The sequence below is a fragment of the Paenibacillus sp. FSL P4-0113 genome (genome assembly GCF_038009305.1).
Taxonomy (GTDB): Bacteria; Bacillota; Bacilli; order Paenibacillales; family Paenibacillaceae; genus Paenibacillus; species Paenibacillus polymyxa_D.
In genome coordinates this window covers 4,025,001-4,082,671 of record NZ_JBBPAZ010000001.1, presented here as the reverse complement: position 1 = coordinate 4,082,671, position 57,671 = coordinate 4,025,001, and the positions used below count along the sequence as shown (strand labels likewise).

Sequence of the window (57,671 nt, the reverse complement as noted above, 5' to 3'; positions counted from 1 at the left end):
AGCATGTTGTATCTGTCCAGACCAGCCCGTGTGGCTTGTCTTTTATTGCTGTGTCTCCCCCTTCTGGTCCTGTTTCCTCACTCTTCGTGGGCTCATGCATTTGTCATTGAATCCAGTCCGACCGAAAATCAGGTTTTGGACAAGCCGCCTTCTAAGGTGACCATTACCTTCAATGAAGATTTGCAATCTGCCTTCATGTCGATCAAAGTGACCGACGAAACAGGCAAGCGGGTCGACACAGGAAAAGCACAGCTTGACCCGAATCACAAAGCCACCATGGAAATCCAATTGATCCCAGGGATGAAAAATGGAATTTACTCTGTTAGTTGGAGAGCTTTATCCGCAGACGGACATCCGGTTAATGGAGTTATTCCATTTCAAGTAGGCAGCGGTTCCAATGCGCCTACCCATCAAGCTGCCGCATCTGAAGGCTCAGGGACATCACGAATCGACTTAATCGCTGTCCGTTGGTTTCTTTACATAGGACTATCGCTGCTTTTTGGAGCGATTTGTTTCCGGCTGTTCATCTTACCGAGCATAAGCCAAAACAAGAATCAAAGTGAACAGCATAAGCAAAATCAGCGGCCCTTTAAAACATCGCCCCGCTGGAATAAACTGCTATGGAGCGGCTACGGCATAACTTCTGCCGCCATTCTGATCAGCCTGCCACTTCAGGCTTCATGGGATGCCGGGGTTTCCATCAGGGAGGGCTTCTCACTCCCGATTCTGGGAGAAGCTCTCCAGTTTACTGGAGCCGGACAAATTTGGTTTATCCAGATGATTCTCGTGCTGCTCTTGAGCGTAACGCTAATTTACGCGCTGGATTACAGCATTTCGAGTCGCCAGCGCCGTCTTTGGGGCTACAGCTCGGCCCTCCTAACGCTATGCCTCATGCTGTCCAAGGCCTTTGTCGGTCATCCGGCAGCGGCTACCCATCCAGCTCCGGCTATTGCAGCGGACTTTGTCCATCTCGCGGCAGCTGCCTTTTGGATCGGCTCACTTGCCGTCATGGTCGTGTGCCTGCCTGTAGCCGGAGCAGAGTTGCCCGTATCCGAGCGGGCAACTCTGCGACAAGCCGCCCTGCGTCGCTTCGCCGGCTGGGGCATTGCCATGGTGGCGGCGCTACTCGCCACCGGTATATATGGAGCCGTTCTGTACATTCCGGCTCCCTCCATGCTGCTGAACACGTCCTATGGACTCGTTCTGCTTGGCAAGGCAGCGCTGCTGCTAGTCATGCTGGCCTTCGCGGCCAGCCAGTTCCGCAGCGCACGGCAAGCGGCGCCCAGCAAGCAAGCCGCTGGGGGATTGCGTGCCGAGTTGTCCGTCGGCCTGCTCGTGATGCTGTTGACTGCGGTGCTCACTCACCTGTCACCCGGCCAGGCCCCTGTTGTACCGTTTGAGGAGACGCACACTACGGGCGAATATAACGTTACCCTGGCAGTCAGTCCCAATGCTGTGGGCAGCAATGAATTTAAGGTATCCGTTCAGGATAGCAAAGGTGCTGCCGTTTCAGGAATCCAGCAGGTTACATTAACGCTCACTCCAGCAGACCCTGACCAAGATCAACAGGAATTTGTTCTGCCTGTGAAACAGCAACAGCCATTCCGCAGTCAGGAATTGATGACCTCCGAAGGAACATGGGCGGTAAAAGTACATGCTCTGACGGCATCACTCGATGCGGTTGATGCTGAATTCACCCTGCATGTAGGCGGTAAGAAATAATTATTTTATACTTAAAAGGAGCGAAATGAATATGAATACAACGATTCAAACAGCAAAATCCAGATTTTCTAGGTTTGCGACCTCTGTGAGTCTAATTGCAGCGGGTGCCTTACTTTTTGCAGGTATGGCCAGTGCACATGTGACAGTCAAGCCTTCTGTTTCACAACCTAATGCGTGGGAAACGTACACATTGAAAGTACCCGTGGAAAAAAACATTCCAACCACCAAAGTCGCCTTGAAAATTCCGAAAGAGGTCGTCTTCAAACAATACGAGCCTGTACCGGACTGGAAGGTTGCCACCGAAAAAGACAGCTCTGGCAAAGTAACCACCGTGACCTGGACGACTGAAAAAGACGGCATTCAAGCAGGTCAGTATCAGCGTTTCGGCTTTGTAGCGCAAAATGCAGACCAGAATACCGCAGCAGCCTGGGACGCCTTCCAGTATTACAGCGACGGAAGTATCGTGGAATGGACAGGCGACGAAGGAAGTAGCAATCCTCATTCCATTACCGAAATCACGGCGGATGCCACGTCCGCAACTCCTGCCCCTGCCGCAGACAGCGGACACGATTCGGCGGGTACGGCAGCAGGCCACGCCAGCACAGATACGGCTAATGATAGCAACCCCGCACCTGCTTCGAACAATGCTGTAGAAGCTGCACCTGCCGCTTCTGCTCCAGCCAGCTCTGCTGCACAAACGACAGCACTCGTTCTCTCGATCATTGCAGTCGTTCTTGGTGCCACAGCTGTCGGCATTGCACTCAAGCGCCGCAAGTAATCTGGGTTACGTATAAAGTTAAGAGCGTTTTAAAAAGAAAAAGCTGATACCTATTTAAAAGGTGTCAGCTTTTTTTGTATGAAAGAAAACGATTAATAGTCAGCTTTAATACATACTCAGATTCATCTCATCCTATTATTTCACATTCACCTTTCTATCATTTTTTTGGTAAAATAGGTAGAACCCTCACGATTCTAACATGATAGCATTGCAATCTATTGAGCATAGGAGATCATAGGATGAAAATCGTAAATAAAGCTCTGTTATCTAGTGCTATTTTTCTGAGTACCACAGTGGGCATCTATAGCCCCTTGGCACAAGCTGAAGCCGGCAAGATCAGCATTATGCTGGACGGATATGCATTACCGTTCCCTGTACAACCTGCCATGATGAACGGCACGACCATGGTTCCCTTTCGTGCGATTTCTGAAGCTCTTGGCATTACAGTGAAATGGGACCAAGCCAGCCAAAGCATCACCGCTACCAAAGCGCAAGGTTCTGCTACCAAGCAGGTGATTCTAAAGATGGGTAGCCGCAATGCCACAGTGGACGGACAAGCGGTTCAACTAACAGCCGCTCCGCAAACCGTGCACGGCAGCACCATGATTCCGCTGGGCTTTTTCGGGCAGCAGTTTGGAGCCACGGTGAACTGGAACCAGGGAACACGGACGGTCTCCATTACATCGCCTCGTGAATCGATGTATACAGTAGGCTTCTATGCGCTGTCTTCCTTTGACCAAAAATCCAAAATACCGGATTTTAACGTCGTTGCCTTCGGCTGGAGTCGAATTGATACGAACGGACAATTTACCACAAACGGCAAAGAATACAAATGGCCTCAAGCCGCTGGAACTGTAACGCCAGAGTCCATTGTGCAGGAGGCAGACAGCCAGGGGACTTCCCCTTACCTGATGGTCTATTCCGGAGATGGCAATCACGAGCTGACCAAAGTTTTGGAAAATGCGCAGCTTCAAGAACAAACCATTTCCCAAATTGTCAGCACCGCCACCGACAAACAATTTAAAGGCATTACGCTAGACCTGGAAGGATTGGGCTGGAGCGGCGACAAAGCCAAAGCTCGTTCAGACTACAACACCTTTATTAAAAAGCTATCGACCAAAGCGCATCAGGCCGGGCTCAAGCTCACCGTCGTTCTGCATCCGCTGAACAGCTCTTACTCTGGCTATGACTACAAAACGCTGGGCAATCTGGCGGACGATCTGATCATCATGGCTTATGATTACGGACAAAAGGCTACACCTGAGCCTTTGGAAAAAGTGGATGAAGCCATCCAACTGGCCTTGAAGGAAACCTCGCGGGACAAGCTCATTTTGGGGATTTCGATGGGTAGCGAAAAAGACAGCACCGTTAACGCCAAGATCGGTTTAGCCAAACGTTATGACCTCAAAGGAATCGCTATCTGGCGCTTGGGCATCATTGGAGAAACGGCCTGGTCACAGATGAACGAAGCCATCGAGTTTAAATAAGTGTACATTTTATCCAAGTAAAACCGACCTTATTTCGCCCGCCAGATGATTTCTTATGAGTCTTCTATGAAATCATCTGGCGGGCTTTCTTCATTCCCTTTAACAAAAGTGCTTGCCTGATTTGGAAGTTGTCGTCACAGGCTCGCAACCCTGTTCTCCATAGAAGATCCCCCAGTCTCTCATAAAATCCAGCAATGGCCTTAACGTATCTCCTAACGGGGTAAGCGAGTATTCCACACGCGGTGGGTTCTCGTTATAAATTTCACGGTGCACAATGCCATCTCTCTCTAATTCACGCAACTGCAAGGTTAGCATCCGCTGTGTAATATTAGGCAAGGTCCGTCGAATTTCGTTATAGCGCCGCGGTCCTGTGGTCAAATGATACAAGATGACTCCCTTCCATTTGCCGCCTATAACCCCGACGGTTTTCGCTACCGGACATCCAAAATTAACGCTAACTGCATGTTCCATCTCCTGTGCCATGTATACCCTTCTTTCTGTAGAATGTGTAAACCAATAGCCTCAGACGTATGACAAGAAACAAATATGTGCGTACTTGTTCCCTGCAAAAACTTTCTATATGATAACTATATATTCGATATCAGCTCTCATTATAGTAGCAGAAAACCCATAGAGCACCAACTAAACCCATACCCAAAGGAGTACATTTTATGTCTAATACATCAGCTAAAAAACAGGAAATTCTGGACGCCTTTCTGTTCAGGCACGCCACGAAAGAATTTGATCCCAATCGCATCATACCGGAAGAGGATTTTCAGTTCATTCTCGAAACCGGGCGACTTTCTCCAAGCTCCGTCGGTTTTGAACCATGGCAGTTTGTAGTTGTACAAAATCAGGCATTAAGAGAGAAGCTGGCTGCGGTTTCCAGCGGTGGCCAAAAGCAGATTCCTGCGGCTAGCCACGTCATCCTGATTTTGGCGCGCAAGGATGTTCGTTATGATTCTCCTTACGTGGAGTATATGTATAAAGAGGTTAAAGGTATGTCTGAGGAGGAATTTGCCTCACTGCCAGGCCGCTATAAGATTTTCCAGGGTGAAAGTCAACACCTGCTGGAAAACGAACGTACGCTATTTGACTGGGCTTCCAAGCAAACCTATATTGCCTTAGGCAATATGATGACCGCGGCGGCTCAGATCGGTATTGACTCCTGTCCGATTGAGGGTTTTAACTACGATCAGGTGCATGCCATTTTGGAGGAAGAAGGACTGCTGGAGAACGGGCTGCTCGATATTTCAGTCATTGCTGCCTTCGGTTATCGCGCTCATGAACCCAAACGTGAAAAATCCAGACAACCCCTGGAAAAGGTCACACGCTGGATTCTGTAATCTAATATCCCGATTCTCTCCCAAACGATGAACATTGAAGCATCAAAAAAGCGGGCTTGCGGCACTTCATCTGAATGATGAACCTACCACAGCCCGTCTTTTTTAGGTCACTTCAATTTCTATTAAAATCCCCTTGGAAGCCAGGTTATCCAGGCACTCCTTCATATACTCATCGTCATGCTCCACATATGCACCCGCGCCTGCCAGTTCCTCACCCAGCTCTGCCTCCCAAGGCTCACACTGCTTACCGCGATACAAAGGCTGTTCCCATAGTGGGTCAACATTGTACCCTCTGCTTTTCATTTCGTCCATAATGAGCCTATGATAGCGCACCAGCAGCATGGGGTGATAATCGAACACATAATTCACCGTGGCGTGTGGCTTGCCCCACCCATTCCCGCGCAGGGCACAGCACTCACGATGTTGCCCCAGCAGTTGCGGACGGGGTAACTTGTCGATTAAATGTTCATGCCAAAGCCTCATGCTTCCACAACCCTATCTGTAGCTTTTTCTGATCTATTGGATTAGCATACGGATACCTGTCAGCACAATGCCGATCAGGAAGCCTGTAACTGCGCCATTAATACGTATCCACTGCAAATCCTGTCCCAGTTTGTCCTCCATCAGTGCAATCAGGGATTTGTTATCCATTTTGTCTACATTTTCGCGCACCAAGTTACCAATCCGACTATGGTTGGCTTCCACCAGTCCAGTAATACCTTCCACAATTCGCACATTAATCTTGTCCAGCAGCTCGGTATTCCCTCTTAAATCAGTCAACATTCGATCCAATAGCGGTAAAATATAGGTCTGCACATAGCTTCCGTCTTCCATGTAGTCCAATAAGCGTATACGCAGTTCCTCCATTTTTCCCAGCACCGACGCATCACCTTCCCAGGCTTCAACAAGGCTATCCTTCCAGCCGTTCAACCCTTCCTGAACCGTATCTTTCGTCGCCAATCGGGTCACCTGTGTTCTTAGACCATCCAGCACGGCCTGACGGCGCGGGTGCTCTTCCCGTTGCAGTTCTGCTACCTGATCCAGCAAAAAATGACGAATCATTTCACCCATACGCTCTTCGTTCAGATAGCCGAGGAATGCGTTCAAGGCAAACTGCATCAGTCCGCTCACCTGCAAACCGCTGACAGCCTGCATACCTAAGGTACCCAGCGTATAGCCCGTTTCGGGTCGCAAAAGCCAGGACTCGGCTTGTTCCAGCGTGTAATCCAGCGCGCGGCGATCATAACCCTTCTCGCTGGTCTGACGAGCAAGCGCCTCCAGCAGCGGTCCGGCGTCAAAGTCAGTCATCTGCCGCTTGAGCTCTGCCACGATGACCGGAGCCAATTCCGCGAGCGGGAGCGACTGGACGAGCCGCTTGGCAAGAACATCTATGGATGCCGCCGCCTCCGGCGTGCGCAAACCTTTTTCCACACCACCCAGCACCAAATCGGCCAAACGAATATCTGCAATTTTAGACGCGATGCTGTCTTTGTTTAGCAAGTTATTTTCCACCGTACTCACCAAGGCATTTGTGAGCTTGTCCCTATTTTTAGGAAGCAGCGCGGTATGTGGTATCGGAATGCCTAGCGGATGACGGAACAAAGCAGTGACAGCGAACCAGTCCGCCAGTCCCCCTACAAGTCCTGCCTCAAAAGCTCCGGCTAACAAACGAGCCCAGCCATATTGCTGGAAGGGCAATGTGGCTGCAAAGCCTGCCCCTAGAATAACAAGCGACCAAGCCGCTGCGGTTTTCGTATTTTTGGGTTTTCCCATCCTGTAATCCTCCAAACTGACTGTCGAGTAAGTAAAGCACTATACCTGTATTACCCATCATATCATTGCCCGTGTCATTTCCAAAGTTGAAAGCACTCTTGATGAAACGCGTAAGGCCACTTTTTGCGTAATTTTTTATGCATATATCTCTCTTTTTTACATTCATGTTCGTGAACTAAATCACAACACTAGGCCCAAAATCTCATTTTTAATAATAAGCCTTACGAACCATTTTATCAGAACCAAGTCCTAAATTTCTTAAACCGAAAGGAGAAGTGAAGGGAAAAGTTGAATGGGCATGTAAGATATCTTTTTCAGCACTAATTCTATCTTTGACCCCAGAAAGGATTTGAATCCATGATGACCTCAGAATTCTTTCAACAATATTCGACCTTTTATACGGACGATCAGGTTAGATGTCCATAAGAGCGAGGCTTCTATAAAACTTACAAACATATTTTGATATATAGACATATTTCATGTGATAAAATAAACTTTTATATATAGTAAATCATGTTTAATCAGCCATTATATATTGGTTAAATCAAACCAAGATAAGCTAGATAAAATTGCTTCTTTGTAAAGGAATTGAATATGACAACAGACCAAAAAAACAACGAGGGCCTCTGGAACGGCGAACCTGTCGTAATTGTGCGCACTCCCTCCGCTTTTGCCAAGCAATCCCTTTTATATATTCAGGAATTAGGCTACTTCCAAAAAACTTCTGCTTTTACGGTGGAAAGAAAAGAACTCGCCTCTTTTTTGCTTGTTTTTACGTTGTCTGGTAAGGGAGAATTACTATACCGGGACAAGAAATATATTTTAAAGCCTCATGATTTGTTTTTTATTAATTGTGAGGAGTATGTGCAATATAGCACCTCCGGTCATGAAGCCTGGGAGTTTATCAGCTTATACCTGTACGGCAACCTGATCGGAAACTTTTACGAACAATTTGCCAAGCATAATAAACCGGTAATATCCATGCATAATCCGTATATTATATTGGACAAACTGCATGCTCTGATTTGTGGGCAGTCTGACAGAAGTCTTTCCGCTGAACTGCTAACGTCCAGGCTCATTGGTGAAATACTGATGTGCATCTTGCAGCATCCCTATGATCACCAGCATGTGAATGCTGAAACCCTCAGCGAAGTACGTCGGGTACAGCAATATTTGGATCAGTCCTACTGTGAGCGAATAACACTGGACTCGCTGGCAGATATGTTTGAATTAAACAAGTTTAATCTGGCTAAAAATTTCAAAAAGCAGATCGGTTTCTCTCCGATTGATTATCTCATTAATGTCCGTATCACGGCCGCTCAAAGCTGGCTTAAAACCAGTGACATGTCCATTGTGGATATCGCAAGGTACGTAGGTATTCCCAATACGAGCCATTTTATTAACCTGTTCAAGGAGCATGTAGGAGAAACACCTCATTCCTTCCGCAAAAAGTGGGGGAACCGTTCCAAGCTGTAAATGAGAGGTTACATGAAACCAGTTTGATAGATGATAGACGCACAAGCTATTCAAGTTAATGGCAAAGCTGTCGAAAGGCAGTGACGCAAAACTATAGGGCCTTCCTATCCGGATGGCAGCCAGCTACCAGATGAACGAGCTTTTTATTATGCCCTTTTTTACATAGATCCACCACAATTTGCTATGCCTATCTCGAAAAAAGCCCTGATCGCTATGATCAGGGCTTTTTTTTCTATTGGGATAGTCATGTCAGCCTAGCATGCTGAATATACTAATTTCGAACGAAGCATTGCCATATTACGATGAATAGGAGAATCACTTGGAGCATGAGAACAAAAATAAATGTAATGATCATTGCCTTATTGCTCATTGTCCAAAGCTTTTTCAACGCAACACTGGCTTACGCAGATGCTCCAGCCCCAGAACTGCCGCAGAGTGCTGTATCCGATCCTACACATACCGTTACGGATGCTGTATACGGTGTCCCAAACCTTGAACCCCCCAGGGAGATTCCTTCAAACACGCCCCCCTTCGTTCAAGGAGCAGTCAGTTCAAAATCTCAACATGATGCAACTCCGCAGAGCATACTAACGAAGTTGAGCCTGACCGACGAATCAGGGCATGTCATTGATGCAGTATATAGTCCCGACAGCCAATTCGACATCGGATCAGCCATCCAACTAGGCTATGAATGGGAGCTTCCTGACAATACCTATAAGTCAGGAGACACTTTCACCTTTCACTTACCAGAACAGTTTGTCATCTACACTGATATCTCATCTCCGTTAGTCACTACCGACGGAACCGTGGGATACTTCACAGTAGATCGTCAGGGCAAGGTGATCATGACCTTTAACCCATATATAGAGACTCATTCCAATGTCAGCGGCAAACTGCAAATCAAAACCGAGTTTACAAAAGAAATAGTGAAAGGTAGTACAGAGGTCATCATTGCGATTCCGATCAAAGGCGGGGTGCAAACGGTCGTCGTGAATGTAAAGCCCCAGTCAGGGCCGACCCTAAGCAAACAAGGGAAACTAGCTGGCACAAATCAGATCGACTGGACCATTGATGTGAACAAACAGCTAAACACCGTAAAGCATGCCTTCATCACCGATCCAATTCCTTTAGGACTGGAACTCAGAAGAGACTCTATCCGGCTCTATCATCTCCAAGTCAATATCGACGGATCGACCGTTGTTCGAGACCTAGTAAATGCGAGTGAATATGCCATTGAAGCAGATCAAGCCGGGACAGGGTTTGTGATTCGTTTTCAAGACGATAGCATGAACACAGCCTACCAGATTCAATATTCCACGCGCATTACTGGCGACGAAACTCGTTTTTCCAACACAGCAACGCTTTCAGGAGATGCGATAGAGAACGTTGCTGCTACCGGTACTGTTCAGGTAGAACGTGGTGAGTTTTTGTCCAAAAAGGTTGAAAAATATGATCATGCCACACAAACACTCTCGTGGGCCATACGATACAACTTCGGCGAGACAAAAATCCCCGAAGCCAAAGCTCTTTTAATTGATCATTTCAACAAAACTCAAGAATTGCTACCCGGTTCCTTGAAAGTATTTAAAGGAAACACGCTGGAGGAACTCCCATCGTGGGCGTATACTGTCATCCCAGTTGATTATCCGGACCGCAACGGCTTCAAACTTCAATTTAACTTTGACGTAGATTCAGCCTATACCATCCGATACCAGACTCAAGCCAGAGGCCGTGTCTATGAAAATGGAAAAGTTATAAACATCATAACCTCAGATGGAATCCAGAAGATCGTATCGACAGAAATCACAAGCGGAGTTATGACTAAAATGTATGACACACCCAATTACAACACCAAAATCATACCTTGGGTGATTACCATTAATACAGACTTGTACACCATGAAAAATATTGTCATTCACGATGTGTTTCCAAACGGGGGCTTGGCCTTGTTGCCGGACACCCTGAAAATTCAAACTGTTGACGGAACAACGGAGCTACGTGCCCCCACGGATTATGAGCTGATTCCGCTATCACAGGACTATAAACAAGGATTTACGCTCAAATTTCATAAAACCATTCATAAAGCTTATACGATCAAGTATTCAACCACCTATAACAATGACTGGAAAACGGATACGACGAAGCCTGAGTTTCGTAATAAATCCATTATAGAATACCAGTTTGAAGACGGAGAAACATCATCGCATGCCGTGGAGTGCCCGATCTGGCCGGACTTTATGACACAACGAAACGGTGCCAAGCAAGGAAGCTATAATGCGACCTCCAAGCTCATTACCTGGGACATTAAAGCCAACTACAATCGCAAGATCCTAAACCACGCGGAAGTGAGAGACCCCTTGCTGCAAGGTCAGAAGTTACTGCCCGGCTCCGTGAAAGTACACGATATGACCTTGCTGGGATGGTGGGATGGCGTACAAAAAGGGGCTGAAATCCCGGCAGATCAATACACCATTATACCTCCCTCCGAGCAAAATGGGAATGAATTGCGTATCCAGTTCAAGGAGCAGATACAGACTCCCTACTGGATTACCTTTCAAACTTCATTGGAAGGAGAACTGATTGACAAGGAAATTCATAATCAAGCCCTTCTACTGGATGGACAAAAAACAGTCTCCAAATGGGCAGCGCAAGTCACGGTACCTCATGGTGGAGAATATGTATCTAAAGTCGGTACACAAAATGGAAATAAGATCGACTGGAGCATCCGCATCAATGAAGGACAGTCACATGTATCCAACGCTAAAATTATAGATCAGCCTAGCAGCAATCAAATCTTAATCGAGGATTCCTTTCATTTGTACTCTACAATCATCGCTGCCAACGGAAATACCACCAAGGGCACCGAGTTGATTAGAAACCAAGATTACAAGCTGTATATCAAAACAGATGCTCAAGGCCAGCAAACTTTTGAACTTGCTTTTGCCAAGGATATTTCCTCTGCTTTTATTCTTGAATACCAATCATTCATTCATGCTGAGGACAAAGCCAAAGTGAGTAATAAGGTTGCCTTTGAGGGGGATCGCTTGACGACAGAGATACGGGAAACCAGCCAGGAAATCATTGTACGAACGTCTTCCGGCTCCGGTTCCGGCGGGGGTGTGACCGAAAGTCTTGAGTTGACCAAGGTAGACCAGGATATGCCTGAGAAGGTACTGCCTGGCGCACAGTTTGCACTCTATGATAAAGGTCAAAAAAGAGCCCCTCTCATTCAGACCACCAATCAGGAAGGCAAAATCATCTTTTCCTCCTTGCTTCATGACGATTACATCTTGGAGGAATTGGCAGCACCGGAGGGCTATAAAATCACCGAGAGCAAGCTTGAGATCAAAATAGACGCAACACTGCGACAAAGCTCTGGTGTAAAAAAGATTGTGATCACCAACCGTAAAGAAAAGAAAAACGAACCAGGAACGCCTACTCATCCAGACCCGTCACCCCCGTCTGGAGGCTCAGGTAAGAAACATGACAGAGATCCGGAAATACCCGATACTCCGTCTGTAACCGTTCCTCCGTCATTGCCAATGTCTCCGGAGGACATAGCCCTTCTACAGGAGGAACCTGCACCTATACCGCCGGAGCCGCCAGCCGTCATGCCTCATCAAGATCCTTCTCCTCCGGTGGATTCGAAAGACGATCCCAAACCTAAGATCCGTGTCAAGGTTCCCGGGAAAGAGCCAGAAGAGCCAGAGGATCCACCTGCGGTACATCAGTTGCCCCAAACAGGTGAAAGCAGCCCCGTTCCGTTCTATTTGACAGGCATAGCGTTGGTTATGTGGGGCGTATTGTTGAAATTCACACGGACGAACAAAAAATAAAATGGATCACCTGCCCTGATCTCTCGCCTCATTCCATTTCCGATTGGAATGAGCCGGGAATGGGGCATTTTTCAAAAAAATATGTATAATCCGTACTTTGCTTAGGGGAGGCGAGATTGCTGAGTCTGCGTAAACTTTCCTACGTATTTATTTTGTTAGGCTTACTTTTTATTTTGTTTCCTAAAGCGACGGAATGGAATGAGGATCGGGAACAAAGCAAGCTATTAAAAGCAGCAGAACTACCATCAGGAAAAAGCGATGCGCTATGGCCCCCCAGTCTTACGGACAGCTATGCTCGCTTGTCCACTACTCTTACGGAAGTCCCGGCTCGTGAAGCACGACAAAATACTTCCACACCCCCTGTTACCATTGGAAGCGCTAATGAACAAACTCCCATAGCCACTATTAGTATAAGTCGTATTGCTTTAAAGCTCCCTGTATTGGAAGGCGCAACGAGGATAAATATGAGACACGCGGCTGTACATATGCCGGAAACGGGGACGCTGGGACAGGCGGGGAATGCCGCCGTTGCTGCTCATCGAGCCCGCACCTCTGGACGTTTATTTAATCGTCTAAATGAATTGAAGATCGGGGATAAGATTGTTGTTAACACTCGGGGTAACCAATATGTATATAGCGTTTATAGCCTGAAGATGGTCGATCCTACGGACGTGTCTGTTCTGAAAAGCTTCAAAAAACAAAAGCTGCTCACCCTGATTACATGTGACCCTCTCATAAATCCCACCCATCGTCTCATTGTTCAGGCCAAACTAAGCACCTAAAGCCATTAAAGCGCCTATTTTTATGAGTAAAAATAAATCAGGCGGGCCATTCCTGTTCATTTACAGAAATACACCCGCCAATGTTCACATTACGATTCAGTTGGATTCTTGGCAATCAACTTGAAATCATCAAAGTGGAATCCTGGTGCAACCACACAGGTTACCAGTACGGGCTCATCCCCAAGCGGACGTGCCGTTTGCCATACTGCTCCTGGGACGAGTGCTTGTGGATGCTGTCCTGCCTCCACATCTGCACCAACAATAATCACAGTTTCTTCACCAGGCTCTTCTCCGCTTCCACCCAATTTCAACTCTACAGGGCTTCCGCTATGATATAACCACAGCTCATCAGAATGGACCACATGCCACTCGGAGAACTCACCCGGATGCAGCAAGAAATACGTAGACGAAGCTGCAAAGCGCGGACCAGAATATACATCCGGCAATACAGGCTTCGGAATTTGAAAATTGGCCTTCCACATCTCTTTGTACCAGCCGCCTTCTGGATGGGGCTCCATGCCCAATGCCGTGACTAGCGGTGAAATAGCTTTCGTCATTGTCTAACCTTCCTTTACCCTAAATTCCTTCTTCCCTACTGTAAAACATAGCGTTGCTTTTGTCACGTTTCTCCCTTGGCTTGTCGGGGATCAATAATTTATGTGAAATTTAATAACATAAAAATACGGATGTTTACTCATTTTCATCATATAAATAATAGTTCACTAGTAAAAATCACACCAAAATACATTACACGTGAAGTTTTATGACATAAAATCTTGTTTTTTATTGTAAGCTTATAGTATCATGAGAGAAATTTTTAAATTCTAATAGAGCTTGGTCATGTCAATCCGTCTACTAAGCTATGTATCCAAGCCTAAAAGGGGTGAGCTCTCTGATCCAGTTTCGCAATGTCAACAAGCATTACGGTCACTTTCATGTACTCAAAGACATTAATCTTCAGATTAAGGAGGGCGAGGTCGTCGTCATCATCGGTCCCTCCGGCTCGGGTAAAAGCACCCTGCTTCGCTGCATCAATCGTCTGGAAACGATATCGGATGGGGAACTGATCGTTAACGAGATCCCTGTACATGACAAAAAGATTGATATTAATGCCTTCCGTCGCAATATCGGAATGGTGTTCCAGCATTTCAATCTGTATCCCCACAAAAAGGTAATTGAAAACATTGTACTGGCACCTATGAAGGTACTGGGCATCTCGAAAGAAGAAGCTACTCAAACAGCCATCACTTATCTAAAGCGCGTCGGAATCGAGGAAAAGGCACAGAGCTACCCCGCCCAATTGTCTGGTGGACAGCAGCAGCGGGTCGCGATCGCCCGCGGGCTCGCGATGAATCCAAAAATTATGTTGTTTGACGAGCCTACCTCAGCTCTTGATCCCGAAACGATCGGAGAGGTACTGGATGTTATGCGCTCGCTCGCCCATCAGGGCATCACAATGGTCATTGTCACTCATGAAATGGGCTTTGCACGTGAAGTGGCGGACCGCGTGATTTTTATGGACAAAGGACAGATTTTGGAAGACGGCCAACCTGCCGAATTTTTTCAGAATCCGGGTGAAGAACGGGCCCGCCTGTTCCTGAGCCGTCTGATTCATCATTAAACAGACTTACCAATGTAGCGTAAATCGAAAGGGGAATGTTCTGATGAGAAAAAGATTTCAATGGAGTACTTTGGTGCTGGTAGCTTTATCTTGTCTGCTCGTCTTGGCAGGCTGCGGAGGCAAAGAAGGAGCGGCAACGTCGGGAAATGAGCCGGCAGCAGCCAACGGACTGGAAGCGATCAAACAGCGTGGCAAACTAGTCATTGGTGTGAAATACGATACCAAGCTGTTCGGACTGAAAGACCCGGCTAGCGGAAAAGTAGAAGGTTTTGATATCGACATCGCCAAGGCTGTAGCCAAACATATTTTTGGCGATGAAACCAAACTTGAACTAAAAGAAGTCACGTCCAAAACACGAATCACCTTATTGCAAAACGGGGACATCGACGCCATTATCGCGACGATGACCATTTCGGATGAACGTAAAAAGCAGGTTGATTTTAGCGACGTCTATTTTAACGCCGGGCAATCTCTACTCGTGAAAAAGGGGAGCCTCATCACCGGGCTGGAGTCCCTGACCCCGAATACCAAGGTGCTCGCCGTGAAAGGCTCTACTTCCGCCAAAAATATCCGTGAAAAAGCACCAGAAGCGACGATATTAGAATTCGAAAACTATCAGGATGCTTTCAATGCCCTCAAAGCAGGTAAAGGAGAAGCGTTAACTACCGATAACTCTATTCTGCTCGGCATGCAGAAGCAAGATCCGAATTATATTCTTGTAGGCGGGAACTTCACAGAGGAACCTTACGGCATTGCAGTAAAGAAGGGACAAACCGAACTCCTACAAGCCATTAATGATACGATCAAGGAACTGAAAAGCAACGGTGAATACGATAAGCTCCACGAGCAATGGCTTGGGGTTAAGCCCGAATAGTATTCTTGTGAAGGAGCCGCGCTTGCGAGCTCCTTCCTTTCTTAAGTCTGGATAAGGAGGTATACCTGTAGATGCTTACTTTTGATATCAACGTACTTTTCGATCATAGCGACCGTTTCAGAGAAGGCTTGCTTCATACCGTTCAAGCTAGTGTCATTGCCTTGATCGGAAGCTTTATTCTGGGGGCTATTATTGCCATCCTCCGAATTGCGCCTTTTAAATGGCTAAACTGGATCGGTACCGTCTATGTAGAGGTCATCCGCAATATTCCATTGCTGATCGTCGTGCTGTTTTTTTATCTCGGGCTTCCCACTTTGGGCATCCCTTTGGACGGATTCGTATCTGGAACGCTTGGATTGACCGTATACACAGCCTCCTTTATTGCTGAAGCCATACGTGCCGGCATTCAATCTGTGCCCAAGGGGCAATTTGAAGCGGCAAGGTCCTCCGGGTTGAGTTACAACCAGACGATGATCAGCATTATTTTACCGCAAGCCATCAAAATTGTACTGCCTGCGATCGGCAACCAATTCATTAATCTGGTCAAAAACTCTTCCGTGCTGGCTATTGTGGCCGGGCTGGACCTCATGTATTACTCGGACCTCATTAACTCGGATACCTTCCTGCCCATCACAGTCTACGCCATCACGGCGTTGTTGTATCTTATCTTGACAGTTCCGCTTAGCTTTCTTGTACTGTACATGGAACGGCGTCTGTCCAAAACATCCTAAGGAGGGAAGCCTGTATGGATTTCGGTGGATTGTTTGTGTGGCCTAATGTGCGTTTTATACTGGAGGGCTTCCTGCTCACGCTGGAGGTTGCTATTTACTCTATCGTGTTCAGCTTCGCTCTTGGTATCTTATTCGGCATTCTGCGCTATACCCGCTTACCTGTCATTTCACAGGTTGCAGCCTTTATCATTGATCTCATTCGTAATCTTCCATTATTGCTCATTATTTTCTTCATCGGTATGGTTTTACCATCTATCGGTCTTTCCATTTCCCTCAAGTGGGCAGCCATTACAGGCCTGTCGATCTTCGAGGGAGCCATGATTGCTGAGATTGTGCGTAGCGGTCTGAATTCGGTCCATAAAGGACAGGTGGAAGCCGCACGTTCCTCTGGTCTAAGCTATTCTCAAACCTTATGGCATATCATTCTGCCCCAAGCGCTTCGTCGCATGGTGCCCCCGATTGTCAGCCAGTTCATTTCCCTATTCAAGGATACCTCACTGGCTGTCATTATCAGTTTGCCGGAGCTGACGCATAATATTCAGATTGTCGGTGGGCAAAATCAATCCTTTGTCATTCCAGCCCTGCTGTTCGCAGCTTTCCTGTACTTTGCTGTCAATTACAGTATGTCACTGATTGCACGCAGGCTGGAAGTTCGTACACATTAAAGCTCGTGATACTCATCAGGGTTGCCACTAGTTGGAACGCACGGTTAGTACAGCTTGTATCTCTTTAATCAATTGCTTCAACGCTTCTCCCTGATAACGGCCAGACCGATAAACCAGCTCTAGCTGACCCTGGAGCACGTCGCACAAAATAGGTACAGTGCAAAATTGTGAGTGATCCAATTCTGTTGCAAGGGACTCCGTCTGTAGGGTTACGGCAAGTCCATCCTGCACCCAGCGCAGGATGGAAGGTATGGAATTGGTCTCCAAGACGGTTGCAAAAGGATACCCGCGATCACGGAAGCACTTCTCAATCAGTTTCCTGCCGGGATGACACTCTGGCTGCATCCCCCAGGGTACATGCCTCAATTCGTCCAGCGTAATGGAAGAACGGTTGGAAAACACATGCTCTACCGGAACAACAAGACAGTAGTTCTCCGTACGAAGAGGAAGCTGGACAAGCCTTTCATCCGTACCCGAATGCAGCGTGATGCCAACATCCACTCGGTTATCCAGCAGCTGTTCTGTGACATCAAATGATGGATGGATGTGCAAGCTGACTCTAGGAAATGACTGATGAAAATGGATAAACATTTCTTGTAATGGTTCCTCCAGCTCCGGTAATGCGATACCAATCCGCAAACTCCCGCGTTGCTCGGTGCGCAACTCCTCAATGGAAGCCTTTGCTTGCTGTAAATCCTTGAGCGCATGTGCACTGTGTTGCAGCAACAATTTCCCGGCATCTGTCATCTTAATTTTCTTGCCTGCACGGTCAAAAAGAGTCATGCCCAATTCCTCTTCCAACGCCTTAATTTGCAAGCTAAGTGTGGGTTGGGAGATTCCGATCTTTTCCGAAGCTTTCGTAAAATGCAGTTCCTCGCATACCGCAATGAAGTATTGAAGCTGACGTATCTCCGTCTTCCTTCTCTCCCTTCGAGAATCCCCAGAATGATTGCATAAAAGGTCAAAAGAAGCGCAAAATCGGATCAAACCGGTTCGCGCTTCTTCTTCAGGTTATTGCGCTTTTTTTAGATTATTGGGCTACTTCTGCTTTTTCCGCAGTCAACGTAATATTCGCAAACGTGTCTGCATCATACTCCTTGCCACGGGTAATATCGTAATTGGCTACCCGATTATTCACTGCCTCCAACGAGTAACGGAATAACGTCGGTACAATGGGTGCCTCCTCGCTCATATACGCCTGCCACTGATTGTATATATCTTTACGATAATTGTCGTCAAAGGCTTTCACAGACACCCCTTCCTGCAACAGCTTATCATTCTCTTCACTGGTAAAGCGCGAGTAGTTAAAGCTGGCTCCGCGTCCATACAGCCCACTAGGGTTTACATCTGTACCTGTACTCCATGCGCCGCCAAAAATATCAATGCCAGGGTCATCCTTCTGCACACGGTCATAGAAAGAATTGAACTCAAGCAGACGGCCGTCCACCAGCTCGACATGAAGCCCGACATCCTTCCAATTTTGCAAATAAAACTTCGCCAGCGATTCGGCTGTCGCATCCCCGCTCATTGCCGCATAATGGAGCACCAGTTCCTTGCCCTTAGGGTCCTCACGGTATCCATCTCCATTGGTGTCCACATACCCTGCCTCGTCCAGCAGCTTTTTTGCCTTGTCCGGATCATACGCAATGCCCTTCGCATTCACATCATGATATCCCTTAAAGGCGGGCGGGACCAAGGATGTCGCAGGAGTCCGAAGCCCATGATAGAGCTGCTTGCCAACCTGCTCGTTATTCAGCGCATAGCCGAGGGCCTGACGTAATGACTTGTTCGCCAGCTTGGCGTTCGGGTCCATGATATTTAGACTCTTGGCCTGATCGAATTTGCCCATTTTAAAGCCTACATAGCTATAAGATAATTCCTCCTGACCGAGAAACTGTACATTTTTTGGATTGCTGGCCTCATTGTAACGGGTGGTTGGATAGCTGGCCCAGTCGACTTCTCCACTTTTCAGCGCCTCGGTAATGACATTCGGGTTCACCACCTTCAGATGAAGGCCATCCAGCTTGGGTACACCGTGAAAATAATCCTCATTTTTGACAAATTCCACAGATTCACCTGTAACCATGGATTTAATTTTGAACGGCCCATAGCCAATCGGATTTTTACGGACAGGGTCTGATCCGGCCATATCTTTCACGGGGATATTCTGAAACACCTTTTTCTCCAGGGGTGTAGACCAAAGTCCCGATTTCACCGAAGGATTAGGTTCCTTGAAATGAATGGTAACCTCTTTCTCATTGAGCACTTTGATGCCAGAAATGGTTTTGGCCTTACCCGAGTGATAATCTTCCATACCCACAATATTCGTCATAAAACTATCATAACGCGGACCTTCGTAGTCTTTATGACCGATCACTTCATAGGAAAAAGCATAGTCCTCCGCCGTTACGGGATTACCATCCGTCCAGTTCAGTTTGGGATCAATTTTCACAGTCACCGCCTTATTGTCTGGAGAAAAGGAAATCGTCGCCGCCCCTTTATTGTCAATATTCAGATTGGAGTCAATCGAAAACATAGAAGGGTAAAAAAACTGGAAGACTTCAAAATCAGGATTGCCATCATAAAATACAGGATTCAGAATGCCTTCAAAGGGGGTATCAGACACGAGTGCATAATTGATGATGCCACCCTTAATCGGTGCCTTATCGTTCTTGACCGCCTTCGCCAGCGCTGTCGCATTCACCTGTTTGCTGTCGGACCCTGAGCCGCCTGTACCGTCAGACGATTTCCCTCCATTTGAAGCGGAAGGCGAACCGCTGCATGCCGCCAATGAAAGTACTAAAATTGCAGATAGAACAGGCAGAATCCCTTTTTTCCAGTGTTTAACCATTGTAAATCCCTCCTTGTCATTGTCCTTATCCTTGAACTTCAGTTAACCCAATCGTTGTCTGGCATCCGTGGCGCGTTTGAGCGCCTGGCCAATAAAGTTAATCGCCAGCATTAACACCAAAATAAGCAGTGAGGCAGGTAACCACATCCACCAGCTATTCTGCAAAACATCCGGGTCATTGGCATAACTCACCAGTGTACCCAAGCTTGGCGTAGATTCCGGTAAGCCAAAGCCGAGATAAGAAAGCCCGGTCTCAATCCCGATATTTCCCGCGAGACTGAGGGTCAGATTGACGATCACGACCGAGCTAAGATTGGGCAGCACGCCAAACCAGATGATTTTCCAATTGGGTGTGCCAAGGGTTTTGGAAGCCTGCACATAATCCAGTTCGCGCTCCGACAACACTTTGGCCCGGATCAGGCGTGCTTTTCCAATCCATAAAAAGGCAGTCATGATAAAAATAAAGGACCCTATGCCGCTTTTGGGTACAATGCTGACAAATACGATAACCAGCATCAAGAATGGAAGCACCAGGATAAAATCAATGATTCGCATGATGATGTTATCGACCATTCCCCCATAAAAACCAGCCAGTAAACCTAATGTTAAGCCAATAGCGGCGGATAACAATGTAATCGTAAAGCCAATAGTGAAGGAATTGCGGGCTCCAATGACCAGTTGGCCGAAAATATCTCTGCCCGCTCGATCTGTCCCCAGCCAATGCACTGAGCCTGGAGCTTCACGAATCGCGCCCAAATCGACCGTCGTGACTACATCCTGATTTACAAACAGGACAGAGGCATATATAAAGATCAAGAACAGAATCACAAAGCCAATGGAAACCAAGGCCATTTTGTCACGCACCAGCTCACGACGCAGTACAGACCAACTGGATGGTGATTTATGAATGATTTCCGGCGTGAAGACCTCCTCCACCTGTATAGACACCATAATCCCTCCCTTTCTCTAGACTTGTTCGCTATTCAATTCGAATGCGGGGATCGACCTTGCTCAGGATGACATCAGATAAAAGGGTCCCTAATAGTGCCAAGAAGCCAGAAATCATGACCAGCGCGTTCACGACTGAAAAGTCCCGTTGAGTGATGGACTGAAGAAATAATTGGCCCAACCCCGGATAACCGAAAATAGATTCAAGAAAAATGTTGCCTGCAATGACTCCCGTCAGGTCATAGCCCAAAAAGGCAGCAATCGGCAATAGAGAGTTTTTGAAAATATGGCGGGAATAAATTTTACCTTCGGGCACCCCTTTGGAACGCGCTGTTTTCACAAAATCCTTCAGTCTTGTGTCAATGACCTCATTGCGCAAATACTGAATCGTAGCCGTTGTACTGAGCAATGCGCCTGTAACCGCCGGTAAAATGAGATGATACGACTTGTTCACGTAATATGACCATGCCCCCGGCTCCACACCTACATCCACACTGCCGCTGGTTGGAAACCAGCCGAGCCTAAAGCCGAATACATACAGCAGCAGCAACGCGAGTATAAATAGAGGTGTCGCAAAGCTGAGATAGGTATAGCCCACTACGGTTTTGTCCAGCAGACTATGCTGATAACGACCGCTGAGTACGCCGAGCGGGATGGCGATCAGATACGTCAGAACCAGAATGACTACGCCCAGAAAGAACGTGTTCCCCAGACGGCTGCCAATCAGATCGGTAACGCTAATTTTATGTACATAAGATTTGCCCAGATCCCCGTGAGCAAGCTGGACGAGCCAGTTCCCATACTGCATCCACACCGGGTCATTCAGTCCCAGTCTTTGTCGCTGCTCTTCCAGTGCGGCCGGATTCAGATTGGGTGTCGAAGTAATAAGTCCTGTCAGGGCATCCCCCGGCATAGCCTTAGCCAGGAAAAATATAAGCACGCTCAGTGCAAAAAGTTGAGGGATCATAACCAGTAGCCGACGCAGTGTAAATTTCCACATATTCTGTACCCCCTTATGGTAGCGCGACTTGATGGGATGGACTTACTGATTTTAGTGCAAACGGTTTTCCACTCGCGTCTAGATGTTTGGGTAGCTCTGTTTTGTAGGAGGATAAAAGCATTCGCCTTTTTTGAGCATTTTCCAGCCGTTTTGTAGGATCAATATTGGGAATGGTTGCAATGAGGCGCTGGGTATACAGATGCTGTGGACGCTCATAAATATCTTGCTCGCTCCCCTGCTCCACTAGACGGCCCCGATACATAATACCGATTTGGTCGCACATATGGCGGATAATACCTAAATCATGGCTGATGAACAAATACGTCAAATTAAATTCCTGCTGCACATCCTTCATAAAATTAAGCACCTGTGCCTGCACGGAAACGTCCAGTGCTGACACTGGCTCATCAGCAATGATCAGCTTGGGGTTTAATGTCAGCGCACGCGCGATCCCGATCCGCTGTCGTTGCCCCCCGGAAAATTCATGCGGATATTTATAGGCTGCATCGGCGTTCAAGCCGACCTTTTCCAGCAACGTCTGTACTTTTCTCCGTTCTTCCTCACTACTCAGCCTTTCAAAATTTCGCAGCGGTTCAGCAATGACATCCAATACGCGCTTACGCGGGTTAAGCGAAGAGTATGGGTCCTGAAAGATCATCTGAATATCTCTACGCAATGGATGACGATTGTTACTACTTAGAGCTGCAAGGTCCTTTCCTTTAAACAAAGTCCGTCCGCTCGTCAGCTTATTTAGACCGATGATCGTCCTGCCTGTCGTCGTTTTCCCACAGCCAGATTCCCCCACCAGCCCGTAGGTCTGGCCTGCCTCAATGCTGATCGACACGCCATCCACTGCTTTCACCTGATCGATAACACGCTGGAAGAAACCACCGCGCACCGGATAGTGCACCCTCAAATCATTTAACTCCAGTAGTGCCATGAGCAGCCTCCCCCTTCGCCTCGTCTTCAAAATGAAAATGCTGATAACATGTACAACGGACCCAATGTCCAGGGGAAATTTCATTTAATTGGGGATGGTCTTCATGCACCCTCTGCTGAATCCAGGGAATACGTGGAGCAAAGCGGCAGCTATTGCGGGGGATATCTTGTAATGAGGGAACAATGCCGCCGATGACATGCAGTGATTCCCCCTTGGTATGCGATCCCGGCATGGAAGCAAGCAAAGAACGCGTATACGGATGCTGTGGATGCCTGAATAATTCAAAAACATCAGCGCTCTCCACGATTTCTCCGGCATACATGACCACCACGCGGTCGGCTACTTCTGCCACAACACCAAGATCGTGCGTAATCAGGATAATACCGCTCCCAGTCTCCTGTTGAAGTTGTTTGAGCAAGTCGAGAATTTGCGATTGGATCGTTACATCGAGCGCAGTCGTCGGCTCATCTGCAATAATAAGAGAAGGTCGGCAAGCTATGGCAATCGCGATCATCACACGCTGCCGCATCCCTCCTGACAGTTCATGCGGATACTGATCATACACACGCACTGGATTCGGTATATCTACACTTTCCAGCAGCTCCAGCACACGTTCCCTTTTTTGCTTCGTAGATAGTGACGTATGATAATCGAGATTTTCCTCAATCTGCTTGCCAATGCTCATCAACGGGTTGAGTGCTGTCAACGGGTCCTGAAAGATCATGCCAATTCCCGCTCCGCGGATTTTATTCATTTGCCCTGAGGAAAGACGGTTCAAGTCCGTTCCTTTAAAAAAGACCTCCCCCTCTACACGCGTGCGTTCCATGTCATGCAGTTGCGGGATCGAAAGCGCTAACGCGCTTTTGCCACAGCCGGATTCTCCGACTACAGCCAGCACTTCATTGGGGTTGACCGTCAGATCCAGATGGTCGACTGCGGGGTGATATTGATCCTGGATGCGAAAAGATACGGATAATCCTTTAATTTCCAACACAGGTTCGGTATTCAATGCGCGCTTCCTCCATTCTCCATGGTCTTGTCCCGCTTATTCTCACCATGTTTGATGTTTAAAACCTCTCATGAACATTACATACCGTTTTTGTCGGAATAATTTGAATACATCCTATCACCAGTATATGGATATATCAATTAAGATTATGCTATCAACATCATTTAAAAAATCAATGATCCAGCAATAGTGCGGCCTTTCTGGCACAAAATGTAATGAAATAACCAACCGCAGGTTAATTTTCATCACAAAAAAAGTCGCCTGATCCCTCAGCAGGGATCAAACGACTAACTAACCCAAGCTCACATTGAGCTCCTGACAATATAATTTACGAAGCCGCTCCATAGGAGCCAGACTTGAATGTTCTAGGATCGTACCATTTGTAGCCTGCTGCCGGAGCAGACCAAGGCTCAGGCTGTGGTTCCGTGGACGCCGCAGGCTCTTCGAATGGCAGAAGCTTCGTCGGTTGATCCAGAGTCAAACCTGCCACATCGGACAATTTCGTGTAGTCCTGCTTCCATGCAAGCCATTGAACCGTTTGCACCAGGAAGGTTGAATCATCCACTTCTTTGAAGCCATCATATGTCTTCTTCGACTGTCCGTTTTCCTCACGCACATATTTCGGTGTAGCATCTTCTACAGGGGAAGAATCACCGATGAATGCCGCCTTGCCTTGGCCTACCTTGGAGATAGCGGCATAAGGTCCTTCCGCACGGCCCCCGCCGTTATAAACCCCCTGATCTACCGCATTCCCCCATTTTTTCGTGCCTGAAGGGATATAAGCAATGCCTTTAGCCTTGGTAGGATCAATAATAGCCAGCGTAGATCCTGCATGCATGGCAATCGAGCGCACACCCTTGGTAATACCGAAAGATTGATCTGCGGCTACAATGTCGGTAGCATTCACATCACCGAGCGCATTGTAACGGAAACGAACGCCAAAGTTGGCCGCCAGCCAATCGGAGCTTGTTAATCCTTGCATTGCCGGTGATGCAGCCTCTTCTGCAGTCATGCCTTTGGCCGGATTAGTATAGGCTCCACGACGGTAGCCATTCATAACCTCGGAGGAATCCCAACGGTTTTTGTTACGATCTGCATTATAATGATCGGAGATGAAGAAGACGCTCCCTCCGTTATTCACGTATTGCAGCAGGGCAGCCTGCTCGGATGCCTTAAAGGCAACATTCGCTTCACCAATAATGAACACATCATATTGGCGCAGCTTGTCATAGGTTATGGCCTGCTCTCCATAAGTAAAAGGAATGGGACGATTTAATGGGTCTACCGTAAAGCCTACATTACGCAGTCCATTGGCAAAGTCGGAGAAGGCGCCTTCAATGACCCAATCTGCTGCACCAGCGGTCTGTGCGTGCGTATTATCGAACAGCACCTTTTTGCCTTTTCCATCCGGCAATGTAGTACCGGGTTGACCCGGGTTGCCAGGTTCAGGTTCACCAGGTTCCCCTGGCTCGCTTCCGTTCACCAGTTCAACAGCGCTTGGGCTTTTCACTCCACCAAAATTATTGTAGGCGCCGAGTGTACCCGTCACACGGATTTTGCTGCCAATCAGCTCAGGATGGCCTGTTAGCCCAAATTGCCCTCTGTACGCGGATGTCAGCTGTACATCCAATAGATTAGACGTGCTACGTTCATTGGCCTGGTCGGCAATCAGTACGTTAAAATCATTCGCAAACGGAGAAGAAAAGTTAGCCGTTTTCGATCCGGTAGCATGTCCGACGATATAACCTTCTACCGTCACCGTACCTCCACTGCTTTGGCCCTGAAGTGCTTCGGCTACTGTCAATGCTCCCTCTGCCTTGACCTGACCGAACGGAACGAAGATCCCGATCAGCAGTGAAACGATCGCTGCTAGATGCAGCATCCCTTTTAAGCGTGAACCTGTGAACCGCAAGCCTTTTACCATACGTCAATATCCCTCCTATGATTTCCATAAATGTACTTGTCCTCTATCAGATTAGCCGCCAATCTTCTAATTCCTTCCTGATTTCATCCATAATTATGTAAACTTTAATCTTTTTTATTGGAAATGCACCTGTTTATGTAAAAATTAAACCCTGTGATTGACACCGAGCACGTCATACATTACGCTAAGAAAGACATGTAGAACGGTATACGCGAATGAAGATGACGGGAGAGTCTGTCCAGGGGGCTTACACTCTGGCGGCACCGAAGGAGCAAGACGCCAGCACCCGGCTGGCGGATAATCTCTCAGGTCCATGTATCGTCATCTGACGCAACTCTGGAGAGAGCGCAAGCCACCCAAGGGGTAAGGCGGTAAGAACACCGCACGAAACTCTCAGGTAACGAGGACAGAGATAAGGGAAACTTCCTTATCCTGTCCTTTTTTGTGCTCACATTGTGCGTCAGCATTAGGAACCGTCATAACCGCGCAAAGACGCGGAAATACCATATAGTATGGTATTAGAACATACAGGGGGCCACACCATGCGTTTCAAAGATGTATTTTCTATTATCGGCCCGGCCATGACCGGACCTTCCAGTTCACACACCGCAGGCGCGGTGCGACTCGCACGCGTTGCCCGGCACTGGCTTGGGGCGCAGCCTGACCGTGCCCGTATGACACTGTACGGCTCCTTTGCCGATACGTATAAAGGACACGGTACGGATCTGGCGCTCATCGCAGGACTGCTTAATTACGATACGGACGATCACCGGATTCCAGATGCCGAGCAATGGGCCGAGCAAGCCGGGATGACCGTGGAATTCGCCGTCAGTGGACTCCCCGCTCCTCATCCGAACACCGTCCGTTTCGAGTTGTGGAAGGGCGAGGATCAGCGCACACTGCTGGGCTCCTCCATCGGCGGCGGCAGCATCCATGTCCAGCAACTCAACGAATTCCGGGTCAATCTGACCGGGGAGCTGCCTACGCTGGTGCTTCTCCACTCGGATAAGCCCGGTACATTGGGCGCAATAACTTCAGCGCTGGGCGCGGCCCACATTAACATTGCCTATATGCACGTAGATCGCAAAGGCCGGGATGGTGAAGCACTCACCGCCATTGAAACGGACAGTTCTGCTCCAGCTGAACTGATTGCGGAACTGCGTTCTTTACCTCATATGTATGAAATTAAGATGATTAATTTGAAAAAAGGAGCTGAATCCGATGCGGTTTAGCCATCTGCATGAGATCAGCGCTTTATGCGCTGAAGAATCCACCACGATTGGCCGCTTGATGATTCAAGAGCAGGTACAAGAAACGAATACAACGGAGGAAGAAATCTTTCGCCAAATGTCTGATTATTATGAAATCATGAAGGAAGCCGTTCATCGCGGTCAGACACAAGACACCGTATCCCGCAGTGGATTGACGGGCGGCGACGGCAAGCGCCTGGCCGAGTATCTGCGGTCAGGGGAGACCTGCTCCGGTGATGCCTCCGCGCTCGCCATGGCTTATGCCCTCTCCGTGTCGGAGGTTAATGCATCTATGGGTCGCATTGTCGCCACTCCTACCGCAGGCTCATGTGGGGTTATCCCTGGTGTGTTCATCAGTGCGCAGGAACGGTTCGGCTGGGATGATGAGCATATGGTGAACGGCCTATTCGCCGCTGGAGCCATTGGCTACGTGATCGCCAACAACTCCTTCATTTCTGGCGCGGAGGGAGGCTGTCAGGCTGAGATTGGCTCAGCTATCGGGATGGCCGCTGGCGCTATGGTCGAGCTGCGCGGTGGTACGCCTGAACAGGCTGTTCACGCCGTGGGCCTCGCTCTTAAGAACACGCTCGGCCTGATTTGCGACCCCGTCGCCGGACTCGTGGAGATTCCGTGCATCGTGCGCAACGGGCTGGGAGCCGTGACTGCGCTTGCCGCAGCGGACATGGCTTTGGCGGGTGTGCGCAGCGCTATTCCGTCTGACGAAGTCATTGACGTGATGCTTGAAGTCGGCAGCGCGATGCCGTCGAAGCACCGCGAGACCGCCAAAGGCGGCTTGGCTCAGACGCCGACTGGCAAGCGTTTGACCGAATCACTTACACGCAACGCATCAATCAAGAAGAATAAGTCGTAATTTCTAAGCTTTAAACCAATTACTTTCCCTCTATAAAACAAGGCGACTACCTCTCCCCCACATTGTCCTAGGGAAAGAGAATTCGTCCTTATAAAGAAAAGAGCAAGCATATCGTCGCTGGACGTATGCTTGCTCTTTTTCTTTTTAGTCGGGTTACAGATTACTGAACGGTTACCTGTATCTTCGTCATTTTACCTGCATATTTCACAGTAATTACTGCTTTGCCCTTGCCCTGTGCCTTAATGTTACCGTCTTTGACGGTCGCCACAATAATTCTGGACGAGGACCAGACAGCCGGTTTGGAAACATCCTTCTCCGACTCATCCTTATACGTGGCTGTAGCCGTAACCTTAGCCAGCTGTCCTGCCTTCAAATTCAAGGCGACTTCGTCTGTTTGCAAATATTTAAGCGTATCAACATCTACAGGTACGCTGATTATCTTCCCGCCGAACTTCGCCTGAATGTTAGCTTTACCGTAGCTGACCGCGGTAACCTGACCCTTTTTAACAGTGGCTACCTTATAATTGGACGTTTTCCATTCAGCTTGGGTTGTAACATCCTTTTCTTTACCATCGCTCGATTTAACCACAATCGCGATGGTTTTTTGATCTCCAGATTTGAGCGATAGCGCGATTGCATCCGCTTCAATCTTTTGCGCTACGTCCACTTCTACCGTAAACGTAATGTTTTGCTTGCCATATGAAGCAGTCACAGTTGCCTTACCACTACCATTCGCTTTGATCAAACCTTCGCTAACTTCAACCACTTTTACATTGCTAGTTGTCCAGGTGGCATCCTTGGTTACATCTGTTTTTGTACCACCACTCTTAACTCCTGTTACTTTCAGCTGCTTCGTTTCCTGAGCACCAAGCGCAATTACACGCGAGTCTGTTTCCAGACGGTCTACAAGGCCCACTTGTACGTTAATTGTTAGTTTTTTGCCATTATAGGTCGCTGTAATAACCGCTTTACCAGCAGATTTACCCGTAATCGTTCCTTTGGACACAGAGGCAATATCTTCCGCGCTTGAAGCCCATTCTGCATCCTGTGTTACATCTTCCTTACGCCCATCCGCATAAGTAGCCGTCAAAGTTGCAGTATAGTCCTCATTAATATCAATTGTTGCCGTTTTGGAGGACAGAGATAGATCCCCGGGTACATTTACGGATACCGTAGCTGTAGCTGTTTTGCCGCCATAAGAAGCGGTGATGGTAGCCTCACCTGTTTTATAACCTGTGACTTCCCCCGCGCTGACAAAAGCGATATCTTCATTGCTGGACTTCCACTCTGCCTTACTTGTGATATCTTCTTCCGTACCTGTTACGTACGTTGCGGTCAGCTTGAGCTTTTTGGATTCCTTGGCATTCAAGCTCAGCTTGTCCTCGCTCAAATCCAGAAATCTAGAGGTTTCGACATCTGTCTTGATCGAAACGGTCTTATCTCCATACTTAGCGGTCACCGTTGCCGAACCCGCACCGATGGCCATAATCGTTCCTTTATTCACCGTTGCAATTTTTTCATCGCTTGATGCCCAAGTAGCTTTATCCGTGATATCCGTTACTGTTCCATCCGGGTAAACAGCAGAAACCTGTATTTTTTTAGATTCATCCAGACGGAGAAAAATATTGGATTCGCTGGCTTTCAGCTTATTCGTTTGATCGACATCCACCGAAATCGTAGCGGACATCGTGCCATATTTACCTGTAATTGTCGCCTTTCCCGCGCTATAGCCGGTAATGGTGCCTTTCAGTACATCCGCCACAGCTGCATTGCTGGAGCTCCACTCAGCGGACTCTGTCACATCCTGTACCGATCCATCCGGGAACGTCGCTGAAAGTTTAACCTTCTCAGTATCCTTCAGCAAAAGAGAAACCTCTGATGAACTGACATCAAGACGTTTAACTTGCTCTACCTGTACAGCAATGGTTACGGTCTGCTGACCATATACGGCCTTAATATTGGCTGTACCTGCTCCCTGAGCGGTAACCAAACCGTTAACTACAGTTGCAATCTTTTGATTATCCGAGGTCCAAGTAGCATCACCCGAAACCTGAGCTGTTGTATTATCACTGTATGTCGCTGTCAAATCAACCTGTCCTGTACCGCTTGAACGCAAGTTCAGGCTTTGTACACTAGATGTCAGCGCCTTAACCTTTTTCGTTACATGTACCTGAACCGATTGTACCTTATCTTTATAGGTCGCAACCACGGTGGCTTCCCCTTCAGCCTTGGCCGAAACTGTACCATTATACACAGTAGCAATAGCTGTGTTATCACTTTTCCAATCCGTGCTTACGGTTACATTTGAGGTTGTCCCATCACTAAAAACAGCCGTAGCCGTCAATGCAGCTGTATCCCCCTGTTGCAAAGTTACCTCGTTAGAGGAAAGGACAATCTTGGAAAGCACTGCTTCTGCTGCAGATGCAAACCCTGCATATGATGTAAAACTTGAAATCAGGATGACCAACGCCAGAAAACCGGACCATCTATTCTTCAAAATCTAATTCCCTCCCATTTCAAAACTTAAATTAAGGATTTCGCAAAATCCTTATACCTACGTTTTATGTCGTCATATGGAAAAGAATAGTTTAGGCTTCAAGGGAAATTTGGTCCTTATTAACTAGATCATTTCTGATAAAGATTTAGACATTACAATTTGTGTATCTTCAGGGCCATAGTGAAGAGTTTTCACAACAGATCCACAATCCCGCATTTATAAACAGCTATAAGCTGCCGCGCGAACTCTCAAATGATGGTACTCTTCCATATTGGGATCAAGCTGATGCATATATACGACGGAGAATTGTTCGCTCGGATCTATAGAAACCCAGGTGCCTGCCATTCCCGTCCAGCCAAATTCTCCAATCGAGCTGTTTGCATGCCCAGCCGCTTTATCCATTAACGTGCGCACACCAAGTCCATAGCCATAACCTGTATGGTATGAATTGGTGAAATCCGATAGTTGAGCTGTATTCAGATGATTGGTGCGCATTAAATCAATGGTTTTTCTCCCCAATAAGTTCACACCGTTTACCGTGCCGCCATTTGACATCATTTGTGAAAATGTGAGGTAATCTTTGACTGTCGAATATAAACCTGCGCCTCCGCCTTCATATATAGCATCTGGCTGATGATATTCATCCAGGAAACCCTCCATTTTTTCAAGTTTTCCGGCGTCTGTCCGTTGATACATGGAGGCCATCCGCGATTCAATATCTCCACGATAACGGTAACCTGTATTGTTCATTCCAAGTGGATCAAAGATTTCATCCTTTAAAAATTGTCCTACTGATTTACCTGAAATCACTTCAATAAGACCTGCAACAAAATCATGTCCATATCCGTATAACCAGCGTGTTCCCGGCTCAAACGCAAGTGGAACTTCAGAAAGCGCTTCAATTTCTGTGCGTAGGTCATATTTCCCCTGCTTTTCCTTTAATCCTGCAATGGCCTTCTGCATAGCTTTTCCTGTTTCTGAAGACTCGGAAGCGTAAGGAAGACCCATACTCATATTGAATATATGCTTAATTAAAATGGGATTCTCTGCCTTATCCACGTAGGTGTATCCGTTAAGAGCGGTTTTGAATACATGCGCATTACGATATTCGGGAAAATATTCATACAAGGGTTCATTCAACAAAAATTGCCCACGTTCGTACAGCATAAGTGCAGCCGCACAGACAACAACCTTTGTCATGGAAAACAAGCGATACACTGTATCCTCAGTGATTGGCTTTCCGGCTTCCAGATCAGCATATCCATGATACCCTTCATACAACACTTCACCATTCTGGGCAATGGCACAACCGCAACCTGCCGGCCCATTTACTATAAATTGTTGCAATAGCTGATCTACCTTGTCAAAACGAGACATATTCATCCCTCCTATTTTTCCTTCAAAAGAAACAAGCTTCCCCTCGCGCTCTAATTCTTGTTCCAACAAGTTCAGCGTGATTTCTTGTAAGCGCTTATTCCCTCGCATTTATTTTAACGGTAAACTTGGTAAATACATAGATTATTTATCATAATCAGATGGCTTTACATTAACAGCTCAGCCACCGTTTCCTTCCAGCGATGAATCACCGATTCCGGTTCCTTGAGACGAACCGTGACACCTGTCAAAATATCCGCATATTGGGCCGAATCCTCTCTGGCTGCAAAAACATGAGCCGCAAATCGCTCACGTACATGCTTGGCTCCGGGCAAAGCAGGCAGATGTTCCAGTGACAACCGCACATAATGCGCCTTCCCCCCGGTAAACACCGCAAGCGTCGCCTTCCCAGTGCGGATCATGTTGCCCGTCGTGGTTGTACCCGGCCATAGGGCCAGACGCAAATCCCCCTCGTCCAGCGCTACAACTTCGCCCACACTAATCATCGCTATGTGCGGCCACTGATCTTCCGTGACCGTCAGCAGCATCATGGCTTCATGCTGCTTGTTCTCCAATGCCTTGCCGTCCAGTAGCGTGAACAGTTCCTTACCGATCCTTGGTGTCTGCATGAAGTATAATCCCCTTTACTTTTGGCCTATAACTTCAAAGTACCATAATTTACGGCTACTTACGAACGACCCTATAACCGCTCTGGAATAGGAGGAACATGAGCAGCATTCGGAATATCTTTGGGGTTTACCTTGAACGCCGATTTATACTTTGCTGGATCCGTAATGCTATCCGGTTCTGAGGTTCGCCATGTGAACAGGCATACAGGGCACAACAAAACCTCCCAGGCATCTTTAACCGGCGAATGGGAAACAACTTCTGAACGATTGGACTCACAACGGGGACAAATATGCATCTGTCAGCACTCCTTTAATCTTTCTTTGTTTTTTAAAAATATTTAGTGAAGCATTTGGCTCAACTTTTTCTCCCATTCCGCTACACCCAGCGGGGAATCGAGCGGCTGCGAGTAATGGCCTCTAATATCCGGTGCTACAGGTGTCGTCGCATCCAGTATCATTTTGTGCGTCATACCTGCCGGATCAGAGCCGGGGTCAAGCGGTAAAATAGACAAGCCAGGAACAATGACAGCATCATGCTTTGGATGAAGCTTGGTGGATAAAGCCCACATGACTTGCGGCAGATTGAACGGATCGACCCCCTCGTCCACCACAATCACCAGCTTGCAATACCCCAATCCATGCGGAGTCGTTAACGCACGCATTCCCACAGCCTTCGCAAAGCCGCCATACCGGGTTTTCGTGGAAATAATAGCGACCAGCCCATGCGTATACATAGCATTAACGGCTACGATTTCATTAGGAAAAGCATCCTTAAGCTGCTGAAACAACGGTACACTTGTATTCACACCGATCATATAATCCGTTTCCGTCCAAGGCATCCCGATGTACAGATGCTCAAAGATAGGCTGTTTGCGGTGATATACACGATTAATCTGGATGACTGGCATCGCGCGACCGCCGGAATAGTGACCTGTGAATTCACCGAATGGACCTTCATACTCACGTTCACCTGCCAACACTTCGCCCTCCAAAATGACCTCGGCTCCCCAAGGCAGATCCAGATCTGCGTCCTTCGCTTTGACCACACGATAAGGCTCACCCTGAATGGCCCCAGCCATCTCATATTCGGATTGATCGTACAGCAGCGGTGTAGAAGCAGCCGTTGTAATAACAGGCTCACATCCGAGGGCAATAGCCACCTTCAGATTTTCGCCGCGTTCCTCAGCCTGACGGATATGGATCGCAATATCATGCTGTGGTACAGGCTGGATGCCCAAACGGTTCTTTCCTTTCACCTGCATCCGGTACAAGCCGACATTTTGCTTACCGTAGGTGTCCGGGTCATCCAGATCGCGTGAAACTAAAATCGCTTTGTCCAGATAAAATCCTCCGTCCCCCTGGTTCAAACGAAACAACGGCAAAATATCAAACAAATTAATATCCTCTGTAATCTCGACTTCATGAAAAGGAGCCGTTTCTTCCCGCTTCACGGGCACCGGAAATTGTTCATAGCGTCTGGCGAACTCAAAAAACTGCTCCTTCAGCGGCGTATTTTTTGGCATTCCCATCATAAGGGCATGATTGGGCCAGGAGCCCATCACATTCATTGCAATACGAGCATCCGTATATCCATAGATATTGTTGAAAAAGAGCGCAGGTGTCTTATCTCCAAGATTGCTTAATGCTTTGTTAGCTGCCGCCAGGTCTGGCTCCGGCTTTACCTCGTCGCTGATCGTGAGTAGTTGTCCCTCCTTTTCCAAGGTGTTTAGAAAATCGCGAAAGTCTTTATAAGCCATCATTCATTCTCCTTCGTCTTTCGATTTCTCAATTCTGGTGCAGTCTGGAGTCAGTTTGCTTCATTCCATCCCATCGTTTGGCTGCGGTTGTGACGATACCGAACTGATCTAATACGCGAAAAACAATATGATCTACCAATTCCTCGATACTTGCAGGATGATTATAAAAGGCAGGCATCGGCGGCAGGATCATCACGCCTATACGTGACAGCTCCAGCATATTTTCCAGATGGATACTGCTTAATGGTGTTTCCCTGGTCATGAGCAGTAGCTTCTTTCGCTCCTTCAGCATCACATCCGCTGATCGGGTGAGCAGGTTGTCCGCCATACCGATACGAATAGAGGCAAGAGTCTTCATGCTGCAAGGAGCGACGACCATACCGTCTACCCGAAAGGAGCCGCTGGAAATACGCGCAGCCTGATCCTTATACGAGTAGACTGCATCCGCCATTGCCTCCACTTCCTTCACCGTATAGCCTGTCTCATAGGGAATGTTCGCAATAGCCCACGGGGATAGTACCAGATGGCTTTGAACTCCAGCCTCTCGTAATTGTTGCAATATACGGATACCAAAGATCGACCCTGTCGCTCCCGATATTCCTACAATCATTTTTTTCATATGTCCCCTCCTTCCACTCCATCGTTTTATGTTCACCCATGCATTACTGTCAAAAATTATACGCCTGTTCCCTGCACACGAAAAATATATATAATATATGTAATACATACTTTAAAAGTATCCAAATTGAAGCGTTGTTTAGAAATAAGGAGGAATCCCAATGGATATGAAGCATCTGCATTACTTTTGTGTCATCGTGGAGGATGGGCAAATCACCAAGGCTGCCAGAACGCTCAACATGGCCCAGCCTCCACTGAGTCAACAACTCAAAAATATGGAGGACGAGCTTGGCGTAAAGCTGATTTACCGTGAAGGAAAGAAGTGGGAAGTTACCGAGGCCGGGTATACACTGTATACACGCGCCAAACGATTATTGGCTGAAATGGAGGACACCTGTAGAGAAATTGGGGAGTTTGAAAACAAAGTAACCGGCACACTTGCTATAGGCACGTCATCCGCCTGTATGTCTCTGATTACTGAACAACTCAGCCGCTTTCATCAGGATTATCCAGAGGTATACATTAAAATAGGACACGGAGACACACATCATCTGGAAGAGCTGCTGCACCAAAATAAAGTGGATCTGGCCCTGTTGCTGCTTCCGGTAGATGACAAATCGTACCATTCAATTGAGTTGGAGGGCGTTTCCTTTGTTGCCGTACTTCCGTCTGAATGGGCAGATCGTCATCCCAGTGGGGAAATTACGTTACAAGAAGCTGCCAACTATGACCTCTTGCTGGGACGCCGAACAGAGGGACACGGACTATACGAAACCGTCATACGCAAATTTCAGGAACACCATCTTGTTCCGCGTGTCGTACTGGACTGTCCTGAAATATCGACCATTCTCTCGCTCGTTTCCACAGGCATGGGAATTACCATCATTCCAGACGCTGGCTTGGGACAAGAATACGGGGACAGATTTCGCACACTCTCCATTAAGGAGCCGTTCCCCTTCACACGGCCTGCCGTCGTATGGCGCAAGGATCGTTATTTATCCAATGCAGCTCGCAAATTGGTTGAACTGCTACAAGCTGAAAACACAAAAAAGACTGTTCCCGAGTAGATGCTCTACCGCTCTACTCCTGAAACAGTCTGATGCTGGATAAACTTCCTTCATTCGGTCGTTGATATCGCCTTACTTGACTCCCTGATGTCGATACTCGGTTGGAGTCATTCCACATTTGCGCCGGAATACCTGTGTAAAATGCCGCATATCCTGATAGCCGATCCGCTCTGAAATATCAGCCAGCCGCAAATGAGGATCACTGAGCAACCGCTTCGCCTCCTCCATACGCAAGGAAATGACGTAATCCTTATAGCCTTGTCCCGTCTTTTGCTTAAATAACTGGCTAAAATACACCGGATTTAAAAATACAATTGAGGCCACTTTTTCAAGTGACAGCTCCTCTGTAAAGTGAGCCCGAATGTATTGCAACGCCACATCTACCGTATGCATGCCTTTGCGGAGACATTCTCCTGTATCCGTTGCTGCGGCTGCAATCTCCTCTGGCGTACGTCTTAGCCGCGCCACCTCTTCAGGTATGGAAGCAAAATTGTGATGAACACCCGAACGTGTAATTTGTAGGGGCACCTTCACATAACGCTTCAAATGGGATTCGAGCAACGTCTCTAGCCGTGCGGCCTCTGCCTCACTCCTTAGCCTTGCAATACCCAGCAGACTATGGCGGTCTAGACTAACGACAAAGCCGCTGCCCCCTGCCTCAACGAGTTCGGACAGTACATTTTCAATCATAAAATGCTCCAGATGTGTCTGCTTGTGATCAGGTTCCATGCGAACCATGAAGAGATGGAATTCCGGATAATTTTCGACAAAAGGCTGTATATCCAGCTTACCAGTATCCAATCCAAGGGCATAGCGCTGGAAAACGGCCTCACGCAAATAAACCATATTGGATTTGAGAAGCCTACCCTCGTTCGCCTGCTGCGAGGCTACAAGCGCCTCGGCTGCCAACATTTCAATGCATTCCAGCAGCTTTCTTTTACCAATCGGCTTTAACAGGTAGTCTTTGGCACCCAGCTTTACTGCTCTTTGTGCATAATGGAAGTCGGAATGGGCCGAAATGACAACCCACTGCAGATGAGGATGCTTTCGCTTAGAAATACGCATGAATTCCAGACCATCCATGCCAGGCATCAGGATATCAGTTAATACAATATCTACAGGATGCTCCGCCAGAATGCCTGCTGCTTCCTCGGTGGAAGCAGCGAGATGAATGCCGCAGGTGGGTAGAGCTTGGCCAATGGTACGCCGAATCCCCTGCCGTATCATACTTTCATCGTCAGCTATCAGAATATTCATGTTTCTCCTCCTTCTGTGGCAGAGGCACACTTACAGTGGCTGTTGTTCCGGCCCCAGGTGCGCTAGAGATCCGTAGGCCGTACTCTTCTCCGAACATGTGCCGTAGCCGTAAATTTAGGTTTTGCAGGCCGATGCCTCCCGCCTGCCCGCTGCCCGCCTGTTTGCCGGGTTCTGCCAAAGCGACCTGGACCACCTCCCATCGTTCGTACTCCATCCCTGCACCGTTGTCGATGATGTGCAGGCTCAATACACCCTCATATTCCTCCGCTCTGACGAGCAGCTTGCCACCTGTATTCGCATGAAGAGGCTCCAGTCCGTGCTTCACCGCATTTTCAATCAAGGGCTGTAAGGTCATTTTTGGCAAGCGGATATCCATCCATCGTTCATTAATGCTAATGTCTACAGATACCCTGCCCTCCAGCCGAGCTTGAATAATGGTGAGATAGTGGCCAACCTGCTCCACTTCTTCACGAAGGCTTACATCAGCCCCCTCTTCCCAATGGCTACTGTAACGGAACATATGGGATAAGGAGAGAATCACCTCTCCGAGCTGATCCTGCCCCTCTTCGTCCAGCATCCAATAGATCATATCCAGCGTATTATACAGAAAATGTGGATTGACCTGCGTCTGTAGCGCGTGTAGCTCCGCATTTTTTTCACTGACCGATGATATACGCACCAGCTCGATTAGCTCTGCAATTCGTCTTACCATATGGTTAAAGGAAGTAGCTAACTGATTGATTTCTTCATAGGATTTGGTGTTTACCGTATGGCGGAAATTCCCTGTCTCTACTCGCTTCATCTCCCGAATGACTCGCTTGAGCGGAAGGGAAATGCTTCTGGAGACGATGGACGCAATTAACGCCGACACAATAATAAGTATAGGTGCCACGATAAATAGGTACCTTTGATTTTGCACCAGCTCCACGTTCAGATCCTTACTAGGTGTCACACTAATCACAGACCAGTCGGCAAACGGCAACTTGGAAGCGATTACAACATTCTCATTACTTCGATTTACAATAACTTCCCCCTCTGGCACCTGCTGCTCTAGATTTCGCAAATCCGGTGGCGGATCAGGGGAAGTGGCCGACACAATTCGATTTTCATGACCCAGCAGATATACCTGACTATTGGTACCTAACCGCAAATTGTGGAGAGCCGACAAAACAGAACCCGGCTCAGCCTCAAACAAGACAATACCAATCGGCTTGTGCTCATCCAAATCATAGAGCTGCCGTCCAAACGCAAATACGGGTCTGGTTTCCACCTGATCAATGACAGAGTGAGGATACACGCCCAGCCATGCAATTTTTCCCGCCGACTTTCGAATTTCCTTATACCATTCCGTCTGTTCGTAATGAGTATCAATGACATTCATATAATTGCCATAGTTATATACCTTGCCTGTGTCTGTGATGACATGGATGCCAATCAGATCTTCACGCGAATAATAGATAGCCCCCAGAATATTCGTAATCGTACGTTCGTTGATGTAATTGACAGCAGGTAAATCAATACTATCCGTCGTCAACAGACGAACCAAATCCATATTGTTGCTGATTGATTTGGAGAGACTATTATAGCTGCCGAGCAGCAATTCGAACAGTCCTGCCGTCTGGGATACATTTTTACGCGCCAGCTCGCTGACCTTATCATGGAACTGCACCGTAGTACGGTTGTAAAATAATAGACTGACCGCCAGCACAATGCCCGACATGCTTAATAGGAACAGAACAAACAAGCGGTATTGAATGGATTGAAAACGGCGCATCATACCTCTCTGCGCTCCTTTCGCATCGGCCGCCTATCCTTTAACCGCTCCCGCAACCATGCCCTTGGTGATATTTTCGGACAGAACAAAATAAATAATAATGACCGGTAAGGCACCCATGACTAGAAAAGCGCCAATATTACCGTAGTTCACAGAATACTGGCTGACGAACGTATATACGCCGAAAGGGAGAGTTTTGAGCTTCTCGGACGAGATAAAGGTGGCAGCCATAATGTATTCATTCCAGATATTAATGAAAGTTAAAATACATACCGTCATGGTAGGCGGAATCGAGATGGGTAAGATTACACTGCGGAAAATACGATAAATGCTCGCTCCGTCAATGTAAGCGGACTCTTCAATTTCGTGGGGAATGGACCGCATAAAGCCGGATAGGATGAAGACCGCAATCGGTGTCTGAAAAGCAATGTAGGGTAAAATCAATGAGAAATACGTATTCAGAATATGGACATTTTTAAACATCACCATCAGCGGCAGTAGTGTAGCTTGCATCGGGATCATCATCCCGATCAGAAACATGGTCAGCACAACAGCCCCGAAGCGCCAACGAAAACGTGTAATCGCATAAGCAGTCATCGAGCTTAATAAAATGACGAAAATCATCGTAACCCCGGTTACCAGCACACTGTTTCCTAAATAACGCAAGTAGCTCCCTGATTCATAGGCTTCCTGATAGTTGTGCCACTGAGGCACTTGAGGGAGTGCAAAGAAGCTTGAGCTCAATATCTCTTCATTTGTCTTCAACGAATAGGTCAGAAGCCAAAAGAGTGGATACAGCTGCGTGACCATTAAGATTGCCAATAAGGAAAAGACTCCCGTTTTCTTCAAGACATTCAACAGTTCCATCTCCTTTAGCTTACCTTATTTTCGATTCGTTTGAAAACAAAATTTATCACAATTGTAAATGACAAGCAAATCACTACGAGAATTGAAGCCAATGCGCTGCCATATCCGTATTTCATCGATAAAAAGGACATATTGTACATATACGTAGATACTGTATCCGTCGCATGGGCTGGTCCTCCACCCGTCATCACCCAAATCAAATCAAACGATTGCAGGGAGCCGATAAATGCTAATACAATTGATATCTTGAAAATAGGTACAATGAGCGGCAGCGTAATATAGCGGTCTGCTTTGAATCCTTCAGCTCCATCAATTTTGGCTGCTTCGTACAGCTCATTCGGTATATTTTGTACCCCGGTAAACTGGATAAGCAAATGATAGCCAAAATACTGCCATAACGATACAAAATAGAGGGCGTACATCGCGATCAGCGGTTCCGTCAGCCATGAGCGTGTCCAGCTTTCCAGCCCAGTCGCCAGCAAAATACCGTTCAGCATTCCACCCATCGAGGCTGGATTATAGATCGTCTTCCACAGCTGCCCGATAATGACCACCGACAGAATAACCGGCAGAAAATACATCGTTACCAGCGTATTGGCCTTACGCACATAGCGATTAAGCAAGATCGCCAGCAGCAGACAGAACGGAATTTCCAGCATGGAAAACACAGCGAACATCATAGTCCGTTTCACGGACGGCCAGAACACTGAATCTGATGTGAAAATCCGCTCAAAATTAGCCACCCCCACAAACTTTGCCTCGGCGATTCCGTTCCAATCCAGCAATCCGCAATACACCGACACCAGAATCGGAACAAATACCATACAGGTATACAGCAACAGGCAGGGTAGCACGAAAACGGCAATGGTACGTGCTGGCACCTTCAGTACATTCATGCTCTAATCTCCTTTATGTTGATTCTGAACATCTTCTGAGGATGTACAACCTACATGATTTCCGATCAGGGAAGAAGCATTCCGCCCCCTCCCTAGTGCCTGCTACTTCGGGATTTTGCAAAATTCCATTCCAGTCATTCCAAAGTGCAATATCTAGATGAACTAGGCCATTTCGATCTATAATACTGTTCATCGGAAGTCGCTTACTGGATTTTTGTAAAATCCTCACTTATTTATTCGCTTCAAAAGTGTTTTGATGTTCCTTGGCAACTTGTGCGGAGTCTTCTTTTTGTACGAACAGGTTTTGAATGCTACTCAGATGCGCCTGCGCAATAGCCGGATTCATCGTATTATCAAAGGCGAGATCGCCCCCTTTTACATTCTTGAACAGCTCATTAAGACTAATTGCTAACTCGGAGTAGCCCGCTTCCTTCAGGTCCCCTTTCATTTTCTGACCACTGCCAATCGCATTTTTCAGATCAAACTGAATTTTGGGCATCTCCTTAATAAAATAATGCAGAAAATCCTTCGTCTCCTGTAAATGTTCACTGTTCGCAGATACCGCAAATGCGCTGCCCGGCGCAATTACGTACTCATTCACATCACCCTTGCCATTCACCGTAGGGAATTGAAACGCTCCTACCTTACCCGCTACCGAAGAAGCATCAATTGACCCCGTTTCCCACGTACCCATGATATACATCGCGGCTTTTCCTGTTTTAAAAATATTACCACCTGCATTGTAGTCAATAGACGTAGCTCCATCCGGGAAAGCTCCTGCCTGCACCAATTCCTGAAATGCATCCACCGCTTCCACAAAAGCCGGGTCGTTAAACGTCTTTTTGCCGTCCAGTACATCATTGAGAAAATTCGGTCCTTCATTCGTACGCAACAAAATGTTCATAAAAAGGAGGGACCCCGTCCATGAATCCTTTTCCCCAATGGCAATCGGAGTAATTCCCTTCGCCTTCAGCGTTTTGACCGTCGTAATCAGCTCGTCAAAGGTGGTCGGCAACTTCTGGATTCCCGCCTGCTTGAACAGTTCCTTATTGTAAAACACCACTTCTATATTGTTGCCGTCCGGAAAAGCGTAGAGCTTATCATCGAAGCTATAGTAATTAAGAAGTCCATTCTGGAACGTATCTTTTAACCCCTCTTTATCAGCCACATCGTTTAATGGAGCTAGCAGCCCGGCATCTACGAATGGCTTCATCTGTGCAGCAGGGTTTACAATCGTGATATCAGGCACTTCCTTCGCCGCTGCCTGTGTTTTCAGCTTAAGCTTTTGTTGATCTGTATTTAGCGAATCCAATTCAATTTTGACATGAGGATGATCCTGCTCGTATTGACCTACAATTTGCTTAATCATTTTGTACGAAGGGGTGCTCGGATCAGGATTGATGTTCTGAAAGGTAATCGTAACATCTTTCGTTGCGGTGCCTTTGCTCGGTTCTCCTGAATTTCCCGGACTTGCGCTTTGTCCGTTATTACAAGCTGCCAGCGTCAATGCCAAGGCGCTCGCCATCATAATAGCAAACGCTTTCATTTTTGTTCTGCTCATGGTCTTTTTCCTCCTCTTGTTGAAGCATTGCGCAATTTGCCCTCCTTATTGGTGGACACTCAATGCCCGCTTGTTCTTTTCATTATGTTCCATAGAAAAGACGTGAACAATGCGTGAACTTAAGGAGAAGGGTTTGTTTTTTCAAGCCCTCATTTGCGTGCTTCAAAATTCATTCATATCATAACTTGCAATTTATCTAGAACACAGGCATAATATGAATAAGATCATCATTTGATAATGATTATCATTATTAAATGATAAATACACATAGACTTTAAAGGAGGCAGGACCGCAGTGAAAGAAACTTTCAGTAAAACCTCCCTGCATATTGATGATTATTTGGACCTTCTCAATCTTGCCGTACAAGTCGGAGATACCAAGTGGCAAAAAGAAATTACCCGTAAACTTCAAGCCTTGAGTGTCCTTCAGACAGAACAGGTTGAAATAGATTAACTGCCCCAGTTAATACTGTCCTCAGTTAAAAATGCTGACTAGGCACCACTATATAAAGGACAACCAAGATACCATAAAACTTTTGACCGAATCCATAATGGTGATCTTTCAGGTGAATGATAAATAAATCGGTTATAGGAAAAAGAGCACAGCCTTAACGGGCTGTGCTCTCTTTTATCGTGCTTGGCGACGTCCTACTCTCCCAGGACCCTGCGGTCCAAGTACCATCGGCGCTGGAGGGCTTAACGGTCGTGTTCGGGATGGGTACGTGTGGAACCCCTCCGCTATCGCCACCAAACATGAATTTGCTACGCAAATTCTTCCGTACGGCTATTCGCTTCATCACTTATCGTGTGAATGAATAGCCATGCGCTTGTCGTATGTCACTTGTACATACCTTCAAGGTTACACCCTGAAAACTGGATCCGAAACTCATTGCGCTTTATCTTTAGGATAAGCCCTCGACCGATTAGTATTGGTCAGCTCCATGCATTACTGCACTTCCACCCCCAACCTATCTACCTCGTCGTCTTCAAGGGGTCTTACATACTGGGAAATCTCATCTTGAGGGGGGCTTCACGCTTAGATGCTTTCAGCGCTTATCCCTTCCGTACATAGCTACCCAGCGGTGCTCCTGGCGGAACAACTGGTACACCAGCGGTACGTCCATCCCGGTCCTCTCGTACTAAGGACAGCTCCTCTCAAATTTCCTACGCCCACGACAGATAGGGACCGAACTGTCTCACGACGTTCTGAACCCAGCTCGCGTACCGCTTTAATGGGCGAACAGCCCAACCCTTGGGACCTACTTCAGCCCCAGGATGCGATGAGCCGACATCGAGGTGCCAAACCTCCCCGTCGATGTGGACTCTTGGGGGAGATAAGCCTGTTATCCCCAGGGTAGCTTTTATCCGTTGAGCGATGGCCCTTCCATGCGGTACCACCGGATCACTAAGCCCGACTTTCGTCCCTGCTCGACTTGTAGGTCTCGCAGTCAAGCTCCCTTCTGCCTTTGCACTCTTCGAATGATTTCCAACCATTCTGAGGGAACCTTGGGGCGCCTCCGTTACTCTTTAGGAGGCGACCGCCCCAGTCAAACTGCCCACCTGACACTGTCCTCGCACCGGTTCACGGTACCAAGTTAGAACCTAGATACGATCAGGGTGGTATCCCAAGGATGCCTCCCTTCAAGCTGGCGCTCAAAGTTCTACGGCTCCCACCTATCCTGTACAGATCGTACCCAAATTCAATATCAAGCTGCAGTAAAGCTCCATGGGGTCTTTCCGTCTTGTCGCGGGTAACCTGCATCTTCACAGGTATTAAAATTTCACCGGATCTCTCGTTGAGACAGCGCCCAAGTCGTTACGCCATTCGTGCGGGTCAGAATTTACCTGACAAGGAATTTCGCTACCTTAGGACCGTTATAGTTACGGCCGCCGTTTACTGGGGCTTCGGTTCATAGCTTCGCCCCGAAGGGCTTACCACTCCCCTTAACCTTCCAGCACCGGGCAGGCGTCAGCCCGTATACTTCGCCTTGCGGCTTCGCACAGACCTGTGTTTTTGCTAAACAGTCGCTTGGGCCTTTTCACTGCGGCCCCCTCGGGCTATTCACCCTACCGAGGCACCCCTTCTCCCGAAGTTACGGGGTCATTTTGCCGAGTTCCTTAACGAGAGTTCTTCCGCGCGCCTTAGAATTCTCTTCTCGCCTACCTGTGTCGGTTTGCGGTACGGGCACCTTCTCCTGGCTAGAGGCTTTTCTTGGCAGTCTGAGATCATGACCTTCGCTACTACAATTTTCGCTCCCCATCACAGCCCAGCCTTAACGATATGCGGATTTGCCTACACATCAGCCTCACTGCTTAGACGGACATCCATCAGTCCGCGTCACTACCCTACTGCGTCACCCCATCGCTCATAGCGGATTACGGTGGTACAGGAATTTCGACCTGTTGTCCTTCGACTACGCCTATCGGCCTCGCCTTAGGTCCCGACTTACCCTGAGCGGACGAACCTTCCTCAGGAACCCTTAGGCTTTCGGCGGATCTGATTCTCACAGATCTTTTCGTTACTCATACCGGCATTCTCACTTGAATGCAGTCCAGCGCTCCTTACGGTACACCTTCAACCCGCATTCAACGCTCCCCTACCCCTGATGCAAGCATCAAGCCATAGCTTCGGTGGTGTGTTTAGCCCCGTTACATTTTCGGCGCAGAGTCACTCGACCAGTGAGCTATTACGCACTCTTTCAATGGTGGCTGCTTCTAAGCCAACATCCTGGTTGTCTGTGCAACTCCACATCCTTTCCCACTTAACACACACTTGGGGACCTTAGCTGATGGTCTGGGCTGTTTCCCTTTCGACAATGGATCTTAGCACTCACTGTCTGACTCCCGGAACTAAATCTATGGCATTCGGAGTTTGACTGAGCTTGGTAACCCTTGCGGGCCCCGCACCCAATCAGTGCTCTACCTCCACGATTCTTCTTTCCGAGGCTAGCCCTAAAGCTATTTCGGGGAGAACCAGCTATCTCCGGGTTCGATTGGAATTTCTCCGCTACCCCCACCTCATCCCCGCATTTTTCAACATGCGTGGGTTCGGGCCTCCAGTGCGTGTTACCGCACCTTCACCCTGGACAGGGGTAGATCACCCGGTTTCGGGTCTACGTCCACGTACTCAAGTCGCCCTATTCAGACTCGCTTTCGCTGCGGCTTCAGCTCTTCACCTTAACCTTGCACGGGAACGTAACTCGCCGGTTCATTCTACAAAAGGCACGCCATCACCCATAGATCGGGCTCTGACTTCTTGTAAGCACACGGTTTCAGGATCTATTTCACTCCCCTTCCGGGGTGCTTTTCACCTTTCCCTCACGGTACTGCTTCACTATCGGTCGCCAGGGAGTATTTAGCCTTGGCAGATGGTCCTGCCGGATTCATACGGGGTTTCACGTGCCCCGCACTACTCGGGATCCGTCTCGGAGAGAACAAGTTTTGAACTACAGGGCTTTTACCTTCTCTGGCGGGCCTTTCCAGACCTCTTCATCTAACCGGTTCCTTTGTAACTCCATGTGAGACGTCCCACAACCCCAAGGAGCAAGCTCCTTGGTTTGGGCTAATCCGCGTTCGCTCGCCGCTACTGACGGAATCACTATTGTTTTCTCTTCCTCAGGGTACTTAGATGTTTCAGTTCCCCTGGTCTGCCTCTATTCTGCCTATGTATTCAGCAGAAAGTGACTGTCGATGAAGACAGCCGGGTTTCCCCATTCGGACATCCCCGGATCAAAGCTTGCTTACAGCTCCCCGAGGCCTTATCGTTGTTCGCCACGTCCTTCGTCGGCTCCTGGCGCCTAGGCATCCTCCGTGTGCTCTTTGTAGCTTAACCTAGTATTTACATCGTAAATACGATTTGCTTTGAATTTCGGTTCAACACTTACGTGTGAATGAAATTCAAGGCAGCTACCTTTATTTCACTTGTTTACACAAGATCAGCTTAAAGGAATATTCTAAAACGCAATTTCGTTTCGGTATCCAGTTTTCAAGGTGCAAAGCTGTAAACAACCAGCTTTTTTTGAGAGTTTGAGCTCTCAAAACTGAGCAACGAGTGAGTAGTTTTTGAAGCTTACGCTTCATATTTGAATGTTTCCATCGCAGGAAACGATTCTCCATAGAAAGGAGGTGATCCAGCCGCACCTTCCGATACGGCTACCTTGTTACGACTTCACCCCAATCATCTACCCCACCTTCGGCGGCTGGCTCCCTTGCGGGTTACCCCACCGACTTCGGGTGTTGTAAACTCTCGTGGTGTGACGGGCGGTGTGTACAAGACCCGGGAACGTATTCACCGCGGCATGCTGATCCGCGATTACTAGCAATTCCGACTTCATGTAGGCGAGTTGCAGCCTACAATCCGAACTGAGACCGGCTTTTCTAGGATTGGCTCCACCTCGCGGCTTCGCTTCCCGTTGTACCGGCCATTGTAGTACGTGTGTAGCCCAGGTCATAAGGGGCATGATGATTTGACGTCATCCCCACCTTCCTCCGGTTTGTCACCGGCAGTCTGCTTAGAGTGCCCAGCTTGACCTGCTGGCAACTAAGCATAAGGGTTGCGCTCGTTGCGGGACTTAACCCAACATCTCACGACACGAGCTGACGACAACCATGCACCACCTGTCTCCTCTGTCCCGAAGGAAAGCCATATCTCTACAGCGGTCAGAGGGATGTCAAGACCTGGTAAGGTTCTTCGCGTTGCTTCGAATTAAACCACATACTCCACTGCTTGTGCGGGTCCCCGTCAATTCCTTTGAGTTTCAGTCTTGCGACCGTACTCCCCAGGCGGAATGCTTAATGTGTTAACTTCGGCACCAAGGGTATCGAAACCCCTAACACCTAGCATTCATCGTTTACGGCGTGGACTACCAGGGTATCTAATCCTGTTTGCTCCCCACGCTTTCGCGCCTCAGCGTCAGTTACAGCCCAGAGAGTCGCCTTCGCCACTGGTGTTCCTCCACATCTCTACGCATTTCACCGCTACACGTGGAATTCCACTCTCCTCTTCTGCACTCAAGCTCCCCAGTTTCCAGTGCGACCCGAAGTTGAGCCTCGGGATTAAACACCAGACTTAAAGAGCCGCCTGCGCGCGCTTTACGCCCAATAATTCCGGACAACGCTTGCCCCCTACGTATTACCGCGGCTGCTGGCACGTAGTTAGCCGGGGCTTTCTTCTCAGGTACCGTCACTCTTGTAGCAGTTACTCTACAAGACGTTCTTCCCTGGCAACAGAGCTTTACGATCCGAAAACCTTCATCACTCACGCGGCGTTGCTCCGTCAGGCTTTCGCCCATTGCGGAAGATTCCCTACTGCTGCCTCCCGTAGGAGTCTGGGCCGTGTCTCAGTCCCAGTGTGGCCGATCACCCTCTCAGGTCGGCTACGCATCGTCGCCTTGGTAGGCCTTTACCCCACCAACTAGCTAATGCGCCGCAGGCCCATCCACAAGTGACAGATTGCTCCGTCTTTCCTCCCTCTCCCATGCAGGAAAAGGATGTATCGGGTATTAGCTACCGTTTCCGGTAGTTATCCCTGTCTTGTGGGCAGGTTGCCTACGTGTTACTCACCCGTCCGCCGCTAGGTTATTTAGAAGCAAGCTTCTAAATAACCCCGCTCGACTTGCATGTATTAGGCACGCCGCCAGCGTTCGTCCTGAGCCAGGATCAAACTCTCCATTAAAGACCAACCGAAGCTGGTTTATAGAAAGAGCGATAAGCTCATGTTGAAACTGACGAGATAAAATATCTCTTGTTTGATTTTGCGAACAAAATCGTTTTACTCACTCGTTGTTCAGTTTTCAAAGATCAAACATTTTTCTTTCGCTGCGTTTTTCAGCAGCTATAAGATCATATCATGTTCGTTTCAAAAATGCAAGGGCTATTTTTTTTAAAAAAGATCATTTCACCCAAGTTTTTCGCTTTTGAAACTGCTGTTTTGTTGTCAGCTAAAATAATATATCATTTTCGGCCAGAGAAAGCAACTTGTAAAAATATCCTTTTTTTTAAAATATGGGATTTCTTCCTCCTTTTATTCAACCATTATTAGAATTAGCTCCACTGTTACTTCAAAACGGTTGGTGCATAAAATATCATGCATTCAGTTCCATTTAATATATATACTTTATTGCTAATTAGCCGCTATACGACGTTAATTAGTTATTTGGTAATCTATGTTGTTCGTACCCCATGTGCTAGATTGCTATAAGACCTGCGGCAAGGCGAAGTCTCTTGGACCCCGCCTAATGGTATTCATATATTAGAGGCGACAAATTTCATGGGCACATTGGCCGTACGAAGGACAGCAGCACATGCCACGTAATACCTTGAGATCGTGAATGACAATCTTTCCATCCCTTGTATCTAGGGTTCCCTGCTCTTTCAGCGCGCTCAGCATCCGGTTCACACTCTCGCGCGTCGCTCCAATCATCTCACCTAATTCGGAGTGACTTAGCTTCATATTTAGTAAAATGCCATCCTTCACAGCCACGCCACATGTATTGCTAGCACGGATCAATGTAGACGCTAACGCTCCAGTTTTACCATACAACAGTAAGTCCCGAAAACGCGATTGCATAATGCGTTGCTTCATCGCCATCCACTGGATGAACTGAAGTGCCATTTCCCCATTTTTGGACAAGAGCGACTCCAGATCCTTAACAAGCACGACGCCTAACTCACACACATCAGCTGTTTCCGCAGTGCAACTATACTCTTCTCCATCTATCCCGCTAAATTCCCCAATTAAGTCGCCTTGATGCTGAATGGTCAGAATCAGTTCTTTACCATCTTCTGTCGATTTACGAAGTTTGACATGACCTGAATGTATATAATAAAGCTGCTCTGCATCATCGCCCTCTCGGAAAAGCATAACGCCTGCCTTTACCTTCTTCCAGGACATAATATCTTTTAGCAGATCAAAATGCTCATCTGTCAAATAAATCTGAATTCCCGTGCGTTCCGCTTCGTCCCCAAACCGTTCCATACAAGTGGCTTGCATGTTAGCGTCCTCCTCGTGTTTACCTGATATCTATATCATAATGTTTTAACGCCTGGGTTGTTATCGGGAGAACACCTGATTTTATACCTTCCTACTCCCTGATTTGCTGTGATAAATATCACTTCTGAAGTAAGCTAACGCCCCATTTATCGACCATTTCCCTACTCCTTATCCGACCAGATGAAAAGTCAGTGTTTCCTGCGCCTATAGATCAGGGGGTTCCCCGATCTACTTTTGCAACTGTCGAAACTACAATGAACTAGAGATATAGTTTGGTTATGAAAAAGGATGTGTCTTCTATGCTACAAATAACGGATGAAATGCGAAAAGAACTGAACCAGTTGAGAGATACTATTTATGGTGATCTCACTGCCCTTGCATTTATGTCCAAGTCAGGTGGTAAGTTGCATTGGTATTACGCCTCTGGTAGCCGAAGCAATCGCTATCGCCTTATTTCTTTTAAGATTGGCCATGGTATTGCCGGTATGGCTGTTCGCTTGGGGCGTACCGTAACTGTAAGTGCTTTGCTATCAGGTAGTATACGTCTGCGTCAGGAATGTGCACTAATGCTGGCCGAGCAGCTTCACTCTGCTGTTGCCATTCCCTTTTCCAGCACAGGAGATCTGCCCAACGGTGTGCTGCTTCTTGGTAATCGTGATGTGAGGATGTTCACAGAGTCTGATATAGCCGAGGCTACTCAAGTAGCTCAACGCCTTAGCCAACTATGTGCTTACCCTCTCACTCCATAGCTCAACAATGTTTCTATAGATAATGATCCTCATCAGATACTTGATGTAGCTGTCCCTAACTATCTTTGTTGATTGAAATCCCTAAAATTTGCTATGATTATGACAAAACGTACGGTTTTTTACCGTTCGAGGGGATGACAAATTGATTCGTATACTAGTAGTGGATGATCACGTTGTCGTACGTTCTGGCCTCATGGCCCTATTGGACGGCAAAAACGGTATTAAGGTAGTAGGAGATGCAGCAGACGGGGATGAGGCAATCCGCAAGGCATTGGAGCTACAACCTCATGTTGTGCTCATGGATTTTAGCATGCCACCTGGAAAAGATGGTCTCACAGCAACCACTGAATTAAAAAAACAGCTGCCCGATACAGAAGTCCTTATTTTAACGATGCATGACGATGAAGAATATCTGTTCCGAGCCATTCAAGCTGGAGCATCCGGATATATTTTAAAAAGCGCACCTCACGAGGAGTTACTCGCTGCCATCCAGTCTGTGGCCGAAGGTAGTGCCTATTTGTACCCGAATGCAACCAAACGACTGATGAGTGAATATCTGGACAAAATCAAACAGGAAGGCATAGCCGGACCCTATGAATCCTTGTCTGAGCGGGAAAAAGAGATTCTATCCTGGGTAGCCAAAGGATATGCCAACAAGGAAATTGCCGAGCACCTGGTGATTAGTGTCAAAACCGTAGAGTCCCATAAAAGCAATCTTATGGAGAAGCTTAACTTGAAAACACGACCTGAGCTAGTCAAATTCGCACTAAAAAAGGGGCTACTCCATTATGAATGAACCTTCTAACCCTTTACTGCAGCATGCCTTTGGTGAATCAACCGATAAACTGCTGAATGATCTGGAAATTTATATACCAGAATCCCCTTTTCTTCATGCGCTGCGTAACTCACTCCACCAATTATCCAATCTGAAATTTGCCCTAGATACGTCTTCCATCGTTGCTTTGACCGATCATCGAGGTATTATTCAGTACGTAAACGACAAGTTCTGTGAGATTTCGCAATACAGTCGTGAAGAGTTGATCGGTCAGGATCATCGTCTCATTAATTCAGGCTATCATACCCCCGCCTTCATGAAAAACCTGTGGACTACGATCCGTTCAGGTGAGGTATGGCAAGGAGAAATACGTAATCGTGCTAAAGATAACAGCTACTACTGGGTGAATACTACGATCGTTCCGTTTATGGACGAGGAAGGTAAACCCTATCAGTACTTAGCGATCCGCAATGAGGTCACTAAACTGAAGAGAGTAGAAGCTGAACTTCAGTCTATGATGACACAAGTCATGCAAATACAGGAAGAAGAACGTAAACGCTTTTCAAGAGAGCTGCATGATGGGATAGGGCAAAGCTTATTTTCACTTATTATCCAATTGGATAGCCAACTTGCCGAACAACCTAGTGCTACTCTGGAGAATCTTCGTTCGCAGGTGACCGACATCATCAAAGATGTTCGTGGTCTAGCGTGGGAACTTCGTCCCTCAGTTCTGGATGATCTGGGTGTCGTCCCAGCCATAAGAACCTATATTGAAAACTTCTGTTCTCATTACGGGATTGAGGTGCATTTTCAATGCAATCTACGTAAACGGGTTGATATTCGCAAGGAAATTGCAATTTATCGGATTGTACAAGAGGCATTAACGAATGTAGCCAAATACGCAGATGTAGCAGAGGCATATGTCGACGTTGAGGATCAAAATGAAATGATACAAGTGACGATTCGGGATAAAGGCATTGGATTCTCTGGAAAGTCCCAAGGAGAGGGAGTTGGATTGTTCAGTATGGAAGAACGAGCTAGAGGGGTAGGGGGATTTATGAGCATAACCTCTGCTCCAGACGAGGGAACCTCCATCCAGCTGACCATTCCCGTGTAAAAACTGTCCACTAGATCGGTTATCGGTGTATACCAGTTGCATGATCAGAACGATATACACCGATACCGAAGATTATGGATAATCAACACATTGTGGATTACATGAGGATAAATACAAAAAAAGAGAGAGCTCTGTCCCCAGACAGGCTCTCTTTATTTATAAGGTGTCACCACTGAGGCAACAAGAATCCGCTATAGCAAAAAGCGGGTGATGGGAATCGAACCCACGCTACCAGCTTGGAAGGCTGGAGTTCTACCATTGAACTACACCCGCAAAACAGTATCGGGATGACACGATTTGAACATGCGACCCCCTGGTCCCAAACCAGGTGCTCTACCAAGCTGAGCTACATCCCGACATTATACATTTTTTAGGAAATGGCGCGCCCTGAGAGATTCGAACTCCCGGCCTTTTGATTCGTAGTCAAACGCTCTATCCAGCTGAGCTAAGGGCGCATATTAAATTCCATAATGAGTAGTCAAGGCGCCACCCAGATTTGAACTGGGGATGAAGCTTTTGCAGAGCTTTGCCTTACCACTTGGCTATGGCGCCGTATGGATAATGGAGCGGACGACGGGAATCGAACCCGCGACCCTCGCCTTGGCAAGGCGATGCTCTACCGCTGAGCCACGTCCGCAAAATATGGTGCGGTCGAGAGGACTCGAACCTCCACGGGGGGTTAGCCCACACGGACCTGAACCGTGCGCGTCTGCCAATTCCGCCACGACCGCAAAGTAATTATAAATGGTGAGCCATGAAGGACTCGAACCTTCGACACCCTGATTAAAAGTCAGGTGCTCTACCAACTGAGCTAATGGCTCTTAATGGCTGGGGATATAGGATTTGAACCTATGCATGACGGAGTCAAAGTCCGTTGCCTTACCGCTTGGCTAATCCCCAATAAATTAAGAATAAAGGGCGGCCGATGGGGCTTGAACCCACGAATGCCGGAGTCACAGTCCGGTGCGTTAACCACTTCGCCACGACCGCCATATGATTATGAAAAGACTGGTGGAGGATGATGGATTCGAACCACCGAACCCGTAAGGGAGCAGATTTACAGTCTGATGCGTTTGGCCACTTCGCTAATCCTCCAAAATGGTGCCGGCGAGAGGACTTGAACCCCCAACCTACTGATTACAAGTCAGTTGCTCTACCAGTTGAGCTACACCGGCACATTACTCATTTCCCACTTGAAAGGTGGCTCGGGACGGAATCGAACCGCCGACACGAGGATTTTCAGTCCTCTGCTCTACCGACTGAGCTACCGAGCCATATTAAATTTTATTACTACATCATATAATCCGCACTATATATGCCAATTATATATGAAGCTAAAATGGCGGAACTGACGGGATTCGAACCCGCGATCTCCTGCGTGACAGGCAGGCATGTTAGGCCTCTACACCACAGTTCCAGAGGCATTTCCAATAGGAAATTAATTGCGGGGGCAGGATTTGAACCTACGACCTTCGGGTTATGAGCCCGACGAGCTACCGAACTGCTCCACCCCGCGACATTAAAAAGCATTTCTCAAATTTTCTTATGGTGGAGGCTGAGGGGATCGAACCCCCGACCCTCTGCTTGTAAGGCAGATGCTCTCCCAGCTGAGCTAAGCCTCCATATTATGACCCGTAGGGGATTCGAACCCCTGTTACCTCCGTGAAAGGGAGGTGTCTTAACCCCTTGACCAACGGGCCTTGCAAAATAAGTTCTGGTCTCAATAAATTTATGGCGGAGAGAGAGGGATTCGAACCCTCGCACCACTTTCGCAGTCTAACCCCTTAGCAGAGGGTCCCCTTATAGCCACTTGGGTATCTCTCCGAGTAGCGGCAGAGGGGATCGAACCCCCGACCTCACGGGTATGAACCGTACGCTCTAGCCAGCTGAGCTACGCCGCCACCTTAATATATAAAAGTCAGAAATATTCAAAATATGGCTCCCCGAACAGGACTCGAACCTGTGACAACTCGATTAACAGTCGAGTGCTCTACCAACTGAGCTATCAGGGAATATTGGTGGAGCCAAGCGGGATCGAACCGCTGACCTCCTGCGTGCAAGGCAGGCGCTCTCCCAGCTGAGCTATGGCCCCAATCTTTTTGTTATTCTAGAAGTGGTGGGCCTTAGTGGACTCGAACCACCGACCTCACCCTTATCAGGGGTGCGCTCTAACCAGCTGAGCTAAAGGCCCTAACATGTAAAAATTTATCATCCTCTAAAGGATATCGCTTGGCGACGTCCTACTCTCCCAGGACCCTGCGGTCCAAGTACCATCGGCGCTGGAGGGCTTAACGGTCGTGTTCGGGATGGGTACGTGTGGAACCCCTCCGCTATCGCCACCAAACATGAATTTGATATGCAAATTCTACCGTATTGAAACTCGGTTCATCACAGCTGTGTGAATGAATTTCAATGCGTATTTCGTATGTATTTCTACATACCTTCAAGGTTACACCTTGAAAACTGGATCCGAAACTCATTTGCGTTTTATTCTTAGGATAAGCCCTCGACCGATTAGTATTGGTCAGCTCCATGCATTACTGCACTTCCACCCCCAACCTATCTACCTCGTCGTCTTCAAGGGGTCTTACATACTGGGAAATCTCATCTTGAGGGGGGCTTCACGCTTAGATGCTTTCAGCGCTTATCCCTTCCGTACATAGCTACCCAGCGGTGCTCCTGGCGGAACAACTGGTACACCAGCGGTACGTCCATCCCGGTCCTCTCGTACTAAGGACAGCTCCTCTCAAATTTCCTACGCCCACGACAGATAGGGACCGAACTGTCTCACGACGTTCTGAACCCAGCTCGCGTACCGCTTTAATGGGCGAACAGCCCAACCCTTGGGACCTACTTCAGCCCCAGGATGCGATGAGCCGACATCGAGGTGCCAAACCTCCCCGTCGATGTGGACTCTTGGGGGAGATAAGCCTGTTATCCCCAGGGTAGCTTTTATCCGTTGAGCGATGGCCCTTCCATGCGGTACCACCGGATCACTAAGCCCGACTTTCGTCCCTGCTCGACTTGTAGGTCTCGCAGTCAAGCTCCCTTCTGCCTTTGCACTCTTCGAATGATTTCCAACCATTCTGAGGGAACCTTGGGGCGCCTCCGTTACTCTTTAGGAGGCGACCGCCCCAGTCAAACTGCCCACCTGACACTGTCCTCGCACCGGTTCACGGTACCAAGTTAGAACCTAGATACGATCAGGGTGGTATCCCAAGGATGCCTCCCTTCAAGCTGGCGCTCAAAGTTCTACGGCTCCCACCTATCCTGTACAGATCGTACCCAAATTCAATATCAAGCTGCAGTAAAGCTCCATGGGGTCTTTCCGTCTTGTCGCGGGTAACCTGCATCTTCACAGGTATTAAAATTTCACCGGATCTCTCGTTGAGACAGCGCCCAAGTCGTTACGCCATTCGTGCGGGTCAGAATTTACCTGACAAGGAATTTCGCTACCTTAGGACCGTTATAGTTACGGCCGCCGTTTACTGGGGCTTCGGTTCATAGCTTCGCCCCGAAGGGCTTACCACTCCCCTTAACCTTCCAGCACCGGGCAGGCGTCAGCCCGTATACTTCGCCTTGCGGCTTCGCACAGACCTGTGTTTTTGCTAAACAGTCGCTTGGGCCTTTTCACTGCGGCCCCCTCGGGCTATTCACCCTACCGAGGCACCCCTTCTCCCGAAGTTACGGGGTCATTTTGCCGAGTTCCTTAACGAGAGTTCTTCCGCGCGCCTTAGAATTCTCTTCTCGCCTACCTGTGTCGGTTTGCGGTACGGGCACCTTCTCCTGGCTAGAGGCTTTTCTTGGCAGTCTGAGATCATGACCTTCGCTACTACAATTTTCGCTCCCCATCACAGCCCAGCCTTAACGATATGCGGATTTGCCTACACATCAGCCTCACTGCTTAGACGGACATCCATCAGTCCGCGTCACTACCCTACTGCGTCACCCCATCGCTCATAGCGGATTACGGTGGTACAGGAATTTCGACCTGTTGTCCTTCGACTACGCCTATCGGCCTCGCCTTAGGTCCCGACTTACCCTGAGCGGACGAACCTTCCTCAGGAACCCTTAGGCTTTCGGCGGATCTGATTCTCACAGATCTTTTCGTTACTCATACCGGCATTCTCACTTGAATGCAGTCCAGCGCTCCTTACGGTACACCTTCAACCCGCATTCAACGCTCCCCTACCCCTGATGCAAGCATCAAGCCATAGCTTCGGTGGTGTGTTTAGCCCCGTTACATTTTCGGCGCAGAGTCACTCGACCAGTGAGCTATTACGCACTCTTTCAATGGTGGCTGCTTCTAAGCCAACATCCTGGTTGTCTGTGCAACTCCACATCCTTTCCCACTTAACACACACTTGGGGACCTTAGCTGATGGTCTGGGCTGTTTCCCTTTCGACAATGGATCTTAGCACTCACTGTCTGACTCCCGGAACTAAATCTATGGCATTCGGAGTTTGACTGAGCTTGGTAACCCTTGCGGGCCCCGCACCCAATCAGTGCTCTACCTCCACGATTCTTCTTTCCGAGGCTAGCCCTAAAGCTATTTCGGGGAGAACCAGCTATCTCCGGGTTCGATTGGAATTTCTCCGCTACCCCCACCTCATCCCCGCATTTTTCAACATGCGTGGGTTCGGGCCTCCAGTGCGTGTTACCGCACCTTCACCCTGGACAGGGGTAGATCACCCGGTTTCGGGTCTACGTCCACGTACTCATTCGCCCTATTCAGACTCGCTTTCGCTGCGGCTTCAGCTCTTCACCTTAACCTTGCACGGGAACGTAACTCGCCGGTTCATTCTACAAAAGGCACGCCATCACCCCTAGATCGGGCTCTGACTTCTTGTAAGCACACGGTTTCAGGATCTATTTCACTCCCCTTCCGGGGTGCTTTTCACCTTTCCCTCACGGTACTGCTTCACTATCGGTCGCCAGGGAGTATTTAGCCTTGGCAGATGGTCCTGCCGGATTCATACGGGGTTTCACGTGCCCCGCACTACTCGGGATCCGTCTCGGAGAGAACAAGTTTTGAACTACAGGGCTTTTACCTTCTCTGGCGGGCCTTTCCAGACCTCTTCATCTAACCGGTTCCTTTGTAACTCCATGTGAGACGTCCCACAACCCCAAGGAGCAAGCTCCTTGGTTTGGGCTAATCCGCGTTCGCTCGCCGCTACTGACGGAATCACTATTGTTTTCTCTTCCTCAGGGTACTTAGATGTTTCAGTTCCCCTGGTCTGCCTCTATTCTGCCTATGTATTCAGCAGAAAGTGACTGTCGATGAAGACAGCCGGGTTTCCCCATTCGGACATCCCCGGATCAAAGCTTGCTTACAGCTCCCCGAGGCCTTATCGTTGTTCGCCACGTCCTTCGTCGGCTCCTGGCGCCTAGGCATCCTCCGTGTGCTCTTTGTAGCTTAACCTAGACTTTTCTTTGATAAAAGAAAATGTCGATGTTCGATAAAGAATGATTTTTGCCAAAGGCAAAAGATCTTTCCTTACCTGCTACCTTTATTTCACTTGTTTACACAAGATCAGCTTAAAGGAATATTCTAAAACGCAATTTCGTTTCGGTATCCAGTTTTCAAGGTGCAATTCGCTTCATCGAAGCGAAACCCGATGAATATTTCGGTTCCACACGAACGTGTGAATGAAGTATTCGTCGAAGCTTGAGAGTTTGAGCTCTCAAAACTGAGCAACGAGTGAGTAAGTTCAGGATATTCATTTCATTCACACGAACGTGATGAACCGGAATGAATATCCGGTCGCAGGTACGTTATACCTGCTAATTTGAATGTTTCCATCGCAGGAAACGATTCTCCATAGAAAGGAGGTGATCCAGCCGCACCTTCCGATACGG

General features: G+C 47.9%; 41 protein-coding genes, 21 tRNA genes, 6 rRNA genes and 2 riboswitches (1 of these 70 only partly in view). Of the genes, 18 read left to right on the top strand and 50 right to left on the bottom strand.

What is annotated here, in order from left to right; all coding sequences use genetic code 11:
- Nucleotides 1–3 precede the first annotated feature (3 nt).
- From MKX46_RS17645 to MKX46_RS17635, 3 genes are all read left to right on the top strand, one after another.
- Nucleotides 4–1,722, top strand: a complete 1,719-nt coding sequence (locus MKX46_RS17645; RefSeq protein WP_341071548.1) for a copper resistance CopC/CopD family protein — start codon at nucleotides 4–6, stop codon at nucleotides 1,720–1,722.
- 31 nt (nucleotides 1,723–1,753) lie between these two features.
- A complete protein-coding gene (locus tag MKX46_RS17640; protein WP_341071547.1) occupies nucleotides 1,754–2,500 on the top strand; it encodes a YcnI family copper-binding membrane protein in 747 nt (248 codons plus the stop codon).
- A gap of 239 nt (nucleotides 2,501–2,739) precedes the next feature.
- Nucleotides 2,740–3,987, top strand: coding sequence for a stalk domain-containing protein (locus MKX46_RS17635; RefSeq protein WP_341071546.1), 1,248 nt, complete (start codon nucleotides 2,740–2,742; stop codon nucleotides 3,985–3,987).
- A 99-nt stretch (nucleotides 3,988–4,086) separates the two neighbouring features.
- Here the strand turns inward: MKX46_RS17635 and MKX46_RS17630 are convergent, their stop codons facing one another.
- Nucleotides 4,087–4,470 carry a winged helix-turn-helix transcriptional regulator gene (locus MKX46_RS17630; RefSeq protein WP_023986690.1) on the bottom strand — a complete coding sequence of 128 codons (384 nt, stop codon included), beginning with the start codon at nucleotides 4,468–4,470 and terminating at the stop codon, nucleotides 4,087–4,089.
- A 188-nt stretch (nucleotides 4,471–4,658) separates the two neighbouring features.
- Here MKX46_RS17630 and MKX46_RS17625 point away from each other — a divergent pair, with 188 nt between their 5' ends.
- Complete coding sequence (locus tag MKX46_RS17625) at nucleotides 4,659–5,333, top strand: NAD(P)H-dependent oxidoreductase (RefSeq protein ID WP_029514680.1); 675 nt, start codon at nucleotides 4,659–4,661, stop codon at nucleotides 5,331–5,333.
- Between the two features lie 102 nt (nucleotides 5,334–5,435).
- On the opposite strand, the gene MKX46_RS17620 is transcribed toward MKX46_RS17625, so the two are convergent.
- Both MKX46_RS17620 and MKX46_RS17615 read right to left on the bottom strand, forming a co-directional pair.
- Entirely contained in the window at nucleotides 5,436–5,816 is a 381-nt protein-coding gene (locus MKX46_RS17620) for a TIGR02328 family protein (protein WP_029514679.1), read from the bottom strand.
- A gap of 33 nt (nucleotides 5,817–5,849) precedes the next feature.
- Nucleotides 5,850–7,106 carry a DUF445 domain-containing protein gene (locus tag MKX46_RS17615; RefSeq protein ID WP_069290903.1) on the bottom strand — a complete coding sequence of 419 codons (1,257 nt, stop codon included), beginning with the start codon at nucleotides 7,104–7,106 and terminating at the stop codon, nucleotides 5,850–5,852.
- A gap of 594 nt (nucleotides 7,107–7,700) precedes the next feature.
- On the opposite strand from MKX46_RS17615, the gene MKX46_RS17610 reads away from it, so the two are divergent.
- The 3 genes from MKX46_RS17610 (at nucleotide 7,701) to MKX46_RS17600 (ending at nucleotide 13,200) form a co-directional block, all read left to right on the top strand.
- On the top strand, nucleotides 7,701–8,582 hold the full coding sequence (locus tag MKX46_RS17610) for an AraC family transcriptional regulator (protein ID WP_029514677.1): 882 nt from the start codon (nucleotides 7,701–7,703) through the stop codon (nucleotides 8,580–8,582).
- 50 nt (nucleotides 8,583–8,632) lie between these two features.
- Nucleotides 8,633–8,713: riboswitch (cyclic di-GMP riboswitch) on the top strand.
- 195 nt (nucleotides 8,714–8,908) lie between these two features.
- Nucleotides 8,909–12,418: a collagen binding domain-containing protein gene (locus MKX46_RS17605; protein WP_341071545.1), complete on the top strand. Its 3,510-nt coding sequence runs from the start codon at nucleotides 8,909–8,911 to the stop codon at nucleotides 12,416–12,418.
- 116 nt (nucleotides 12,419–12,534) lie between these two features.
- Nucleotides 12,535–13,200 carry a class D sortase gene (locus tag MKX46_RS17600; RefSeq protein WP_029514675.1) on the top strand — a complete coding sequence of 222 codons (666 nt, stop codon included), beginning with the start codon at nucleotides 12,535–12,537 and terminating at the stop codon, nucleotides 13,198–13,200.
- Between the two features lie 89 nt (nucleotides 13,201–13,289).
- Here the strand turns inward: MKX46_RS17600 and MKX46_RS17595 are convergent, their stop codons facing one another.
- Nucleotides 13,290–13,757 (bottom strand): cupin domain-containing protein, encoded by a 468-nt coding sequence (locus tag MKX46_RS17595; protein ID WP_029514674.1) that lies wholly within the window; start codon nucleotides 13,755–13,757, stop codon nucleotides 13,290–13,292.
- A gap of 326 nt (nucleotides 13,758–14,083) precedes the next feature.
- Here MKX46_RS17595 and MKX46_RS17590 point away from each other — a divergent pair, with 326 nt between their 5' ends.
- From MKX46_RS17590 to MKX46_RS17575, 4 genes are all read left to right on the top strand, one after another.
- Nucleotides 14,084–14,821 carry an amino acid ABC transporter ATP-binding protein gene (locus MKX46_RS17590; protein WP_081317548.1) on the top strand — a complete coding sequence of 246 codons (738 nt, stop codon included), beginning with the start codon at nucleotides 14,084–14,086 and terminating at the stop codon, nucleotides 14,819–14,821.
- A gap of 43 nt (nucleotides 14,822–14,864) precedes the next feature.
- Nucleotides 14,865–15,695, top strand: coding sequence for a transporter substrate-binding domain-containing protein (locus MKX46_RS17585; RefSeq protein WP_341071543.1), 831 nt, complete (start codon nucleotides 14,865–14,867; stop codon nucleotides 15,693–15,695).
- 71 nt (nucleotides 15,696–15,766) lie between these two features.
- Nucleotides 15,767–16,426, top strand: coding sequence for an amino acid ABC transporter permease (locus MKX46_RS17580; protein ID WP_023986681.1), 660 nt, complete (start codon nucleotides 15,767–15,769; stop codon nucleotides 16,424–16,426).
- Nucleotides 16,427–16,440: 14 nt separating this feature from the next.
- Nucleotides 16,441–17,091, top strand: coding sequence for an amino acid ABC transporter permease (locus MKX46_RS17575; protein ID WP_029514671.1), 651 nt, complete (start codon nucleotides 16,441–16,443; stop codon nucleotides 17,089–17,091).
- 27 nt (nucleotides 17,092–17,118) lie between these two features.
- On the opposite strand, the gene MKX46_RS17570 is transcribed toward MKX46_RS17575, so the two are convergent.
- The 7 genes from MKX46_RS17570 to MKX46_RS17540 form a co-directional block, all read right to left on the bottom strand.
- Nucleotides 17,119–18,078 carry a LysR family transcriptional regulator gene (locus MKX46_RS17570; RefSeq protein ID WP_029514670.1) on the bottom strand — a complete coding sequence of 320 codons (960 nt, stop codon included), beginning with the start codon at nucleotides 18,076–18,078 and terminating at the stop codon, nucleotides 17,119–17,121.
- A 43-nt stretch (nucleotides 18,079–18,121) separates the two neighbouring features.
- Nucleotides 18,122–19,942 carry an oligopeptide ABC transporter substrate-binding protein gene (gene opp4A, locus MKX46_RS17565; protein ID WP_318627675.1) on the bottom strand — a complete coding sequence of 607 codons (1,821 nt, stop codon included), beginning with the start codon at nucleotides 19,940–19,942 and terminating at the stop codon, nucleotides 18,122–18,124.
- Between the two features lie 42 nt (nucleotides 19,943–19,984).
- Nucleotides 19,985–20,893, bottom strand: a complete 909-nt coding sequence (locus tag MKX46_RS17560) for an ABC transporter permease (protein WP_029514668.1) — start codon at nucleotides 20,891–20,893, stop codon at nucleotides 19,985–19,987.
- Between the two features lie 28 nt (nucleotides 20,894–20,921).
- Nucleotides 20,922–21,890 (bottom strand): oligopeptide ABC transporter permease, encoded by a 969-nt coding sequence (gene opp4B, locus MKX46_RS17555; protein WP_029514667.1) that lies wholly within the window; start codon nucleotides 21,888–21,890, stop codon nucleotides 20,922–20,924.
- Between the two features lie 13 nt (nucleotides 21,891–21,903).
- Complete coding sequence (locus MKX46_RS17550) at nucleotides 21,904–22,830, bottom strand: ABC transporter ATP-binding protein (protein ID WP_340953917.1); 927 nt, start codon at nucleotides 22,828–22,830, stop codon at nucleotides 21,904–21,906.
- Nucleotides 22,808–23,839: an ABC transporter ATP-binding protein gene (locus tag MKX46_RS17545; RefSeq protein ID WP_069010731.1), complete on the bottom strand. Its 1,032-nt coding sequence runs from the start codon at nucleotides 23,837–23,839 to the stop codon at nucleotides 22,808–22,810. The genes MKX46_RS17550 and MKX46_RS17545 overlap by 23 nt, the downstream gene beginning before the upstream one ends.
- Nucleotides 23,840–24,167: 328 nt before the next feature.
- Complete coding sequence (locus MKX46_RS17540; protein WP_341071542.1) at nucleotides 24,168–25,763, bottom strand: DUF6359 domain-containing protein; 1,596 nt, start codon at nucleotides 25,761–25,763, stop codon at nucleotides 24,168–24,170.
- A gap of 215 nt (nucleotides 25,764–25,978) precedes the next feature.
- Nucleotides 25,979–26,094, top strand: a riboswitch (glycine riboswitch).
- A 211-nt stretch (nucleotides 26,095–26,305) separates the two neighbouring features.
- Between MKX46_RS17540 and sdaAB the strand changes: the two genes are divergently transcribed.
- On the top strand, nucleotides 26,306–26,995 hold the full coding sequence (gene sdaAB, locus MKX46_RS17535; RefSeq protein WP_069010729.1) for an L-serine ammonia-lyase, iron-sulfur-dependent subunit beta: 690 nt from the start codon (nucleotides 26,306–26,308) through the stop codon (nucleotides 26,993–26,995).
- A complete protein-coding gene (sdaAA, locus tag MKX46_RS17530) occupies nucleotides 26,985–27,884 on the top strand; it encodes an L-serine ammonia-lyase, iron-sulfur-dependent, subunit alpha (RefSeq protein ID WP_069010728.1) in 900 nt (299 codons plus the stop codon). The genes sdaAB and sdaAA overlap by 11 nt, the downstream gene beginning before the upstream one ends.
- 160 nt (nucleotides 27,885–28,044) lie before the next feature.
- Here the strand turns inward: sdaAA and MKX46_RS17525 are convergent, their stop codons facing one another.
- From MKX46_RS17525 to MKX46_RS17500, 6 genes are all read right to left on the bottom strand, one after another.
- Nucleotides 28,045–30,381 carry an Ig-like domain-containing protein gene (locus MKX46_RS17525; protein ID WP_029514661.1) on the bottom strand — a complete coding sequence of 779 codons (2,337 nt, stop codon included), beginning with the start codon at nucleotides 30,379–30,381 and terminating at the stop codon, nucleotides 28,045–28,047.
- Nucleotides 30,382–30,597: 216 nt separating this feature from the next.
- Nucleotides 30,598–31,758 (bottom strand): serine hydrolase domain-containing protein, encoded by a 1,161-nt coding sequence (locus MKX46_RS17520; protein WP_341071541.1) that lies wholly within the window; start codon nucleotides 31,756–31,758, stop codon nucleotides 30,598–30,600.
- A 164-nt stretch (nucleotides 31,759–31,922) separates the two neighbouring features.
- Nucleotides 31,923–32,384: a pyridoxamine 5'-phosphate oxidase family protein gene (locus tag MKX46_RS17515; RefSeq protein WP_341071540.1), complete on the bottom strand. Its 462-nt coding sequence runs from the start codon at nucleotides 32,382–32,384 to the stop codon at nucleotides 31,923–31,925.
- Between the two features lie 71 nt (nucleotides 32,385–32,455).
- Complete coding sequence (locus tag MKX46_RS17510; RefSeq protein WP_029514658.1) at nucleotides 32,456–32,680, bottom strand: non-oxidative hydroxyarylic acid decarboxylases subunit D; 225 nt, start codon at nucleotides 32,678–32,680, stop codon at nucleotides 32,456–32,458.
- A 42-nt stretch (nucleotides 32,681–32,722) separates the two neighbouring features.
- Nucleotides 32,723–34,141 (bottom strand): non-oxidative hydroxyarylic acid decarboxylases subunit C, encoded by a 1,419-nt coding sequence (locus MKX46_RS17505; protein ID WP_341071539.1) that lies wholly within the window; start codon nucleotides 34,139–34,141, stop codon nucleotides 32,723–32,725.
- Between the two features lie 28 nt (nucleotides 34,142–34,169).
- Entirely contained in the window at nucleotides 34,170–34,760 is a 591-nt protein-coding gene (locus tag MKX46_RS17500; protein ID WP_209949228.1) for a flavin prenyltransferase UbiX, read from the bottom strand.
- A gap of 160 nt (nucleotides 34,761–34,920) precedes the next feature.
- On the opposite strand from MKX46_RS17500, the gene MKX46_RS17495 reads away from it, so the two are divergent.
- A complete protein-coding gene (locus MKX46_RS17495) occupies nucleotides 34,921–35,826 on the top strand; it encodes a LysR family transcriptional regulator (RefSeq protein WP_029514655.1) in 906 nt (301 codons plus the stop codon).
- A 72-nt stretch (nucleotides 35,827–35,898) separates the two neighbouring features.
- Here MKX46_RS17495 and MKX46_RS17490 read toward each other — a convergent pair whose 3' ends face one another.
- The 5 genes from MKX46_RS17490 to MKX46_RS17470 all read right to left on the bottom strand — a co-directional run bounded on the left by MKX46_RS17490 (nucleotide 35,899) and on the right by MKX46_RS17470 (nucleotide 42,181).
- Nucleotides 35,899–37,083: a response regulator gene (locus MKX46_RS17490; RefSeq protein ID WP_029514654.1), complete on the bottom strand. Its 1,185-nt coding sequence runs from the start codon at nucleotides 37,081–37,083 to the stop codon at nucleotides 35,899–35,901.
- Nucleotides 37,064–38,860 (bottom strand): cache domain-containing sensor histidine kinase, encoded by a 1,797-nt coding sequence (locus MKX46_RS17485; RefSeq protein ID WP_341071538.1) that lies wholly within the window; start codon nucleotides 38,858–38,860, stop codon nucleotides 37,064–37,066. The genes MKX46_RS17490 and MKX46_RS17485 overlap by 20 nt, the downstream gene beginning before the upstream one ends.
- Nucleotides 38,861–38,890: 30 nt before the next feature.
- The gene (locus tag MKX46_RS17480) at nucleotides 38,891–39,724 is read right to left on the bottom strand and encodes a carbohydrate ABC transporter permease (RefSeq protein WP_069010722.1); all 834 of its coding nucleotides are present in this window, start codon (nucleotides 39,722–39,724) and stop codon (nucleotides 38,891–38,893) included.
- A 5-nt stretch (nucleotides 39,725–39,729) separates the two neighbouring features.
- A complete protein-coding gene (locus tag MKX46_RS17475) occupies nucleotides 39,730–40,620 on the bottom strand; it encodes a carbohydrate ABC transporter permease (protein WP_341071537.1) in 891 nt (296 codons plus the stop codon).
- A 229-nt stretch (nucleotides 40,621–40,849) separates the two neighbouring features.
- The gene (locus tag MKX46_RS17470; protein WP_029514650.1) at nucleotides 40,850–42,181 is read right to left on the bottom strand and encodes an extracellular solute-binding protein; all 1,332 of its coding nucleotides are present in this window, start codon (nucleotides 42,179–42,181) and stop codon (nucleotides 40,850–40,852) included.
- Between the two features lie 294 nt (nucleotides 42,182–42,475).
- Here MKX46_RS17470 and MKX46_RS17465 point away from each other — a divergent pair, with 294 nt between their 5' ends.
- Entirely contained in the window at nucleotides 42,476–42,634 is a 159-nt protein-coding gene (locus MKX46_RS17465; RefSeq protein ID WP_165147892.1) for a hypothetical protein, read from the top strand.
- Nucleotides 42,635–42,815: 181 nt separating this feature from the next.
- Here the strand turns inward: MKX46_RS17465 and rrf (MKX46_RS17460) are convergent.
- The 4 genes from rrf (MKX46_RS17460) to MKX46_RS17445 all read right to left on the bottom strand — a co-directional run bounded on the left by rrf (MKX46_RS17460) (nucleotide 42,816) and on the right by MKX46_RS17445 (nucleotide 49,171).
- Nucleotides 42,816–42,932, bottom strand: a 5S ribosomal RNA gene (rrf, locus tag MKX46_RS17460).
- A 151-nt stretch (nucleotides 42,933–43,083) separates the two neighbouring features.
- Nucleotides 43,084–46,012 (bottom strand): 23S ribosomal RNA (locus MKX46_RS17455).
- 286 nt (nucleotides 46,013–46,298) lie between these two features.
- Nucleotides 46,299–47,854 (bottom strand): 16S ribosomal RNA (locus tag MKX46_RS17450).
- Together the 16S, 23S and 5S rRNA genes form the textbook arrangement of a ribosomal RNA operon.
- Before the next feature lie 576 nt (nucleotides 47,855–48,430).
- Entirely contained in the window at nucleotides 48,431–49,171 is a 741-nt protein-coding gene (locus MKX46_RS17445) for a Crp/Fnr family transcriptional regulator (RefSeq protein ID WP_029516024.1), read from the bottom strand.
- A gap of 299 nt (nucleotides 49,172–49,470) precedes the next feature.
- Between MKX46_RS17445 and MKX46_RS17440 the strand changes: the two genes are divergently transcribed.
- The 3 genes from MKX46_RS17440 (at nucleotide 49,471) to MKX46_RS17430 (ending at nucleotide 51,812) form a co-directional block, all read left to right on the top strand.
- The gene (locus tag MKX46_RS17440) at nucleotides 49,471–49,920 is read left to right on the top strand and encodes a GAF domain-containing protein (RefSeq protein WP_029516025.1); all 450 of its coding nucleotides are present in this window, start codon (nucleotides 49,471–49,473) and stop codon (nucleotides 49,918–49,920) included.
- A 142-nt stretch (nucleotides 49,921–50,062) separates the two neighbouring features.
- Complete coding sequence (locus MKX46_RS17435; protein WP_165150863.1) at nucleotides 50,063–50,716, top strand: response regulator; 654 nt, start codon at nucleotides 50,063–50,065, stop codon at nucleotides 50,714–50,716.
- Nucleotides 50,709–51,812, top strand: a complete 1,104-nt coding sequence (locus MKX46_RS17430) for a PAS domain-containing sensor histidine kinase (RefSeq protein WP_029516027.1) — start codon at nucleotides 50,709–50,711, stop codon at nucleotides 51,810–51,812. Before MKX46_RS17435 ends, MKX46_RS17430 begins: the two co-directional genes overlap by 8 nt.
- 202 nt (nucleotides 51,813–52,014) lie before the next feature.
- On the opposite strand, the gene MKX46_RS17425 is transcribed toward MKX46_RS17430, so the two are convergent.
- From MKX46_RS17425 to MKX46_RS17310, 24 genes are all read right to left on the bottom strand, one after another.
- Nucleotides 52,015–52,085 (bottom strand) — tRNA-Gly (locus MKX46_RS17425).
- A gap of 9 nt (nucleotides 52,086–52,094) precedes the next feature.
- A tRNA-Pro gene (locus MKX46_RS17420) sits at nucleotides 52,095–52,168 on the bottom strand.
- 22 nt (nucleotides 52,169–52,190) lie between these two features.
- Nucleotides 52,191–52,267, bottom strand: a tRNA-Arg gene (locus tag MKX46_RS17415).
- Between the two features lie 26 nt (nucleotides 52,268–52,293).
- Nucleotides 52,294–52,364 (bottom strand) — tRNA-Cys (locus MKX46_RS17410).
- 10 nt (nucleotides 52,365–52,374) lie between these two features.
- Nucleotides 52,375–52,449 (bottom strand) — tRNA-Gly (locus tag MKX46_RS17405).
- A 6-nt stretch (nucleotides 52,450–52,455) separates the two neighbouring features.
- Nucleotides 52,456–52,543, bottom strand: a tRNA-Leu gene (locus tag MKX46_RS17400).
- A 14-nt stretch (nucleotides 52,544–52,557) separates the two neighbouring features.
- A tRNA-Lys gene (locus MKX46_RS17395) sits at nucleotides 52,558–52,633 on the bottom strand.
- Nucleotides 52,634–52,637: 4 nt separating this feature from the next.
- Nucleotides 52,638–52,712 (bottom strand) — tRNA-Gln (locus MKX46_RS17390).
- A 17-nt stretch (nucleotides 52,713–52,729) separates the two neighbouring features.
- Nucleotides 52,730–52,802: transfer RNA gene (locus MKX46_RS17385), tRNA-His, on the bottom strand.
- 19 nt (nucleotides 52,803–52,821) lie between these two features.
- Nucleotides 52,822–52,907, bottom strand: a tRNA-Tyr gene (locus tag MKX46_RS17380).
- A gap of 4 nt (nucleotides 52,908–52,911) precedes the next feature.
- Nucleotides 52,912–52,987 (bottom strand) — tRNA-Thr (locus MKX46_RS17375).
- Between the two features lie 26 nt (nucleotides 52,988–53,013).
- Nucleotides 53,014–53,086 (bottom strand) — tRNA-Phe (locus MKX46_RS17370).
- Nucleotides 53,087–53,152: 66 nt separating this feature from the next.
- Nucleotides 53,153–53,229, bottom strand: a tRNA-Asp gene (locus MKX46_RS17365).
- Between the two features lie 25 nt (nucleotides 53,230–53,254).
- Nucleotides 53,255–53,328, bottom strand: a tRNA-Met gene (locus MKX46_RS17360).
- Nucleotides 53,329–53,358: 30 nt separating this feature from the next.
- Nucleotides 53,359–53,434, bottom strand: a tRNA-Val gene (locus tag MKX46_RS17355).
- 6 nt (nucleotides 53,435–53,440) lie between these two features.
- Nucleotides 53,441–53,512, bottom strand: a tRNA-Glu gene (locus MKX46_RS17350).
- 32 nt (nucleotides 53,513–53,544) lie between these two features.
- Nucleotides 53,545–53,636 (bottom strand) — tRNA-Ser (locus tag MKX46_RS17345).
- A gap of 3 nt (nucleotides 53,637–53,639) precedes the next feature.
- A tRNA-Met gene (locus tag MKX46_RS17340) sits at nucleotides 53,640–53,713 on the bottom strand.
- A gap of 35 nt (nucleotides 53,714–53,748) precedes the next feature.
- A tRNA-Asn gene (locus MKX46_RS17335) sits at nucleotides 53,749–53,824 on the bottom strand.
- Nucleotides 53,825–53,828: 4 nt separating this feature from the next.
- Nucleotides 53,829–53,904, bottom strand: a tRNA-Ala gene (locus tag MKX46_RS17330).
- A 22-nt stretch (nucleotides 53,905–53,926) separates the two neighbouring features.
- Nucleotides 53,927–54,003, bottom strand: a tRNA-Ile gene (locus MKX46_RS17325).
- Nucleotides 54,004–54,039: 36 nt separating this feature from the next.
- Nucleotides 54,040–54,156 (bottom strand): 5S ribosomal RNA (gene rrf / locus MKX46_RS17320).
- A 150-nt stretch (nucleotides 54,157–54,306) separates the two neighbouring features.
- Nucleotides 54,307–57,234: ribosomal RNA gene (locus tag MKX46_RS17315) — 23S ribosomal RNA — on the bottom strand.
- 403 nt (nucleotides 57,235–57,637) lie between these two features.
- A 16S ribosomal RNA gene (locus tag MKX46_RS17310) occupies nucleotides 57,638–57,671 on the bottom strand; it runs 1,522 nt beyond the window's last position.

What these genes read in the sequence shown, in the direction of transcription:
- MKX46_RS17645 (WP_341071548.1), top strand. Translation starts at nt 4, where the DNA reads ATGTTGTATCTGTCCAGACCAGCCCGTGTGGCTTGTCTTTTATTGCTG.
- MKX46_RS17640 (WP_341071547.1), top strand. Translation starts at nt 1,754, where the DNA reads ATGAATACAACGATTCAAACAGCAAAATCCAGATTTTCTAGGTTTGCG.
- MKX46_RS17635 (WP_341071546.1), top strand. Translation starts at nt 2,740, where the DNA reads ATGAAAATCGTAAATAAAGCTCTGTTATCTAGTGCTATTTTTCTGAGT.
- MKX46_RS17630 (WP_023986690.1), bottom strand. Translation starts at nt 4,470, where the DNA reads ATGGCACAGGAGATGGAACATGCAGTTAGCGTTAATTTTGGATGTCCG.
- MKX46_RS17625 (WP_029514680.1), top strand. Translation starts at nt 4,659, where the DNA reads ATGTCTAATACATCAGCTAAAAAACAGGAAATTCTGGACGCCTTTCTG.
- MKX46_RS17620 (WP_029514679.1), bottom strand. Translation starts at nt 5,816, where the DNA reads ATGAGGCTTTGGCATGAACATTTAATCGACAAGTTACCCCGTCCGCAA.
- MKX46_RS17615 (WP_069290903.1), bottom strand. Translation starts at nt 7,106, where the DNA reads ATGGGAAAACCCAAAAATACGAAAACCGCAGCGGCTTGGTCGCTTGTT.
- MKX46_RS17610 (WP_029514677.1), top strand. Translation starts at nt 7,701, where the DNA reads ATGACAACAGACCAAAAAAACAACGAGGGCCTCTGGAACGGCGAACCT.
- MKX46_RS17605 (WP_341071545.1), top strand. Translation starts at nt 8,909, where the DNA reads ATGAGAACAAAAATAAATGTAATGATCATTGCCTTATTGCTCATTGTC.
- MKX46_RS17595 (WP_029514674.1), bottom strand. Translation starts at nt 13,757, where the DNA reads ATGACGAAAGCTATTTCACCGCTAGTCACGGCATTGGGCATGGAGCCC.
- MKX46_RS17585 (WP_341071543.1), top strand. Translation starts at nt 14,865, where the DNA reads ATGAGAAAAAGATTTCAATGGAGTACTTTGGTGCTGGTAGCTTTATCT.
- MKX46_RS17580 (WP_023986681.1), top strand. Translation starts at nt 15,767, where the DNA reads ATGCTTACTTTTGATATCAACGTACTTTTCGATCATAGCGACCGTTTC.
- MKX46_RS17575 (WP_029514671.1), top strand. Translation starts at nt 16,441, where the DNA reads ATGGATTTCGGTGGATTGTTTGTGTGGCCTAATGTGCGTTTTATACTG.
- opp4A (WP_318627675.1), bottom strand. Translation starts at nt 19,942, where the DNA reads ATGGTTAAACACTGGAAAAAAGGGATTCTGCCTGTTCTATCTGCAATT.
- MKX46_RS17560 (WP_029514668.1), bottom strand. Translation starts at nt 20,893, where the DNA reads ATGGTGTCTATACAGGTGGAGGAGGTCTTCACGCCGGAAATCATTCAT.
- opp4B (WP_029514667.1), bottom strand. Translation starts at nt 21,890, where the DNA reads ATGTGGAAATTTACACTGCGTCGGCTACTGGTTATGATCCCTCAACTT.
- MKX46_RS17550 (WP_340953917.1), bottom strand. Translation starts at nt 22,830, where the DNA reads ATGGCACTACTGGAGTTAAATGATTTGAGGGTGCACTATCCGGTGCGC.
- MKX46_RS17540 (WP_341071542.1), bottom strand. Translation starts at nt 25,763, where the DNA reads ATGGTAAAAGGCTTGCGGTTCACAGGTTCACGCTTAAAAGGGATGCTG.
- sdaAB (WP_069010729.1), top strand. Translation starts at nt 26,306, where the DNA reads ATGCGTTTCAAAGATGTATTTTCTATTATCGGCCCGGCCATGACCGGA.
- sdaAA (WP_069010728.1), top strand. Translation starts at nt 26,985, where the DNA reads ATGCGGTTTAGCCATCTGCATGAGATCAGCGCTTTATGCGCTGAAGAA.
- MKX46_RS17520 (WP_341071541.1), bottom strand. Translation starts at nt 31,758, where the DNA reads ATGTCTCGTTTTGACAAGGTAGATCAGCTATTGCAACAATTTATAGTA.
- MKX46_RS17515 (WP_341071540.1), bottom strand. Translation starts at nt 32,384, where the DNA reads ATGCAGACACCAAGGATCGGTAAGGAACTGTTCACGCTACTGGACGGC.
- MKX46_RS17510 (WP_029514658.1), bottom strand. Translation starts at nt 32,680, where the DNA reads ATGCATATTTGTCCCCGTTGTGAGTCCAATCGTTCAGAAGTTGTTTCC.
- MKX46_RS17505 (WP_341071539.1), bottom strand. Translation starts at nt 34,141, where the DNA reads ATGGCTTATAAAGACTTTCGCGATTTTCTAAACACCTTGGAAAAGGAG.
- MKX46_RS17500 (WP_209949228.1), bottom strand. Translation starts at nt 34,760, where the DNA reads ATGAAAAAAATGATTGTAGGAATATCGGGAGCGACAGGGTCGATCTTT.
- MKX46_RS17495 (WP_029514655.1), top strand. Translation starts at nt 34,921, where the DNA reads ATGGATATGAAGCATCTGCATTACTTTTGTGTCATCGTGGAGGATGGG.
- MKX46_RS17490 (WP_029514654.1), bottom strand. Translation starts at nt 37,083, where the DNA reads ATGAATATTCTGATAGCTGACGATGAAAGTATGATACGGCAGGGGATT.
- MKX46_RS17485 (WP_341071538.1), bottom strand. Translation starts at nt 38,860, where the DNA reads ATGATGCGCCGTTTTCAATCCATTCAATACCGCTTGTTTGTTCTGTTC.
- MKX46_RS17480 (WP_069010722.1), bottom strand. Translation starts at nt 39,724, where the DNA reads ATGGAACTGTTGAATGTCTTGAAGAAAACGGGAGTCTTTTCCTTATTG.
- MKX46_RS17475 (WP_341071537.1), bottom strand. Translation starts at nt 40,620, where the DNA reads ATGAATGTACTGAAGGTGCCAGCACGTACCATTGCCGTTTTCGTGCTA.
- MKX46_RS17470 (WP_029514650.1), bottom strand. Translation starts at nt 42,181, where the DNA reads ATGAGCAGAACAAAAATGAAAGCGTTTGCTATTATGATGGCGAGCGCC.
- MKX46_RS17445 (WP_029516024.1), bottom strand. Translation starts at nt 49,171, where the DNA reads ATGCAAGCCACTTGTATGGAACGGTTTGGGGACGAAGCGGAACGCACG.
- MKX46_RS17440 (WP_029516025.1), top strand. Translation starts at nt 49,471, where the DNA reads ATGCTACAAATAACGGATGAAATGCGAAAAGAACTGAACCAGTTGAGA.
- MKX46_RS17430 (WP_029516027.1), top strand. Translation starts at nt 50,709, where the DNA reads ATGAATGAACCTTCTAACCCTTTACTGCAGCATGCCTTTGGTGAATCA.